Source organism: Rhodococcus sp. IEGM 1372 (genome assembly GCF_030056835.1).
Lineage (GTDB): Bacteria > Actinomycetota > Actinomycetes > Mycobacteriales > Mycobacteriaceae > Rhodococcoides.
Map to the genome: position 1 here is coordinate 1 of NZ_JASHKS010000021.1, position 56,131 is coordinate 56,131.

The 56,131-nt window shown below is 65.9% G+C and carries 61 protein-coding genes and 1 pseudogene (1 of these 62 cut by a window edge); 55 read left to right on the forward strand and 7 right to left on the reverse strand.

Going from position 1 to position 56,131, the window contains the following annotated elements; genetic code table 11:
• Positions 1 to 82: 82 nt before the first annotated feature.
• Entirely contained in the window at positions 83 to 838 is a 756-nt protein-coding gene (locus tag QM590_RS16640; RefSeq protein WP_068046115.1) for an SDR family NAD(P)-dependent oxidoreductase, read from the reverse strand.
• 333 nt (positions 839 to 1,171) lie between these two features.
• On the opposite strand from QM590_RS16640, the gene QM590_RS16645 reads away from it, so the two are divergent.
• From QM590_RS16645 to QM590_RS16720, 16 genes are all read left to right on the forward strand, one after another.
• Positions 1,172 to 2,446, forward strand: a complete 1,275-nt coding sequence (locus tag QM590_RS16645; RefSeq protein ID WP_269595715.1) for an ROK family protein — start codon at positions 1,172 to 1,174, stop codon at positions 2,444 to 2,446.
• A gap of 11 nt (positions 2,447 to 2,457) precedes the next feature.
• Positions 2,458 to 3,372, forward strand: coding sequence for an alpha/beta fold hydrolase (locus tag QM590_RS16650; protein WP_411741354.1), 915 nt, complete (start codon positions 2,458 to 2,460; stop codon positions 3,370 to 3,372).
• A 48-nt stretch (positions 3,373 to 3,420) separates the two neighbouring features.
• Positions 3,421 to 4,749, forward strand: a complete 1,329-nt coding sequence (mshA, locus tag QM590_RS16655; RefSeq protein WP_269595716.1) for a D-inositol-3-phosphate glycosyltransferase — start codon at positions 3,421 to 3,423, stop codon at positions 4,747 to 4,749.
• Positions 4,746 to 5,234: a type III secretion system chaperone family protein gene (locus QM590_RS16660; RefSeq protein WP_269595717.1), complete on the forward strand. Its 489-nt coding sequence runs from the start codon at positions 4,746 to 4,748 to the stop codon at positions 5,232 to 5,234. Before mshA ends, QM590_RS16660 begins: the two co-directional genes overlap by 4 nt.
• Positions 5,235 to 5,291: 57 nt before the next feature.
• Entirely contained in the window at positions 5,292 to 6,740 is a 1,449-nt protein-coding gene (locus QM590_RS16665) for a nucleobase:cation symporter-2 family protein (RefSeq protein ID WP_269595718.1), read from the forward strand.
• A 71-nt stretch (positions 6,741 to 6,811) separates the two neighbouring features.
• Positions 6,812 to 7,903, forward strand: coding sequence for a BMP family lipoprotein (locus QM590_RS16670; protein ID WP_269595719.1), 1,092 nt, complete (start codon positions 6,812 to 6,814; stop codon positions 7,901 to 7,903).
• 3 nt (positions 7,904 to 7,906) lie between these two features.
• Entirely contained in the window at positions 7,907 to 9,409 is a 1,503-nt protein-coding gene (locus tag QM590_RS16675; protein ID WP_269595720.1) for an ABC transporter ATP-binding protein, read from the forward strand.
• The gene (locus QM590_RS16680) at positions 9,393 to 10,640 is read left to right on the forward strand and encodes an ABC transporter permease (RefSeq protein ID WP_269595721.1); all 1,248 of its coding nucleotides are present in this window, start codon (positions 9,393 to 9,395) and stop codon (positions 10,638 to 10,640) included. The genes QM590_RS16675 and QM590_RS16680 overlap by 17 nt, the downstream gene beginning before the upstream one ends.
• On the forward strand, positions 10,637 to 11,905 hold the full coding sequence (locus QM590_RS16685; protein ID WP_269595722.1) for an ABC transporter permease: 1,269 nt from the start codon (positions 10,637 to 10,639) through the stop codon (positions 11,903 to 11,905). Before QM590_RS16680 ends, QM590_RS16685 begins: the two co-directional genes overlap by 4 nt.
• 99 nt (positions 11,906 to 12,004) lie before the next feature.
• Complete coding sequence (locus QM590_RS16690; protein WP_269595723.1) at positions 12,005 to 13,594, forward strand: AMP-binding protein; 1,590 nt, start codon at positions 12,005 to 12,007, stop codon at positions 13,592 to 13,594.
• 219 nt (positions 13,595 to 13,813) lie between these two features.
• The gene (locus QM590_RS16695; RefSeq protein ID WP_269595724.1) at positions 13,814 to 14,380 is read left to right on the forward strand and encodes a DUF3558 domain-containing protein; all 567 of its coding nucleotides are present in this window, start codon (positions 13,814 to 13,816) and stop codon (positions 14,378 to 14,380) included.
• A 97-nt stretch (positions 14,381 to 14,477) separates the two neighbouring features.
• Positions 14,478 to 14,801 carry a hypothetical protein gene (locus QM590_RS16700; RefSeq protein WP_269595725.1) on the forward strand — a complete coding sequence of 108 codons (324 nt, stop codon included), beginning with the start codon at positions 14,478 to 14,480 and terminating at the stop codon, positions 14,799 to 14,801.
• A 188-nt stretch (positions 14,802 to 14,989) separates the two neighbouring features.
• Entirely contained in the window at positions 14,990 to 15,130 is a 141-nt protein-coding gene (locus QM590_RS16705) for a hypothetical protein (RefSeq protein WP_269595726.1), read from the forward strand.
• Positions 15,127 to 15,882 carry a phosphoglyceromutase gene (locus QM590_RS16710; protein WP_269595727.1) on the forward strand — a complete coding sequence of 252 codons (756 nt, stop codon included), beginning with the start codon at positions 15,127 to 15,129 and terminating at the stop codon, positions 15,880 to 15,882. The genes QM590_RS16705 and QM590_RS16710 overlap by 4 nt, the downstream gene beginning before the upstream one ends.
• Before the next feature lie 137 nt (positions 15,883 to 16,019).
• Positions 16,020 to 17,192: a sensor histidine kinase gene (locus QM590_RS16715; RefSeq protein WP_269595728.1), complete on the forward strand. Its 1,173-nt coding sequence runs from the start codon at positions 16,020 to 16,022 to the stop codon at positions 17,190 to 17,192.
• Complete coding sequence (locus tag QM590_RS16720; protein WP_032380369.1) at positions 17,189 to 17,878, forward strand: winged helix-turn-helix domain-containing protein; 690 nt, start codon at positions 17,189 to 17,191, stop codon at positions 17,876 to 17,878. The genes QM590_RS16715 and QM590_RS16720 overlap by 4 nt, the downstream gene beginning before the upstream one ends.
• 68 nt (positions 17,879 to 17,946) lie before the next feature.
• Here the strand turns inward: QM590_RS16720 and QM590_RS16725 are convergent, their stop codons facing one another.
• Positions 17,947 to 18,699 (reverse strand): DUF3109 family protein, encoded by a 753-nt coding sequence (locus QM590_RS16725; RefSeq protein WP_269595768.1) that lies wholly within the window; start codon positions 18,697 to 18,699, stop codon positions 17,947 to 17,949.
• A 68-nt stretch (positions 18,700 to 18,767) separates the two neighbouring features.
• Between QM590_RS16725 and QM590_RS16730 the strand changes: the two are divergent.
• From QM590_RS16730 to QM590_RS16775, 10 genes and pseudogenes are all read left to right on the forward strand, one after another.
• Positions 18,768 to 19,052, forward strand: a pseudogene (locus tag QM590_RS16730) (Ppx/GppA phosphatase family protein); the annotation flags it as partial.
• Positions 19,049 to 20,209: an Rv0497 family membrane protein gene (locus QM590_RS16735; protein ID WP_269595729.1), complete on the forward strand. Its 1,161-nt coding sequence runs from the start codon at positions 19,049 to 19,051 to the stop codon at positions 20,207 to 20,209. The pseudogene QM590_RS16730 and the gene QM590_RS16735, both read left to right, overlap by 4 nt.
• Before the next feature lie 12 nt (positions 20,210 to 20,221).
• Positions 20,222 to 21,064, forward strand: coding sequence for a sugar phosphate isomerase/epimerase family protein (locus QM590_RS16740; protein WP_269595730.1), 843 nt, complete (start codon positions 20,222 to 20,224; stop codon positions 21,062 to 21,064).
• A 22-nt stretch (positions 21,065 to 21,086) separates the two neighbouring features.
• The gene (locus QM590_RS16745; protein ID WP_269595731.1) at positions 21,087 to 21,944 is read left to right on the forward strand and encodes a thioesterase family protein; all 858 of its coding nucleotides are present in this window, start codon (positions 21,087 to 21,089) and stop codon (positions 21,942 to 21,944) included.
• 18 nt (positions 21,945 to 21,962) lie between these two features.
• Positions 21,963 to 22,778 (forward strand): pyrroline-5-carboxylate reductase, encoded by an 816-nt coding sequence (gene proC / locus QM590_RS16750; protein ID WP_068282380.1) that lies wholly within the window; start codon positions 21,963 to 21,965, stop codon positions 22,776 to 22,778.
• Between the two features lie 127 nt (positions 22,779 to 22,905).
• Complete coding sequence (locus tag QM590_RS16755; protein ID WP_008713658.1) at positions 22,906 to 23,142, forward strand: helix-turn-helix domain-containing protein; 237 nt, start codon at positions 22,906 to 22,908, stop codon at positions 23,140 to 23,142.
• Positions 23,143 to 23,361: 219 nt separating this feature from the next.
• Complete coding sequence (locus tag QM590_RS16760; RefSeq protein ID WP_003402602.1) at positions 23,362 to 23,463, forward strand: 30S ribosomal protein bS22; 102 nt, start codon at positions 23,362 to 23,364, stop codon at positions 23,461 to 23,463.
• Positions 23,464 to 23,607: 144 nt separating this feature from the next.
• Positions 23,608 to 24,735 carry an NAD-dependent epimerase/dehydratase family protein gene (locus QM590_RS16765; protein WP_255183048.1) on the forward strand — a complete coding sequence of 376 codons (1,128 nt, stop codon included), beginning with the start codon at positions 23,608 to 23,610 and terminating at the stop codon, positions 24,733 to 24,735.
• On the forward strand, positions 24,732 to 25,781 hold the full coding sequence (locus tag QM590_RS16770) for a lysophospholipid acyltransferase family protein (protein ID WP_094670491.1): 1,050 nt from the start codon (positions 24,732 to 24,734) through the stop codon (positions 25,779 to 25,781). The genes QM590_RS16765 and QM590_RS16770 overlap by 4 nt, the downstream gene beginning before the upstream one ends.
• A 22-nt stretch (positions 25,782 to 25,803) precedes the next feature.
• Complete coding sequence (locus QM590_RS16775) at positions 25,804 to 26,292, forward strand: GNAT family N-acetyltransferase (RefSeq protein ID WP_094641470.1); 489 nt, start codon at positions 25,804 to 25,806, stop codon at positions 26,290 to 26,292.
• Positions 26,293 to 26,310: 18 nt separating this feature from the next.
• Here QM590_RS16775 and QM590_RS16780 read toward each other — a convergent pair whose 3' ends face one another.
• Positions 26,311 to 27,246, reverse strand: coding sequence for an HAD family hydrolase (locus QM590_RS16780; RefSeq protein ID WP_068046474.1), 936 nt, complete (start codon positions 27,244 to 27,246; stop codon positions 26,311 to 26,313).
• Between the two features lie 206 nt (positions 27,247 to 27,452).
• On the opposite strand from QM590_RS16780, the gene QM590_RS16785 reads away from it, so the two are divergent.
• The 17 genes from QM590_RS16785 to QM590_RS16865 all read left to right on the forward strand — a co-directional run bounded on the left by QM590_RS16785 (position 27,453) and on the right by QM590_RS16865 (position 39,923).
• Positions 27,453 to 27,734 (forward strand): glutaredoxin family protein, encoded by a 282-nt coding sequence (locus tag QM590_RS16785; protein WP_068046471.1) that lies wholly within the window; start codon positions 27,453 to 27,455, stop codon positions 27,732 to 27,734.
• Positions 27,735 to 27,891: 157 nt separating this feature from the next.
• Positions 27,892 to 28,722 (forward strand): redox-sensing transcriptional repressor Rex, encoded by an 831-nt coding sequence (locus tag QM590_RS16790; RefSeq protein WP_269595732.1) that lies wholly within the window; start codon positions 27,892 to 27,894, stop codon positions 28,720 to 28,722.
• A complete protein-coding gene (locus tag QM590_RS16795; protein ID WP_094670492.1) occupies positions 28,719 to 30,131 on the forward strand; it encodes a glutamyl-tRNA reductase in 1,413 nt (470 codons plus the stop codon). Before QM590_RS16790 ends, QM590_RS16795 begins: the two co-directional genes overlap by 4 nt.
• A complete protein-coding gene (gene hemC / locus QM590_RS16800; RefSeq protein ID WP_269595733.1) occupies positions 30,128 to 31,105 on the forward strand; it encodes a hydroxymethylbilane synthase in 978 nt (325 codons plus the stop codon). The genes QM590_RS16795 and hemC overlap by 4 nt, the downstream gene beginning before the upstream one ends.
• Positions 31,098 to 31,268 (forward strand): hypothetical protein, encoded by a 171-nt coding sequence (locus QM590_RS16805; RefSeq protein ID WP_156516050.1) that lies wholly within the window; start codon positions 31,098 to 31,100, stop codon positions 31,266 to 31,268. Before hemC ends, QM590_RS16805 begins: the two co-directional genes overlap by 8 nt.
• The gene (locus tag QM590_RS16810) at positions 31,265 to 32,827 is read left to right on the forward strand and encodes a bifunctional uroporphyrinogen-III C-methyltransferase/uroporphyrinogen-III synthase (RefSeq protein ID WP_269595734.1); all 1,563 of its coding nucleotides are present in this window, start codon (positions 31,265 to 31,267) and stop codon (positions 32,825 to 32,827) included. The genes QM590_RS16805 and QM590_RS16810 overlap by 4 nt, the downstream gene beginning before the upstream one ends.
• Before the next feature lie 46 nt (positions 32,828 to 32,873).
• Complete coding sequence (hemB, locus tag QM590_RS16815; RefSeq protein WP_094641072.1) at positions 32,874 to 33,848, forward strand: porphobilinogen synthase; 975 nt, start codon at positions 32,874 to 32,876, stop codon at positions 33,846 to 33,848.
• Entirely contained in the window at positions 33,845 to 34,483 is a 639-nt protein-coding gene (locus QM590_RS16820; protein WP_094641073.1) for a hypothetical protein, read from the forward strand. The genes hemB and QM590_RS16820 overlap by 4 nt, the downstream gene beginning before the upstream one ends.
• 96 nt (positions 34,484 to 34,579) lie before the next feature.
• Positions 34,580 to 34,753: a hypothetical protein gene (locus tag QM590_RS16825; RefSeq protein ID WP_176460379.1), complete on the forward strand. Its 174-nt coding sequence runs from the start codon at positions 34,580 to 34,582 to the stop codon at positions 34,751 to 34,753.
• Between the two features lie 69 nt (positions 34,754 to 34,822).
• Positions 34,823 to 35,263 carry a hypothetical protein gene (locus tag QM590_RS16830; RefSeq protein ID WP_269595735.1) on the forward strand — a complete coding sequence of 147 codons (441 nt, stop codon included), beginning with the start codon at positions 34,823 to 34,825 and terminating at the stop codon, positions 35,261 to 35,263.
• Between the two features lie 13 nt (positions 35,264 to 35,276).
• Positions 35,277 to 35,765 (forward strand): transport-regulating membrane protein Mce1N, encoded by a 489-nt coding sequence (gene mce1N / locus QM590_RS16835; protein ID WP_269595769.1) that lies wholly within the window; start codon positions 35,277 to 35,279, stop codon positions 35,763 to 35,765.
• Complete coding sequence (locus QM590_RS16840; RefSeq protein ID WP_269595736.1) at positions 35,762 to 36,013, forward strand: hypothetical protein; 252 nt, start codon at positions 35,762 to 35,764, stop codon at positions 36,011 to 36,013. Before mce1N ends, QM590_RS16840 begins: the two co-directional genes overlap by 4 nt.
• Positions 36,014 to 36,029: 16 nt before the next feature.
• Complete coding sequence (locus tag QM590_RS16845; protein WP_032393890.1) at positions 36,030 to 36,311, forward strand: metal-sensitive transcriptional regulator; 282 nt, start codon at positions 36,030 to 36,032, stop codon at positions 36,309 to 36,311.
• A gap of 19 nt (positions 36,312 to 36,330) precedes the next feature.
• Positions 36,331 to 36,534, forward strand: coding sequence for a heavy-metal-associated domain-containing protein (locus QM590_RS16850; protein WP_269595737.1), 204 nt, complete (start codon positions 36,331 to 36,333; stop codon positions 36,532 to 36,534).
• Between the two features lie 87 nt (positions 36,535 to 36,621).
• Positions 36,622 to 37,839: a PQQ-dependent sugar dehydrogenase gene (locus QM590_RS16855; RefSeq protein WP_269595738.1), complete on the forward strand. Its 1,218-nt coding sequence runs from the start codon at positions 36,622 to 36,624 to the stop codon at positions 37,837 to 37,839.
• A 111-nt stretch (positions 37,840 to 37,950) separates the two neighbouring features.
• Positions 37,951 to 39,126 carry a PQQ-dependent sugar dehydrogenase gene (locus tag QM590_RS16860; RefSeq protein ID WP_269595739.1) on the forward strand — a complete coding sequence of 392 codons (1,176 nt, stop codon included), beginning with the start codon at positions 37,951 to 37,953 and terminating at the stop codon, positions 39,124 to 39,126.
• A complete protein-coding gene (locus tag QM590_RS16865) occupies positions 39,126 to 39,923 on the forward strand; it encodes a cyclase family protein (RefSeq protein WP_269595740.1) in 798 nt (265 codons plus the stop codon). Before QM590_RS16860 ends, QM590_RS16865 begins: the two co-directional genes overlap by 1 nt.
• 31 nt (positions 39,924 to 39,954) lie before the next feature.
• Here QM590_RS16865 and QM590_RS16870 read toward each other — a convergent pair whose 3' ends face one another.
• Genes QM590_RS16870 through QM590_RS16880 form a run of 3 tightly spaced genes read right to left on the reverse strand, consistent with a single transcriptional unit; the run spans position 39,955 to position 43,562 of the window.
• Positions 39,955 to 41,922: an acyl-CoA dehydrogenase family protein gene (locus QM590_RS16870; RefSeq protein ID WP_269595741.1), complete on the reverse strand. Its 1,968-nt coding sequence runs from the start codon at positions 41,920 to 41,922 to the stop codon at positions 39,955 to 39,957.
• Positions 41,923 to 41,965: 43 nt separating this feature from the next.
• A complete protein-coding gene (locus tag QM590_RS16875) occupies positions 41,966 to 42,172 on the reverse strand; it encodes an inositol 2-dehydrogenase (protein ID WP_269595742.1) in 207 nt (68 codons plus the stop codon).
• A gap of 46 nt (positions 42,173 to 42,218) precedes the next feature.
• Positions 42,219 to 43,562, reverse strand: a complete 1,344-nt coding sequence (locus tag QM590_RS16880) for a serine hydrolase (protein ID WP_269595743.1) — start codon at positions 43,560 to 43,562, stop codon at positions 42,219 to 42,221.
• A gap of 72 nt (positions 43,563 to 43,634) precedes the next feature.
• Here QM590_RS16880 and QM590_RS16885 point away from each other — a divergent pair, with 72 nt between their 5' ends.
• From QM590_RS16885 to QM590_RS16900, 4 genes are all read left to right on the forward strand, one after another.
• Entirely contained in the window at positions 43,635 to 44,921 is a 1,287-nt protein-coding gene (locus tag QM590_RS16885) for an adenosylmethionine--8-amino-7-oxononanoate transaminase (RefSeq protein ID WP_269595770.1), read from the forward strand.
• A gap of 25 nt (positions 44,922 to 44,946) precedes the next feature.
• On the forward strand, positions 44,947 to 46,110 hold the full coding sequence (locus QM590_RS16890; RefSeq protein WP_269595744.1) for an 8-amino-7-oxononanoate synthase: 1,164 nt from the start codon (positions 44,947 to 44,949) through the stop codon (positions 46,108 to 46,110).
• Positions 46,107 to 46,805: a dethiobiotin synthase gene (gene bioD / locus QM590_RS16895; protein ID WP_269595745.1), complete on the forward strand. Its 699-nt coding sequence runs from the start codon at positions 46,107 to 46,109 to the stop codon at positions 46,803 to 46,805. The genes QM590_RS16890 and bioD overlap by 4 nt, the downstream gene beginning before the upstream one ends.
• A gap of 91 nt (positions 46,806 to 46,896) precedes the next feature.
• Complete coding sequence (locus QM590_RS16900; protein ID WP_269595746.1) at positions 46,897 to 47,493, forward strand: hypothetical protein; 597 nt, start codon at positions 46,897 to 46,899, stop codon at positions 47,491 to 47,493.
• On the opposite strand, the gene QM590_RS16905 is transcribed toward QM590_RS16900, so the two are convergent.
• Positions 47,490 to 48,008, reverse strand: coding sequence for a pyridoxamine 5'-phosphate oxidase family protein (locus QM590_RS16905; RefSeq protein WP_269595747.1), 519 nt, complete (start codon positions 48,006 to 48,008; stop codon positions 47,490 to 47,492). The genes QM590_RS16900 and QM590_RS16905 overlap by 4 nt on opposite strands.
• A gap of 76 nt (positions 48,009 to 48,084) precedes the next feature.
• On the opposite strand from QM590_RS16905, the gene QM590_RS16910 reads away from it, so the two are divergent.
• From QM590_RS16910 to QM590_RS16945, 8 genes are all read left to right on the forward strand, one after another.
• Positions 48,085 to 48,513 (forward strand): DUF1707 SHOCT-like domain-containing protein, encoded by a 429-nt coding sequence (locus QM590_RS16910; protein ID WP_269595748.1) that lies wholly within the window; start codon positions 48,085 to 48,087, stop codon positions 48,511 to 48,513.
• Between the two features lie 71 nt (positions 48,514 to 48,584).
• Positions 48,585 to 49,904: a glutamate-1-semialdehyde 2,1-aminomutase gene (gene hemL / locus QM590_RS16915; protein WP_269595749.1), complete on the forward strand. Its 1,320-nt coding sequence runs from the start codon at positions 48,585 to 48,587 to the stop codon at positions 49,902 to 49,904.
• A gap of 52 nt (positions 49,905 to 49,956) precedes the next feature.
• The gene (locus tag QM590_RS16920) at positions 49,957 to 50,619 is read left to right on the forward strand and encodes a histidine phosphatase family protein (RefSeq protein ID WP_068046369.1); all 663 of its coding nucleotides are present in this window, start codon (positions 49,957 to 49,959) and stop codon (positions 50,617 to 50,619) included.
• Between the two features lie 13 nt (positions 50,620 to 50,632).
• Positions 50,633 to 51,199, forward strand: a complete 567-nt coding sequence (locus tag QM590_RS16925; RefSeq protein WP_269595771.1) for a TlpA disulfide reductase family protein — start codon at positions 50,633 to 50,635, stop codon at positions 51,197 to 51,199.
• Positions 51,200 to 51,207: 8 nt separating this feature from the next.
• Complete coding sequence (locus QM590_RS16930) at positions 51,208 to 52,017, forward strand: cytochrome c biogenesis CcdA family protein (RefSeq protein ID WP_068046420.1); 810 nt, start codon at positions 51,208 to 51,210, stop codon at positions 52,015 to 52,017.
• Positions 52,014 to 53,633 carry a cytochrome c biogenesis protein ResB gene (gene resB / locus QM590_RS16935; protein ID WP_269595750.1) on the forward strand — a complete coding sequence of 540 codons (1,620 nt, stop codon included), beginning with the start codon at positions 52,014 to 52,016 and terminating at the stop codon, positions 53,631 to 53,633. The genes QM590_RS16930 and resB overlap by 4 nt, the downstream gene beginning before the upstream one ends.
• 3 nt (positions 53,634 to 53,636) lie before the next feature.
• Positions 53,637 to 54,602, forward strand: coding sequence for a c-type cytochrome biogenesis protein CcsB (gene ccsB / locus QM590_RS16940; RefSeq protein WP_094687926.1), 966 nt, complete (start codon positions 53,637 to 53,639; stop codon positions 54,600 to 54,602).
• A gap of 120 nt (positions 54,603 to 54,722) precedes the next feature.
• On the forward strand, positions 54,723 to 56,131 hold the 5' portion of the coding sequence (locus QM590_RS16945) for a nucleotide-binding protein (protein WP_411741353.1). 271 nt of this gene lie beyond the right edge of the window; the window shows 1,409 of its 1,680 coding nt (coding positions 1-1,409); the start codon lies at positions 54,723 to 54,725; the stop codon falls past the right edge of the window.

Below are 56,131 nucleotides of genomic sequence, written 5' to 3' on the forward strand. Positions count from 1 at the left end.
CTCGAGGAGTACAACAAACGACTGCTCGTTGCGACGACCACGTGAACCCGTCTCGAGTTTCCGCTCACCTGCGGCAAAGCCGCTACGTGCGGGAGAAGCGCCCCGGACCGGCCTGGTCACGTGGCTTGATGATGATCTGATCCAGGTTCACGTGCGACGGGCGCGAGGCCACGAAGCCGATGACCTCGGCGATATCGCTCGCCACCAGCGGCGTGATGCCCTGGTAGACCGCGTCGGCCTTGGCTGCGTCGCCGTCGAACCGGACGAGGGAGAACTCGGTTTCCACGGCACCCGGCGCGACCTCGGTCAACCGCACCGGCTTGCCCAGCAGTTCGCCGCGCAGCGTCCGATGAAGCACGGCCTGAGCGTGTTTGGCCGAGGTGTAGCCCGAACCGTTGTCGTAGGCCTCGAACGCCGCGACGGATGTGATGGTGACGATCAGGCCGTCACCGGAGTCGATCAGCTTGGGCAGCAACGACTTCGTCACCCGCAATGTACCGAGCACGTTGGTCTCCCACATCCAGCGCCAATCGTCGAGGTCGGCGTCGATCACGGGGGCCAAGCCCTTCGCGCCACCGGCGTTGTTGATCAGCACGTCGACGCGGGGAATGACGGCGGTGAAGGCGGCGACCGAATCCTCGTCCGTCACATCGAGTTCCAGGGCAGTACCACCGATCTCCGACGCCAACTCCTCCAGCCGGTCGAGGCGGCGGGCTCCGATCACGACGTGGAATCCGTCGGCGGCGAGTTGGCGGGCGGTGGCCGCGCCGATGCCGGAGCTCGCTCCGGTGACGACGGCGATTCGGGCATCGGGGGAAATGTGTTCGGACGAGGTCATGGTGAAATTCTATGCCCGGCGTACCCCGTGCTTTCCGATGCCCGATTGGACATCGGACGCGAGGGTGCTAATTTTGGACCCATGTCCGCCAGTGAGACCACCGCGATGCGGGTCACCTATGTGACCGCGTCCCTCGGTTCTCGCTTGCCGCTTCCTCGGGAACTGTGTTGTCCCGGCCAAGGAATCTGTCTCTAGCCTTTCGAGCTACGGGCAGTCGATTCGCGTGCCGTGGTCCCTTCGTGGCCGCCGCATTCACCCTTGACCTGCATCACTTCGCTCGTCCGTCGTTGTCCATTCACGGCGGAGGTCTGCCACCGCCGAGGATCACAACGAATGTCCGTATCAACGCTGCACCACCACTCCGGCCCCACCTCCCTACGGTCTCTGCAGAGGCCTCGATCGCGCGTGCAGCTCGTCGCACCCGATCTGCGGATCGCCGACAGTCCCGCCGCGTCGGTGCTTCGAGTCGCCTGCGTCGAAGGCCCCATCTCCCGCGAACGTGCTGCTCGTGCAACCGGTTCGAGCATCGCCACGGTCAACCGTCAGGTGTCGGCCCTGCTCGCCGTCGGGCTGCTCCGTGAGCGCGCAGACCTGACGGCACCCGGGGCGATCGGACGCCCACGGGTGCCGTTCGAGGTCAACCACGAACCGTTCTCGACCATCGGCATCCACATCGGAGCCGTCGTCACCGGCATCACCGTCAGCGATCTGCGGGGACGTATCCTCGGTGCCGTCGAAATACCCACGCCCGCCGGCTCTTCCGAGACAGCTCTGGCCTCCGTCACCCGTAGCGCAAGTGCCTTTGCCGGACGCTGGCATCGCCGCACCCCGCTGTGGGTCGGGGTGGCGATCGGTGGACGCGTCGACACCGCGAGCGGCACCGTCGACCACCCGCGGTTGGGCTGGGAGAACGGACGAGTCGCCGGCATCATCGGCGGCGGCCTGGGATTGCCGATCTCGGTCTCCGGCCACGTCGAGGCCATGGCGGCGTCGGAGCTGCTCCTCGCGCCGCGGCCGTCGGACGGTGATGTGGCGCAGAGCAACAGCGGAACCTCGCTGTACTTCTACGCCCGTGAGACCGCAGGCATGGCGCTGACCATCGACGGCCGCGTGCACACCCCCACGAGCGGACCGGGCTCCATCGCGCACCTACCCACCGGATCGTCGGCGCTGTGCGACTGCGGGAATCGCGGATGCCTCGAGGCATCCGTCAGTGATCGAGCGGTGGTCGCCGCTGCCGTGGACCGCAAAATTGTTGCATTGCAGCCTCATTCGAGCATCGCGGCGGTGTACCAGGCGGCGCGGGGTGGCTCTGAGGCGGCGCGGGAGCTGCTCGTCGAGCGGGCGCAGATTCTGGGTCGAACGGTGGCGCTGCTGCGCGACATGTTCAATCCGGACCGCGTCGTACTCGGAGGTCAGGCGTTCACCGCGTACCCGGCCGGAATTCCGCACGTGGGACAGGCCTTCGCTGCCTATTCGACGTTGGAGCGCAGGGACATTCGGGTGACCGGCTTCGGTGACAAGGTGCAGGAGTATGCCGCAACCGTGGTCTCCCTCAGCGCCCTGTACTCCGATCCACTCGCCTCGATGCGCAGAGCCGCCGCGTAGGTTCACTCACTATGAGCATGCCCGATACGAGCACCCGTGCAGCAGGACCGATTCGTCAGGCCACCGGCATCGACGGAGTCAACATCGTCTACCGCGTCAGCGGTGACCCTGCGGCGCGGCCACTGATCCTGCTGCACGGGTGGGCGCAGAGCTCGGCCTGCTGGGGCGAGGGACTGCTGGCCGACCTGGCGGAGCGCTATCGCGTTCTCGCGGTGGATCTACGCGGACACGGCTATTCCGACGCCCCGTCGGCCGGTTACGAAAACCCGAAGAACTGGGCGGGAGACGTGGCTGCCGTGCTGGCCGCCGAGAACATCACCGCCGACGCGGTGCTGCTGGGTTGGTCGTACGGCGGTCTGGTGATCTGCGACTACCTCGCCGAACACGGCACGGGCGCGGTGGCGGGAATCGTGCTCGTCGGCGCGATCACCAGCATCGGCAGGGGAGAGGCAGGCGGCCGCGTCGGGACGGCGATGCGAGCGGCGATCCCCGGGGCGATGGCCGAGGAGCCTCGCGTTGCGATCAAGGCGCTCGGGAGTTTTGGGCACGCGTTGACCGGGCCAACGGAAGGGCTGGGAGTGGAGCCTGCGGAACGACCCAGAGAGAGTCTTGGCACGCAGGCGCAGGCGCTGTTCGGGCTGACACTGTCCACGAGGCCACGCGTTCGCGCCGCCCTGTTCGATCGAGCGGTCGGCCACGACGACCTGCTGCGCGGCCTCGACATCCCGGCGTTCGTGCTGCACGGAACCGAGGACACCGTCGTCGACGTCTCTGCCGGACGGCACGCTGCGGAGCTGATTCCCACGGCGGTGGCGTCGTACTGGGAGGGCGTCGACCACGGCCCGTTCGTGGCCGATCCGCAGCGATTCCTCAGAGAGGTGACCGAGTTCGTCGACGGTCTCGGTGTGACGCAGGGCCAGCCGTGAGAAGGGGTAGTTATCGAGACGTAATGTGGAGGCGTGCACACTGAAGAAGTGACTGGACGCCAGCTGAACAGGGTCGCTGTGTTGTCCTTGCATACCTCCCCGCTGGCGCAGCCCGGAACGGGCGATGCGGGCGGCATGAACGTCTACGTACTGCAGAGCGCGAAAGAGCTGGCCAAACGAGGCGTGGAGGTCGAGATCTTCACCCGCGCGACGGCGTCGACCGATGCTCCCGTCGTCGAGGCAGCTCCCGGTGTGCTGGTGCGCAACATCGTCGCGGGTCCGTTCGAGGGCCTGGACAAGCACGACCTGCCCACACAGCTGTGCGCCTTCGCAGCCGGGGTGCTGCGCGAGGAAGCGCGCCACGAACCCGGCTACTACGACCTGGTTCATTCGCACTACTGGCTCTCGGGGCAGGTCGGCTGGCTGGCGCGCGATCGCTGGGGAGTGCCCCTGGTCCACACCGCGCACACTCTCGCCGCGGTCAAGAACGCGTCTCTGGCGCAGGGCGACTCGCCCGAGCCCGCCGCGCGTCAGATCGGTGAGCAGCAAGTGGTGGCCGAGGCGGATCGGCTCATCGCCAACACCACCGAGGAAGCGAAGTCCCTCGTCGAGATCTACGGGGCGCAGCAGGGTTCGATCGACGTGGTCGCTCCGGGAGCCGATCTGGCGCAATACAATCCGGGGGACAAGCTGGCGGCGCGCGCCGAACTCGGGTTGAACCCCGACGAGTCGATCGTCGCATTCGTCGGCCGCATCCAGCCGCTCAAGGCCCCCGACGTGCTGATCGCCGCGGCTGCCGAAGTGCTGCAGCGCAATCCGAGAACACCACTGCGCGTCCTCATCGTCGGCGGCCCGTCCGGCAGCGGACTGGATCGACCCGACAGCCTCATCGATCTGGCCGACAACCTCGGGATAGCTGCCCGGGTGACGTTCATGCCGCCGCAACCGTCGGCGCGCCTGGCCCAGATCTACCGCGCCGCGGACATCGTCGCCGTGCCCAGCTACAACGAATCGTTCGGCCTGGTCGCCATCGAAGCCCAGGCCTGCGGAACTCCTGTCCTGGCCGCCGATGTGGGCGGACTCGGCGTGGCGGTGCGGTCGGGCGAAACCGGACGCCTGGTGCAGGGCCACCGCACCGAAGATTGGGCGGATGCGCTGTCGTCGATGCTGTCGGACCCAGTTGCGTTGGCCGACATGGCGACCGCAGCACCGCTGCACGCCCGCAACTTCTCGTGGGAGCACACCGCCGACGGACTCATCGAGAGCTACCGGCAGGCCAAGTTCCACTTCGACCGCGGCGAGGGGCCGAGCGAGTTCTCGCCGCGACGCGTCCGAGGATTGTCGAAACTACGCAGATCAGGAGCTGTGACTGCATGAGCGAGACTGCCGAACTGATCGACCGGGCACTGAAGGACCGCGAGCTGGACTACACCCGGCGCGGTGACGTGTTCACCGTCGAACTGCCCGGGGAACGCAAACTCAAGACGACGACGATGCTGACCGTCGGGCATCACGGGGTCCGCATCGAGGCGTTCGTCTGCCGCAAACCCGACGAGAACTTCGAGGGCGTCTACAAATACCTGCTGCGACGCAACCGCCGCCTGTACGGAGTCCATTACACGATCGACAAGGTCGGCGACATCTACCTCGTCGGCCGAATCTCGTTGCACGCCGTCACCGGTGACGAACTCGATCGCATTCTCGGCCAGACCCTCGAAGCCGCCGACGGCGACTTCAACGTGCTGCTCGAACTGGGATTCGCCGAGTCCATCAAACGCGAATGGGCATGGCGCGTCTCGCGCGGCGAATCGTTGGCGAACCTGAAGGCATTCGAGCACCTGGTGGACAAGCGGGAAGCGTAACTCGCCGGAAATGGGACGGCGTTGCTGCCGGTAACGTCCGGTTCCTAGCCTAGGGCAATGACCAGGCCAGAGGACGCTCGCCCACCGGTGCTGCAGATGTTCGGCTACGGCCTGCAACACATTCTCTCGATGTTCGGCGGCGTCATCGCCGTTCCGATCATCGTCGGTGGAGCGGCCGGACTGTCGGGGACCGATCAGGCACTGTTGATCTCCTGCGCGCTGTTCGTCAGTGGCGTGGCAACTGTGCTGCAAACGATCGGCATCCCGTTCTTCGGCTCGCAACTGCCGCTCGTGCAGGGCATTTCGTTCGCGTCGGTCTCGACGGTTCTGACGATCATCGGCAGCGCGGAGGACGGGCGAACCGGACTGCGCACGGTGCTCGGAGCCGTTCTGGTGGCCGCGCTGATCGGATTGGCCATCGCTCCGTTCTTCTCCAAGATCGTTCGGTTCTTCCCGCCTTTGGTGACCGGAAGCATCATCACCGTCATCGGACTGTCCCTGATGCCGGTGGCCGCGCGCTGGATCACCGGCCAGGAGATGGTGGGCGGAGCGCCGAACCCGAACTATCTGGACCCCGGCAACATCGGGCTGGCGATGTTCACCCTCCTCGCCGTGCTGGTGATGACCAAGATCCCCGGACTGTCGCGGCTGTCGATCCTGCTCGGACTCGTCGTCGGCACCATCGCGGCACTGATCGTCGGTAGGACCGACTTCGACGGCGTCGCCGACGCGTCCGTGGTGGCCGTCCCGACACCCTTCGCTTTCGGCTCACCGATCTTTGCAATCGGCGCGATCGTGTCGATGACCATCGTCATCCTGGTGATCATGGTCGAGACCACCGCCGACATCCTCGCCGTCGGCGAGGTGGTCGGAACCGACGTCGACTCCAAGCGCGTCGGCGACGGCCTGCGCGCCGACATGGTCTCCTCTGCCGTCGCCCCGATCTTCAACACCTTCCCGGCCACGGCCTTCGCACAGAACGTCGGCCTGGTCGCGATGACCGGCATCAAGAGCCGCTTCGTCGTCGCGATGGGCGGTGGCGTGCTTGCGCTGCTGGGCCTTTCGCCGATTCTCGCGGCCGTCGTCGGGGTCGTCCCGTTGCCCGTGCTCGGCGGCGCAGGAATCGCGCTGTTCGGAACCGTCGCCGCCAGCGGTATCCGCACCCTCGGCAAGGTGAACTACGACAACAACTCCAACGTGGTCATCGTGGCGGTGACCTTGGCGTTCGGTCTCATACCTGTTGTCGCGAGCGACTTCTGGGACGAGTTCCCGGACTGGTTCGTCACGATCTTCCACTCCGGAATCAGTGCCGCCAGCATCGTGGCGGTGGTACTCAACGTATTCTTCAACGTGTTCAAGCCCGGTACTCCGCCGAACCCCTCGGTGGTGGCAGCGGGGCCGGCAGTGATGGTGCGTGAGGACGAAGCACGAATACTCCGTGAAGGCGGCAGCTTGCCCGACGATCTCTCTTCCGAGAAGGCCGTGCCCGACAAGACACCTGAGTGAAATCCTGCGCACCCTCGCCCGCGCGAGTAGCGTCCCGACCCAGACGAAGTACACCTAAATTGGAGGACATCTTGTCATTCGTTACCCGCACGAGTACGCGGAAGGCAGCACTCGGCGGCGTCGCGTCGCTCGGTGCCATCGCCCTGATCGCAGGCTGTGGATCTGCCCCCGAAGACGAAGGATCGGGCGGAGGCGCATCGAGTGACTTCCTGCCCTGCATGGTCTCCGACAGTGGCGGATTCGACGACAAGTCGTTCAACCAGCTCGGGTTCGAGGGCTTGACCGAAGCCTCCGAGGAACTCGGCGTCGAGCCACGCACCGTCGAGTCCGCGTCTCCCACCGACTACGGCCCCAACATCAACAACCTCGTCGATCAGGGCTGCAACCTCATCGTCACCGTCGGCTTCGATCTGGCCGACGCCACCAAGGTCGCCGCCGAGGCCAATTCCGACATCGACTTCGCGATCATCGACGACTCCACCATCGATCTGCCGAACGTCAAGCCGCTGACCTACGACGCGTCGCAGTCGGCATTCCTCGCCGGTTACGCGGCCGCCAGCTACAGCACAACCGGAGTGGTCGGTACGTTCGGTGGCTCCCAGCTGCCGACCGTCACCATCTTCATGGACGGTTTCGCCGACGGCGTGAACTACTTCAACGAGCAGAAGGGCGAGGCAGTCCGCGTCATCGGCTGGGACGTGCCCTCGCAGAACGGCTCGTTCACCGGCGGATTCACCGCCAACGAGGTCGCCAAGAACACCGCCCAGGGTCTGATCGACCAGAACGCCGACGTCATCTTCCCGGTCGGTGGACCCATCTATCAGAGTGCGGCACAGGCCATTCGGGATTCCTCGCGCCCGGTCGCCCTCATCGGTGCCGACGCCGACGTCTTCGAATCCGACCCGTCGGTCGGCGACCTGTTGCTCACCTCGGTGACCAAGGGGCTCAAGACCAGCGTCGACGAGGTCGTCGCCAACTCCGGTGCCGATGCATTCGACAACACCCCGTACGTGGGCACGCTCGAGAACGACGGAGTCGGTATCGCACCGTTCCACGATTTCGAGTCCGAGGTCGACCCCGCACTGCAGGGCGAGCTGGACACGATCAAGGCCGGCATCATCGACGGATCCATCACCGTCGAGTCTCCCTCGGCACCCAAGTAGTTCATGAAGCTCGAACTTCGCGGTATCACCAAACGATTCGGCTCGTTGGTTGCCAACGACCACATCGATCTGACCGTCGAATCCGGCGAGATCCACTGCCTCCTCGGCGAGAACGGTGCAGGCAAGTCCACGTTGATGAACGTGCTCAGCGGCCTGTATCGCGCCGAGGAGGGCCAGATCCTGCTCGACGACGTCGAGCAGAACTTCGCCGGACCGGGCGAGGCCATGACCGCCGGGATCGGCATGGTGCATCAGCACTTCATGCTGATTCCGGTGTTCACCGTTGCCGAGAACATCGTGCTCGGCAACGAAACCACCTCGCTCGGTGGACGTCTCGACCTCGTGGCAGCGCGGAAGCTGGTGCGGGAGATATCCGCGAGGTTCGGCTTCGACCTCGATCCCGATGCTCTCGTCGACGACCTCCCCGTCGGCGTGCAGCAGCGGGTCGAGATCGTCAAGGCACTCTCTCGTGAGGCCAAGGTGCTCGTGTTCGACGAGCCGACGGCCGTCCTGACGCCGCAGGAAACCGACGATCTGATGCGGATCATGCGGGAACTCGTGGCGTCGGGCACCACGATCGTCTTCATCACCCACAAGCTGCGCGAAGTACGCGAAGTAGCCGACAAGATCACCGTCATCCGACTCGGCAAAGTCGTCGGAGAAGCGAAGCCGACCGCCAGCAACACCGAGCTCGCTGCGCTGATGGTGGGACGCGATGTGCAGCTGACCGTCTCGAAGGATCCGGCCACGCCGGGGGACGCGGCACTGGTCATCGAGAACCTGTCGGTGTTCGACGCCCAGGGCAACAAGACCGTCGACGACGTCAGCCTCGAAGTCGCGGCGGGGGAGATCCTCGCCATCGCCGGCGTGCAGGGCAACGGCCAGACCGAATTCGTCGAAGCCCTACTCGGGTTGCAGGACAACGTATCCGGCAAGATCAGCCTCGACGGCAACTCGCTCGTCGGGTCGACGGTGCAGGACGTGCTCGACGCAGGCGTCGGCTTCGTTCCCGAGGACCGCACCGTCGACGGACTCGTGGGTGAATTCTCCATCGCCGAGAACCTGATGCTCGATCGCTCCAACAGCATGCCGTTCGTGCGGCGCGGCGCGGTGCAACGCGAGTATCTCGAGACGTTCGCATCGGAGAAGCTCAGCGAATTCGACGTGCGCGCACCGGGAATCGGTACCGCCGTCGGACGCCTGTCCGGTGGCAATCAGCAGAAGGTGGTGCTCGCGCGAGAACTGAGCCGAGACCTGCGTCTGTTCGTCGCAGCGCAGCCCACTCGCGGAATCGACGTGGGATCCATCGAATTCGTACACAAACGCATCGTCGCCACCCGGGATTCGGGGATCCCGGTCATCGTGGTGTCGAGCGAACTGGACGAGGTCGCCGCACTGGCCGACCGCATCGCCGTCATGTATCGAGGAGTAATCGTGGGAATCGTCCCCGGGGATACGTCCCGCGAAACACTCGGCTTGATGATGGGCGGTGAGCGTGGTGAGTGAGGCCGAACAGCCCCCCAAATCCCAGGAACCGTCGAAGTCGCATGTGGTGCTTCGGCAGATCTTCACCGGCAGTGCGATCATCTCGGTTCTCGCGGTACTCCTCGCGCTGATCGTGGGTGCGGTGCTCATCGCCGCCACCAACTCGGGCGTCCAGGAATCGGCCGGGTACTTCTTCTCCCGTCCCTCGGACATGCTGACGGCGATCTGGGATTCTGTTTCCGGGGCGTACTCGTCGCTGTTCCAGGGTTCGGTCTACAACTTCCGTCGACCCGGATTCGAGAACGGCATCCGGCCACTGATGGAGACGCTGACCTTCGCCACCCCGCTGATCGTCGCCGGACTCGGTGTGGCCCTTGCCTTCCGCGTCGGCATGTTCAACATCGGTGGTCGAGGCCAGATGCTCATCGCCGCGGCGTGCGCCGGCTGGGTCGGGTTCGGCGTGAACCTGCCTGCCGGGTTGCACCTGTTGGTCGCCGTTCTCGCCGGTGTTCTCGGCGGCGCGGTGTGGGGCGGCATCGCCGGATTCCTTAAGGCGCGCACCGGCGCTCACGAGGTGATCGTCACCATCATGCTCAACTACATCGCGTTCTATCTCGTCGCGTACCTCCTGCGCACTCCCGGCGCTCTGCAGGCCCCGGGATCGAACAACCCCAAGACCGCGCCCATCGCGTCGACGGCGGTGTTCCCGAAGCTCTTCGGCGATCGCTACAGCCTGCACCTCGGTTTCGTGCTGGTGATCTTCGTGACGATCGCGGTGTGGTGGCTGCTCGAGCGATCGAGCCTCGGATTCCGTTTCCGCGCCGTCGGCGAGAACCCGCACGCGTCCCGCGTGGCCGGCATGAACGTCAACCGGATCTACCTGTACGCCATGATCATGTCGGGTGCGCTCGTCGGTCTGGCCGGAGTGTCGCAGGTACTGGGCACCGTCACCACCGGCTTCAGCGCCGACATCGACGCAGGCATCGGATTCGACGCCATCACCGTCGCACTGCTCGCCAGATCGAAACCGTGGGGCGTGTTCGTCGCGGGAATCCTGTTCGGCGCGTTCAAGGCCGGCGGATTCGCGATGCAGGCGGGCGAGGGCATCCCCATCGACATCGTGCTCGTCGTGCAGTCCGTGATCGTGCTGTTCATCGCCGCACCGCCGCTCGTGCGAGCGGTGTTCCGATTGCCGAAACCAGGAGAAGAGAAACTCGCGAAAGCCGAGACCGCGAAGGTGGGTGCACTGTGACCACCTCGACCGACACCGCCGCTGAAGCGGTACTCGGCCGGAGCTGGAAGGTCCCGTCGATCCTCGGTCTCGTGACGCTGCTGGCCCTGCTGCTGTTCGTGGTCAGAAAAGGTTCGGGAACAAGCACATTCGCACTGGCGTCGGAGGACGACTTCTTCGCACTGCCTGCAGTGGGCGTGCCGTCGTACGGCACCGGTCTCGTCGTGGTGGTACTGCTGGCCGTCATCACCGGCTACGCGGCGTTCCTTGCCTCGCAGTACCGCTCGACGCCACTGTGGCTGCTGGCAGTGTTCGCGGTGCTGTTCGTCTTCGGTTTCCTCGCCTGGGCAGCGGATGGCGAGACCATCCCGGTGCCCGGATTGCTCATCGGCGCAGTCGCTTTGAGTACGCCCCTGATCTTCGGTGCCATGGGCGGCGTCATCTCCGAGCGAGTCGGCGTCATCAACATCGCCATCGAAGGTCAGCTTCTTGCAGGTGCTTTCGTCAGCGCCGTCGTCGCGTCGATCACCGGTTCTACCTATGTCGCACTGCTCGCCGCTCTGATCGCCGGAGCGCTGACCGCGTCGTTGCTGGCGGTGTTCTCCATCCGCTATTTCGTCAACCAGGTCATCGTGGGTGTGGTGCTCAACGTGCTGGTCGTCGGATTGACCAGCTTCCTGTACTCGGTGGTGCTGACCAAGAACGCCGAGACTCTCAACTCGCCACCACGGTTCGGGCGCATCGACATTCCGGTGCTCTCGCAGATTCCGATTCTCGGACCGGTGCTGTTTAGGCAGACACTCATCGTGTACCTGATGTACATCGCCGTCGCGCTCGTGTTCTTCGGCCTGTTCCACACCAAGTGGGGACTGCGACTGCGCGCCGTCGGTGAGCATCCCCAAGCCGCCGACACCGTCGGAATCAATGTCGCACGCACCCGGTTCTGGAACGTCTGCCTCGCCGGTGCCATCGCCGGACTCGGTGGTGCGTACTTCACTCTCGGCTCCGTCGGCGCCTTCGGCAAGGAGATGACTGCCGGTGCCGGCTACATCGCTCTCGCCGCCGTGATCTTCGGCCGCTGGGATCCGGTACGCGCGACGCTGGCCGCACTGCTCTTCGGATTCGCGTCGAACCTGCAGAACGTACTGGGCATCATCGGCTCGCCGGTGCCCAGCGAATTCATGCTGATGCTGCCCTACGTGGTGACCATTTTCGCCGTCGCGGGCCTGGTGGGCCACGTTCGCGGGCCGGCCGCGGCAGGCAAACCGTATGCGTCGCGAAGTTAGCGCCCGCACTACCTGACTCAGCGGTAGGGTCGCTGTCCGTTGTGACCGCTTTCACTGTAGGGTTCGGTCATTGTTGCCGCAGTTTTTCGAAGGAGAGCCATGAGCTTCCGCAGTCCCTTTCCCGATGTCGAGATTCCGAATCTGAGCGTCTACGACTTCCTGTTCGGATCGATCGCCGAGTCCGACCTCGACAAGCCTGCACTGATCGACGGAACCTCCGGTGACGTCACCACGTACAAGACGCTGATCGGTCAGATCGACGCCATCGCGGGTGCTCTGGCCGCACGTGGACTCGAAGTCGGCGACGTCGTCGGACTCCACTCGCCGAACGTGCCCGCGTTCGCGTCGGTGCTGCACGGCATCCTGCGCGCAGGCGGAACCGCAACGACCATCAACGCGCTGTACACAGCCGAGGACATCGCCAAGCAGCTCACCGGCTCCGGCGCGAAGTTCCTGTTCACCGTCTCCCCGCTGTACCCGCAGGCCAAAGCTGCCGCGGAAAAGGTCGGCCTCGATGCCGATCACGTCATCGTGCTCGACGGCGCAGAGGGCCACCCGAACCTGCGCGACCTGCTCACCCAGGGCGCACCTGCCCCCGAGGTCTCGTTCGACCCGGCGACACACGTCGCGGTGCTGCCGTACTCCTCCGGAACGACGGGTGTGCCGAAGGGCGTCATCCTCACCCACCGCAACCTCGTCGCGAACGTGGCGCAGATGGAACCGCGCGTGGGCATCGACAGCAACGACGCGATCCTGGCGCTGCTGCCGTTCTTCCACATCTACGGCCTGACGGTGCTGCTCAACATCGCCCTCAAGCTGCGCGCGCACCTGGTGACGATGCCGAAGTTCGACCTCGTCGAATTCCTCCGCATCATTCAGGACCAGAAGCTGACGTACCTGTTCATCGCACCGCCGGTGGCCGTTGCGCTCGCCAAGCACCCGATGATCGATCAGTACGACCTCTCCAGCGTGCACACCATCTTCTCCGGTGCGGCACCGCTGGACGAGGAGCTCGGCAAGGCCGTCGCGAAGCGTCTGAACACGCGAGTGCGTCAGGGCTACGGCATGAGCGAGCTCAGCCCCGTCAGTCACGCCATCCCGTTCGATCGCGACGACATGCCGCTCAGCTCGGTGGGCCAGCCGCTGGCGAACACCGAGAACAAGCTCGTCGACCCGGGCACACTCGAGGAGATCGAGCTGCCTGCAGAGGGATTGAGCAAGCCGGGTGAGCTGTGGGTCAAGGGACCGAACGTGATGGTCGGGTACCTCAACAACCCCACCGCCACCGCCGAAACCCTCGACTCCGACGGTTACCTGCACACCGGCGACATCGCCGTCGTCGATCCCGAGGGTGTCGTCTACATCGTCGACCGCCTCAAGGAACTGATCAAGTACAAGGGCTACCAGGTGCCCCCGGCCGAGCTCGAGGCTCTGCTGCTGACGCACGAGGAGATCGCCGACGCCGCCGTCATCGGTGTGCTCGACGACGAGGGCGAAGAAATCCCCAAGGCATTTGTCGTCCGCCAGCAGGGTGCCACCATCGACGAAGAGGGCATCATCGCCTTCGTCGCCGAGCGCGTGTCGCCGCACAAGAAGGTGCGACGCGTCGAGTTCATCGACATCGTCCCGAAGTCCGCGGCCGGCAAGATTCTGCGCAAGGATCTGCGCGCCGCGGAGGCCGGAAAGTAAGACTCCGATTCACATCGACACCCCGTCCCACACTCAGTGGGGCGGGGTGTTGTTCGTGTGCAGTTGCTGGGGGACCTCACACCCTTTTTGTGGACCGCGCGGCTGTGTTTCGACGTGATCAGGGGCGCGCGGTTGGCATTGGGGGTGTGAGGTTGTGGTGGAACCAGGTGGGTGTTCGCCGCGTCCAAGGGGTGGGTGGGTTCGACGAAGGGGAGCGGTGTGAGCGTGACGCGGTGGTGGGTGGCCGGTCTGGTGGGGGTATTGGCGTCGGTCGCTGGATGTGGCGGGGCGACCGAGGATGCGCCGGTTGCGGAGTCGTCGACGAGCTCGGTGGTTGCGACACCGGTGGAGGAGGAGCCGTGGGATCCCTGCACCATTCCGGACAGTGCCGTCGAGGCTGCGGGGTTGGATGTGGAGAGCAAGAGTACGAATCTGTTCGGAGACGCGCCGCTGTCCACCGAATGGATGACCTGCATCTGGACGGACCCTGACCCCGGGTCGTGGTATTTCCTGGGAGTGTTCTCCTCTCACCACGACCTCGCTTATCTGCAGGCGAACGAGCAGTTCGGTGACTTCTCGGCACCCAATAGTGCTGGTGCTGTGCAGTTTCGGCGAACTGCGAGTTACGACGAGGTCAGCTGTGGTGTCGCGTACGAGGTGGTTGGGGGAATCGTGTACTTCATTCTCGACGGTAGGGCCGGGCGCGAGCCTCGGAGCGAACCGTGTTCGGAGATCGGTCGAGTCACGGAAGCTTTGCAGACCAACCTGCCGGCGCGGGCACGGTAGATCGAAAGGTAGAGGTTCGATGGCATCTGGAAACGGCGATCTATTCGAGTCGATGCAGTATTGGAAGAACCTCTCGGAACGTGCAGAGGCAGGGTTGATGGAGATCCCGGAGAACGTTGCTGCCCAGTGTGATCAGGTCTGCGCCGAATACATCGACCATCTTGCTGAAATGCTGGGGAAGACCAAATTTCTCGTGGATCTCGAAGCCTTCGGCACGCTTCCGTCAGCCCAACAGCTGGGTCGCAAGTTCAAACGACTTGCCGATGGGGAAGAAAGGTCGGCGGCTGTGGCGATCAGGCAGCACATCGAGGTCATTCAATTGATGCGATCGGTGTTTCGACGCTATTTCGTCGAGACCGAAGAGGTCGATCGGAGTGTGGGAGCTCGGATCGGCGATATCGGGTCGGGTCTGGGCGGATAGCCCGCAACGTCACACCCTTTCTGAAAACCTCACACCCCTGGCATGACGTGAACCCCGGCGCTCGGTCGGCAAAAAGGGTGTGAGGTCCCGCGACCCCGCGCGACCCCCGCAGCGAAGCGTCGAACATTGTCTGAAATGTCCGTAATAGGAACTCTCACAATACAATCGAGGCAACATTCGCGAATCGGGTGACCTGGTCTGCGATCGTGTTGTTCGACCCCGTCATCCCCATCCCGATCACCCTCACCGCCGTCGTGATGATCGTCGTCGTCGCGGTCCTGGTCGCACGCGGGCCACCACGAGTGGAACATGAGAAACTGACCACATGAGTATCGGAACCTTGATTCTGCTTCGTCACGGCGAGAGCGAATGGAATGCGTCCAACCAGTTCACCGGTTGGGTGGACGTGCGACTGACCGAGAAGGGTGAGGCCGAGGGCAAGCGTGCCGGTCAGCTCCTCGCCGAGGCGGGCATACTGCCCGACCTGCTGTACACCTCGCTGCTGCGTCGCGCGATCAGCACCGCCAACCTCGCACTCGACGCCGCCGATCGGCACTGGATTCCCGTCGTCCGCGACTGGCGTCTGAACGAACGGCACTACGGCGCGCTGCAGGGGCTGAACAAGGCCGAAACCAAGGACAAGTACGGCAACGAGCAGTTCATGCTGTGGCGTCGTAGCTACGACACCCCGCCGCCGCCCATCGAGATCGACAGCGAGCACAGCCAGGACGCCGATCCGCGCTACGCAGATCTGGACAGCGTTCCGCTGACCGAGTGCCTCGCAGACGTCGTCGAGCGCCTGATTCCGTACTTCGAGGAGACGATCGTCGCCGATCTGAAGGCCGGCAAGAACGTGCTCGTCGCCGCGCACGGCAACTCGCTGCGCGCTCTCGTGAAGTACCTCGACGAGATCTCCGACGCCGATATCGCCGAGCTCAACATCCCCACCGGCATTCCGCTGAAGTACGACCTCACCGAGGTCGACGGCAAGCTCAAGCCCACCAACCCGGGCGGCACCTACCTCGACCCCGAAGCAGCGGCCGCAGGTGCAGCTGCCGTGGCAAACCAGGGCGGTAAGTAGCTCCACCACGCCCAAACCGACGTTTTGTCGTAACTGCAGGTGAACGATCGAAGAACACTGCCGACGGGGACTATGACGACCAGGGAAATGCCTGCACCCTGCGTATGTGAGCTGTCCATCGAACGTACGATTCCGGTGTGAGTGTTGCATCGGCCGTACTACTGGCTATCGCCACGGCCTTCGTGGGATACCTCGTCGGCGGTGTTCTGATCCCGTACCTCAACACTCGACACTCGGAGCGCCGCCGAGCCACGTCCGGGCTCACGATGTCCCAGGTACTGGACCTGATCGTCCTCGCATCGGAGAGCGGCATCGCCGTCGTCGACCAATTTCACGACGTCGTGCTGTTCAACCCGCGCGCCGAGGAGTTGGGGCTGGTGCGTAACCGGCTGATCGACGATCGGGCATGGGACGCCGTCCTCAAGGTCCTCGCCGACGGCAACCCCGTCGAAGTGGACCTCAGCTCGAAGAACCCCAGAACCGGCCGCGACAAGATCGCCGTCCGCTGCGTCGCCCGGCTGCTCAGCAAGGAAGACAAGCGGTTCGTGGTGCTGTTCGCCGACGACGATTCCGAGCAGGTCCGGATGGAGGCGACGCGTCGGGACTTCGTGGCCAACGTCAGCCACGAACTCAAGACACCCGTCGGCGCGATGAGCCTCCTGGCGGAGGCGCTGCTCGAGTCCGCAGACGACCCCGACTCGGTGAGGCACTTCGGCGGCAAGGTCGTCGCCGAATCCAAACGGCTCGGCAACATGGTGACCGAACTGATCGCACTGTCCCGCCTGCAAGGTGCCGAGAAGCTACCCGACCTCGAGGTCGTCGACGTCGACACCGTCGTCAACGAGGCGATGGATCGATCCAAGCTCGCCGCCGAGAACGCCGGCATCTCCGTCACCACCGACCACCCGAGCGGCCTCGAAGTTCTCGGCGATCAAGCGCTGCTGGTGACGGCCCTGGCCAACCTCATCCAGAACGCCATCGCCTACTCCTCCGACGGCGCGCCGGTCTCGGTGAGCCGCGCCCTACGCGGAGACCACGTCGCGTTCGCCGTCACCGACCGCGGCATCGGCATCGCCAAGGAAGACCAGGAACGCGTCTTCGAGAGATTCTTCCGCGTCGACAAAGCTCGGTCGCGGGCAACCGGTGGCACAGGCCTGGGCCTGGCCATCGCCAAACACGTCGCAGCCAACCACAACGGCAGCATCTCGCTGTGGAGCAAGCTGGGCACCGGATCCACCTTCACCCTCCAGATCCCTGCGTACTTCGAAGAAGAAGACGACGCTTCGGTTACAGAAAGAGAGAATCAGTGACCAACGTTCTGATCGTGGAAGACGAAGAGTCGTTGGCCGATCCATTGGCCTTCCTGCTCCGCAAGGAAGGTTTCGAGGCCACGGTCGTCGGAGACGGACCGTCGGCGCTCGCGGAATTCGATCGCGCAGGAGCAGACATCGTGTTGCTCGACCTCATGCTCCCCGGCATGAGCGGAACCGACGTGTGCAAGCAATTGCGTTCGCGCTCAGGCGTTCCCGTGATCATGGTGACCGCACGTGACAGTGAGATCGACAAGGTCGTCGGCCTCGAACTCGGTGCCGACGACTACGTAACCAAGCCGTACTCGGCACGCGAACTCATCGCCCGCATCCGCGCAGTTCTGCGGCGCGGCTCCGACGCCGAGGTCGACGGCGGAGTCGATACCGGAGTGCTCGAAGCCGGACCGGTGCGCATGGACGTCGAACGCCACGTGGTGATGGTCGGATCCGAGCAGATCACGTTGCCGCTCAAGGAATTCGATCTGCTCGAGTACTTGCTGCGCAACTCCGGTCGAGTGCTGACCCGCGGACAGTTGATCGACCGCGTGTGGGGAGCCGACTACGTGGGCGACACCAAGACCCTCGACGTGCACGTCAAGCGACTGCGCTCGAAGATCGAAGCGGACCCGGCCAAGCCGGAACACCTCGTCACCGTGCGCGGACTGGGCTACAAACTCGAGGGATAAAGCCTGCGGCATGTGAGCGGAAACTCGTAGTGGGCTACGAGGTTTCGCTCACGTGCGGCGCAGCCGCTCTATCGACGCTGCGCCTCACGAGTGGCCGGATGCACTGCGATCAGACCCAGACCGCGGCGACGCTTGCACAGCGATGCCAGTTCGTCGTAGGCCGCCTTGCCGAGTAGTTCGGTCAATTCCGGTTTGTAGGACTCGAACACCTGCTTCGATCCGACGTGCGCATCGGGCGAGCCCGAGCAGTACCAGTGCAGATCGAGACCGCCTTCGCCCCAGCCGCGTCGGTCGTACTCGCCGATCGTGGTCTTGAGGATCTCCGAGCCGTCCGGCCGCGTCACCCAGTCCTGGGTGCGCCGGATCGGCAACTGCCAGCACACGTCGGGCTTGACCTCGAGCGGCTCGATGCCCTTGCGCAGCGCCATCGAATGCAGCGCGCACCCGATTCCGCCCTCGAACCCGGGACGGTTCTGGAAGATGCAGGCACCCTTGTAGCGCCGCGTCCGCAGCGACTGCTCGTCGTCGAGATCGTCGTATTCGACGTACCCCTTCTTGCCCAGACCCTTGTCCATCAGCTGCCAGTCCTGCGTAGTGAGCAACTTCACGGACTCGTCGAGCTTGCGTTTGTCGTCCTCGTCGGACAGGAAAGCCCCGTGGGAGCAGCAACCGTCGTCGGGGCGGCCCTCGACGGTTCCCTGACAGGCCGGAGTTCCGAACACGCAGGTCCAGTTGGACAACAACCACGTCAGATCCGCAGCGATGAGGTGTTCCGAATTGTCGGGGTCGGGAAACTCGACCCATTCTCGCGGGAAATCCATCTCGACCTCTGCAGCGAACGACTGCTGCTCACGACCTGCTGTCACAAACGACGACGGTAGACCCAGTACCGTGGGCATGTGCGAATAGGGGTGCTCGACGCCGGTACGGACGCGGCTCGAGGCGACTCGTAGCGTTCGTAACGCGGATCGTCGTGGCCGACCGTGCAGAATTGGAAGGTGTCAGCGCCGACAGGTCGCCACCACTGGTGGCCGGGGCTCTGGTAGCGGAGGCGAGCATGCGGGCATCGACAGCGGAGTCACCCGAGATATGCCCGTGGGCGCTGAAGGAAGGTTTGATGTTGAGGAAGCTGGACCCCGAAACCGACGGCGATCCGGTGGTGAGCTCGAGATGAGCGACACCAACCCGGAGGACACCGGACAGATCTCGGTTGCCGAGCTGCTGGCTCGAAACGGTCAGAAGACGAACCTGAGCGCAGGCGGTCGCCGTCGCCGCGGCGTCAAGGGCGGCATCTCCGTCGCCGAGCTGACCGGTGAGATCCCCGTCGTTCGCGACGAGCCCGGCAACCGCAGCGCCCCGGTGGTCGAGTCCCCGACTCCCGACGCGTCCGGGCCCGAGACGCCCGAGACGCCCGACGTCGCCCCGGCCGCTCCGCAGAGCAGCGATGCGGCCGAGGACGATGCACCCGCCGCCGTCTCTTCCCGGCCGCAACCAGCCAAGCCGCAGACCACTCGCCCCACCCCGTTCCAACCGGCAGGCAAGCGCGAGAAGCAGCAGCCCGAGCCGGAACTGCTGTCCGGCTCCACCACGGTTGCCGGTGACCTGCTGAACCGCTCGCACGACGACACCGAACGGTCCAAGCGCCCGGCTGTGTCCACGGCGCCGGCGCCCGATCGGCTTCCGTACGGATCCACCGCGGCCGAGCAGGGCCGGACCCGCAAGCCTGTGGGATTCCGAGCCTCGCGGCAGGTCGAGGTGGTCGAGCCGAACACCGACGTCGCTCCGCGTGCCGCGGTCATCGACGTCGACGACCTGGCCAAGACTGCGGTGTCTCCGCGCATTGCGCGCGCCGACGACACGACGGCCGAGTCGGCCGACGAGTCGGCGAAGGTCGATACGTCCGCCGCCACCGAGGTCGTCGATCTCGTGAAGCCGGAGATCGACGACGAACCGAAGACCGCGACCGACGTCGAGGCCGACACCGAAGACGCACCGGACTCGGAGGCCGACAGCGCTACTGCGGCCTCGCGGACCGACCGCCGGGCAGCGGCCGTCAAGGGTAAGGGCGGTGCCGTCCGGCAATGGCTGGTGCTGATCGGTCAGGCCGTGGTGTCGATCGCCGTCGGCGCGCTGCTGTTCAAGGGCTTCGAGCAACTGTGGGACGTGTTGCCGTGGGTCGCTCTGGTGCTGTCGGTGCTGGTCATCGTCGGGCTCGTCGCGGTGGTGCGGATTCTGCGACGCACCGACGATCTGATCTCGATCGTCATCGCGATCGCGGTCGGTGTCTTCGTCACGCTCGGTCCGCTCGCCTTCCAACTCAGTACCGGCTGAGTCGGCACACCGATGGGCGCGAAGCGAATTCAGGTAGGACTGTCCACGGCCTCGGTCTACCCGCAGAACACCGAGGCGGCGTTCCGATACGCGGCAGAGCTCGGGTACGACGGCATCGAATTGATGGTGTGGGCCGAGTCCGTCAGCCAGGACGTCGACGCGGTGGCCGCGCTCTCGCGGGAGTACTCGATGCCGGTGCAGGCCATCCACGCGCCGTGTCTGCTGATCTCGCAGCGAGTGTGGGGATCCGATCCGGTCACCAAACTCGCACGCTCGGTCGAGGCGGCCGAGAAGCTGGAGTCGGCAACGGTCGTGGTGCACCCACCGTTCCGGTGGCAACGCAAGTACAGCGACGGCTTCGCCGATCAGGTCGCCGAACTCGAATCGAACTCGCACGTGGTGGTCGCCGTCGAGAACATGTTCCCCATGCGCGCCGACCGCTTCTTCGGGCGCAAGGAGAAATCCGCACAGCGACTCGAACGACGCGGTGGTCCGGGCGCGGCACTGTCGGCGTTCTCGCCGTCCTACGACCCGACCGACGTCGGCCACGGGCACTACACCCTCGACCTCTCGCACACGGCCACCGCAGGCTCCGACGCGCTCGAGATGCTCGACCGGATGGGCGAGGGCATCGCGCACCTGCATCTGGCCGACGGCCGGGGCGCATCGGTGGACGAGCACCTGATCCCCGGCCACGGCAGCCAACCGTGCGTGGAGGTGTGCACCGAACTGGTGCGCCGCGGCTTCGAGGGGCAGGCGGTCATCGAGATCAACACACAGAACGCGCGGACGGTCCCCGAGCGTTCCTCGATGCTCGGGCAAGCACTGCAGTTCGCCCGCGCACACCTGTCCTGAGGCCGCCGGTAAGTTGTCGGAAATGAGTTCCGCCAGCCCCTTCACCGCCGCCACCACCCTGACCGCGCTCGAGGTCGCCGCCGACACCGCGTCGTTCGCGGGCGCGGTCGACTCCACCTGGACCATCGGTCCGAAGGTGCACGGCGGCGTGATGCTTGCCGTCTGCGCGGCAGCAGCGCGCAAGCACATCGTCACGACCGACCCGGACCAGGCCGAGATCCAGCCGCTCGCGGTGAGCGTCAGCTACCTGGCCGCTCCCGATCCCGGCGAGGTCGCGCTGACGACGGTGGTACGCAAGCGCGGCCGTCAGGTCTCGCACGTCGACGTCGAACTCACCCAGGCCGGACGCGTTGCCGTGCGGGCGGTGGTGACCCTCGGTCGTCCCGATTCCGAGGAACCCCACCACGAGACGCCGACGTCGTTGGCGTCGATGGCAGCCGAGCCGCCGGCCGAGACCCTCGCGGTGGCGGGCGATCATCCGATGGCGTCGATCGTGCACGTCGCCAAGGGCTGCGAGATGCGGATCGACGCGTCGTCGGCGTCGTTCCTGACCGGCCAGCAGGGCGAGGCGGAGATTCGACTGTGGGTGCGTCCCTTCGCGGGCGACGAGGTCGACCTCGACACCGCAGTGCTGTTCGCACTGATGACCGGAGACATCTCGGCTCCGGTGACCATGAACCGCGGAATGTTCGGTTGGGCTCCGACCGTGCAGTTGACGACCTACCTGCGACGCCGTCCGGCACCGGGGTGGCTGCGGGTGGCGGCGACCAGCACCGTCATCGGCAGCACCTGGTTCGAGGAGGACCACGTGGTGCTGGATTCGACCGGTGCCGTCGTGGTGCAGAGCAGACAGTTGGCGATGGTGCCGCGCTCGAACTGACATGGCAGGCTTGGTCGTATGACGAGAATTGCAGTGATCGGCGGCGGACGGATCGGTGAGGCGTTGATTGCGGGACTCCTCGAGTCCGGCCACGCAGTGCGCGATCTGGTGGTCGCCGAGAAGTCCGAGGCCCGCGCCAAGGAGATCGCCAAGGAATTCGGAGTACTGACCACCACCGTCGGCGACGCATCCGAGGGAGCCGATGTGATCGTGCTGGCGGTCAAGCCGGCCGACGTCGAAGCGGCACTGACCGAGATCACGAAGATCGAACTCGACGGCGATCGCGAACAACTCATCGTCTCGCTGGCCGCAGGAGTCCCTACCGCCAAGTTCGAGCCCAAGCTCCCCGCCGGCTTCCCGGTCGTTCGGGTCATGCCCAATACCCCGATGCTGGTGGGGGAGGGCGTCAGCGTGTTGGCACCGGGCAAGTACGCCCGCGCCGAGCACCTCGAACTCGTGCGCTCGATCCTCTCGGCCGTCGGCAAGGTGGTCGTGGTCAAGGAGAACCAGCTCGACGCCGTGACGGCCGTGTCCGGCTCCGGGCCGGCCTACTTCTTCCTCGTGGCCGAGGCCATGATCGACGCCGGAGTGGGCCTGGGATTGAGCCGCGACGTGGCGTCGGCGCTCGTGGTTCAGACGATGGTGGGGTCCGGGGCGATGCTCGATCGCTCCGACGAGAGCGCGAGCGAGCTTCGATATGCGGTGACTTCTCCGGGCGGAACGACCGCCGCAGCAGTGCGTGAATTGGAGAGAAAGGGCGTCCGAGCAGCGTTTTTCGATGCCCTCGGTGCCGCAAATGCCCGATCCATTGAGATGGGCATCACAGCAGAATAAAAAATCTTTTACCCACTCCCGTCGCAGTAACCCCATCTGTCCCTATAGGCTCGGGGGCAGCACGTGCGTGTCTGTTCGGCAGGAGGGGAAGCCTGCCGCATGAGACGTGCCGGAGGTATGTGGATTGATGGCGTCTATAAACAAGCCGTCCAAGGGTTCGTCCCCGGACGGTCAACCGGCCCTGGCCGGAACGCAGTTCCTCACGGTCGCCGAAGTGGCGACGCTGATGAGGGTTTCGAAAATGACCGTGTACCGGCTGGTGCACGGCGGAGAATTGCCCGCTGTACGAGTGGGTCGGTCTTTTCGTGTGCACGCCAAGGCGGTCCACGACTATCTCGAGACCTCGTACTTCGACGCAGGCTAGTAGTGCACGTGGGGCCGGTTTCGTAAGTCCTGGTTCACACCGGTAGGATTGGCGCTCGTCGTGCCAGCCAGCCGGTGTGCAGCCGTGGGCGAGTACGTGGCCCCAGCGCCAGCTCGGTGACCAAGGCTTTTGGCTCGAAGCCCTCAGGGCTTGGTTGTCAGGTAGGCGTACGCAAACGGCGTGCGCGAAAACGCTAGAGAAGAACGTGAGGACACCCGCATGGGTTCAGTGATCAAGAAGCGTCGCAAGCGCATGTCGAAGAAGAAGCACCGCAAGTTGCTTCGTCGTACCCGCGTGCAGCGCAGGAAACTCGGCAAATAAGCCTGCCGTCATCTGCTTCATGGGGAAGCCCGTCACCATCGGTGGCGGGCTTCTTCCGTTCGAAGAACGGGCTTTGCTTCTCACCCGCGCCGAGCCCGGTCGATCCAGTAGGCTTTGCAGCGGAACCGACGTTGGGGGTGCGCAGTGAGTCCGAGCGATCGTGGATCGTCTGCGCCCCGAGTGGTCCTCGTGACCGGAGCGAGCCGATTCCTCGGCGGCTACCTCGTCACCAGACTGGCCCAGAATCCGAACATCGAGCGCGTCATCGCCGTCGATGCGGTCTCGCCGAGCAAGGATCTGTTGCGCCGCATGGGACGCGCGGAATTCGTCCGCGCCGACATTCGTAATCCGTTGATCGGCAAAGTGATTCGCAATGCCGGCGTCGACACCGTCGTGCACGCCGCCACCGTCGCCAAGCCCCCGAAATCCGGCGGCCGCGCCACGATGAAAGACCTCAACGTCATCGGCGCGATGCAGCTGTTCGCGGTCTGCCAGAAGTCACCGACCGTCGAGAGGGTGGTACTGCGTTCGTCGTCCTCGGTGTACGGCTGCAGCGCGAAGGACCCGGTGAAATTCACCGAGGAGATGAGTGCTCGACGCCCCCCGAGCGGTGGGTACGCGCGGGACTCGATCGACATCGAGGGATACGTTCGCGGTCTCGGGCGTCGACGGCCGGACATCGCGGTGTCGATCCTGCGCATGGCGCCGCTGATCGGTCCACGACTGAACGGCACCATCTCGCGCTACATGACCTCGCCGCTGATTCCCAGCATCGTCGGTCGCGACGCACGCATGCAGTTGCTGCACGAGGAAGACGCTCTGGCTGCGCTCGAGCGCGCGACTCTCGGTGGGTCGGCGGGCACGTTCAACATCGGAGCCGACGGCACGATCATGCTGTCCCAGGCGATTCGCCGAGCCGGCCGCGTTCAGGTGCCGGTGCCGTTTCCGCTGTTCAAGAGCGTCGGCCGCGCACTGATGGGCGGCATGATGCGCGAGTTCACCACCGAGCAACTCGACTACTTCCACTTCGGCTGCGGACTGGACACCACCCGCATGCGGTCCGTCCTTGGCTTCGAGCCGCGGTGGACTACGGTTCAGGCATTCGACGACTTCGTCCGAGGCGCAGCGCTGCGGCCTGTCATCAGAACCGAATGGGTGGACAGCGTCGAAGATCGACTGGTCTCGGCCGTAGAGACAGGCGCGTCCACGGCGCGGGCACTGGCGGCACTGCGTAGTTCGGGAGCGGTGCGTAGTTCGGGAGGGGACAGGTGAGCGAAGTGGCCAAAGTGATTCCATTGCACGGCGGCACGTCCGGCCGCTCGGCGCGAGCGGCTGCGGGCTCGCGTGAACGCCACCCCTCCGCCTACGCCGATCCTCGCGAGCCGACGCCGTTGTCGGCCCCAGCTCCTGCCGACGCGTCGGCAGTGACGCCCTCGCTCCCCACTCCGTTGCTGTCGATGATCGACGACACCAAGTCCACGATCGTCGACCAGATCTCCTCGGTCGCCGAGTTCGTTCGCAGGCGGCTGGCCGGTGACTACAGTGTCGACGAGTTCGGTTACGACCCGCACTTCGCCGACGCGGTCTGGCTTCCGTTGCTGCGGCCGTTGTTCGACAAGTGGTTCCGCGTCGAGGTCAAGGGCATCGAGAACATTCCGTCCGACGGCGGCGCGCTCGTCGTCGCCAACCATGCGGGCGTCGTGCCCGTCGATGCGCTGATGGCGTCGGTCGCCGTACGCGATCACCACCCGGCGCACCGCCCTCTGCGAATGTTGGCCGCCGACATGGCATTCGAGATGCCCGGCGTCGGCACGATCGCGCGCAAGGCCGGGCACACGCTCGCGTGCAACCCCGACGCCGAACGACTGCTGCGTACCGGCGAGGTCGCCGCCGTGTTCCCAGAAGGGTTCAAGGGCATCGGCAAACCGTTCAGCGAGCGCTACAAGTTGCAGCGATTCGGTCGCGGCGGATTCGTCTCGGCTGCTCTGCGGACGGGTGTGCCGATCATCCCGTGCTCCATCGTCGGCTCGGAAGAGATCTACCCCAAGATCGGCGACATCGCACCATTGGCCCGGTTGATGGGCGTCCCCTACTTTCCGGTGACGCCGTTCTTCCCGCACCTCGGCCCGCTGGGTCTGATCCCGTTGCCGTCCAAGTGGTACATCGAATTCGGCAAGCCGATCCCCACCGACGGGTACGACTCCACCGCGTTCGAGGATCCGATGGTGCTGTTCGAGTTGACCGACCACGTGCGCGAAACCATTCAGCACACGCTCTATCGACTGCTTGCCAAGAGGCGCAACGTCTTCCTGGGTTAGACGCTCGGGTTATCGTGTGGCAGTGCATATTCGCGACACTTCCGCTGCCGATCTACCCGAGATTCTCGACATCCACAACGATGCGGTCGCCAACACCACCGCCATCTGGGACGAAGAACAGGTCGATCTCGCCGATCGCACAGCCTGGTTCGAGGGCAGGATCGCCGCGGGATACCCGGTACTCACCGCGGAGGTCGACGGCCGGGTGGCCGGGTACGCGTCGTACGGGCAGTGGCGGGTCAAGAGCGGCTACCGACACTCGGTGGAACACTCGGTGTACATCCATCGAGATTTCTACCGTCGCGGGCTGGCCAGTGCGCTACTGAGCGAGTTGATCGAGCGAGCGAAAGCGAGCGACATTCACGTGTTGGTGGGGTTCATCGAGTCCGAGAACACCACGTCGATCGCTCTGCACGAGAAGTTCGGGTTCGCCACCGTCGGACAGATGCCGCAGGTGGGCGTCAAGTTCGGTCGGTGGTTGGACCTGACGCTGATGCAGCTCACTCTCTGATCACCCGCGGTCGGACGATCAGGCCTTGCGTCGGCCGATCACCGCAGCCAGTCCGCCGCCCACCGCGCCCAACGCCAACGCCGTGGGCACACCGATCTTGGCGGCCTTGCGTCCGGTGCGGTAGTCGCGGATCTCCCAACCCCGGTTCTTGGCCAGCTCACGCAGATCGGTATCGGGGTTGATCGCCACGGCGGTGCCGACCAGCGAGAGCATCGGCACGTCGTTGTGGCTGTCCGAATACGCGGTGCAGCGCTTGAGATTGAGACCCTCACGCACCGCCAGCGAGCGCACCGCGTGCGCCTTGCCGATGCCGTGCAGGATGTCGCCGACGAGACGGCCGGTGAACACTCCGTCCTTGCTTTCGGCGACGGTTCCGAGCGCGCCGGTCAGGCCGAGACGCTTGGCGATGATCTGGGCCAGTTCGAGGGGAGTGGCCGTCACCAGCCAGACCTGCTGACCGGCGTCGAGGTGCATCTGCGCCAGAGCCCGGGTGCCGGCCCAGATCTTGTCGGCGATCATCTCGTCGTAGATCTCCTCGCCGAGCCGGGTCAGCTCCGAGGTGGGACGGCCGGTGATGAACGAGAGCGCCTTCTCGCGTCCGCTGGCCACATCCTCGCTGTTCTCCTTGCCGCTGACCCTGAATTTGACCTGCTGCCAAGCGAATTGGGCCAGATCGCCGCTGGTGAAGTATTTCCGGGCGGCCAACCCGCGAGCGAAGTGAATGATCGACGCGCCCTGCACCATCGTGTTGTCCACGTCGAAGAAGGCCGCAGCAGTCAGATCCCGGGGAACGGCCCCCTCGGACTCGATCTGCAACGCCAGCGCGGCATCGGCACTGGCCTGGCCCGCAACGTTGGCGCGAACCTCGGCATCGCTCGGACCGAACGGATTGCGAATTCTGCGGATGCGGCGCTTGAACTGCTTGTCCTCGCGCGGATCGTTCGTATCGACCATGTCGATATCGGGCGTGTTCTCGATCGGCAGGTCTGTTCCCCCGTCACTCACTTCTGTCCACCTCCCAGTCGAGTCGCTCGCCGCAAGCCTAGTCGGGGTTGTCCGGACGACAGGCGAAGGGCAGCACTCCACCCCTGTCGGTCGGCCCCACGTGGGACCGGGGACTGTGACCTTCGTCTCCGTTACGGCCGTGTCACAGTGGAGGCATGCAGACGACCCCCACCGGCGTGGCTCTTCTCACCCGTGCAGGCTGCCATTCCTGCACTCACGCGCTCGAGGTCCTGAACGAGGTGTGCCGCGAATTCGACGTGGCAGTGACCGTCGTCGACGTCGACGAGGCGGCAGCGGAATCGCCTGACCTGCGTGCGGAGTACGGGGATCGAGTGCCCGTGGTGCTGCTCGACGGCATCGAACACAGTTACTGGGAGGTAGACGTGCCGCGGTTGCGGGCCGATCTGACCCGGGCAGGGCACCCTAAGAACGTGTGATTGCTCTCGCGTGTGCAGGTGAGGGCCGGTGTGCGCAACTTTGTTCATTCGTTCACAAGCAGTTACCGTGGTGTGAACAGCGTCCGTGAAATAGACACGAACGCAGGATCAGCGTGAAGATCGGCCGTCGTTGCCGTTCGGACGAGGAGCCCCAGACGTGACCGAAGAGCGCCCGTCGCCCAGCGGCGTAGAGCGGGTCATCCCTCAGGCTACGGTCACCCGTCTGGCGACGTACCTGCGGGTCCTCTCGATCCTCGCAGACGAGGGCGTTCTGATCGTCTCCAGTGAAGAACTGGCCACCGCAGCAGGCGTCGGATCGGCGAAACTGCGCAAGGACCTCTCCTTCCTCGGCCCCAACGGCGTCCGCGGAGTCGGCTACGACGTGGCCCGCCTGCGCGCCAAGATCGACAGCGCACTCGGACTCGACCGCGGCCACCGCGTCGTCCTCGCCGGAGTCGGCAACCTCGGGCAGGCGCTGGCCGGCTACGGCGGATTCGCTCGACGCGGCTTCACGATGGTCGGCCTCTTCGACAGCGACCCGGCGCGAGTGGGCACCGACGTCGAGGGACTCACCGTCCGGCACGTCGACGAACTCGTCGTCGCCTGCCGCGAACTCGAAGCGACCATCGGCGTCATCGCCACCCCCGACGAGGCCGTGCGCAGCGTCGCCGAGAAGCTCGTCTCCGGTGGCGTCGAATGCATCCTGAGCTTCTCACCCATGGTTCTCGACGTCCCCGAGCACGTCGAGGTGCGACGCGTCGACCTGGCCGTGGAGATGCAGGTGCTCTCCTTCAACAGCTCCCGCAACGTCTCCGGACCTGCCGGTATCGACGGACCGGCCATCGTCACCGCGCCCCGACCGCAGCCGGTCTCGCCGCCCCCGCTCACGTCCACGGCACGTCTCGGCCGCAGTCACGGCCCGCGCATCGCCGGCAACCCAAGCCCAGTCAACAGTTCGACAAGAAACGGATCGGTGATTGCACCGTGAGTGTCCTTCTCGTCGGGATTTCGCACCGTAGCGCTCCCGTCGCAGTCCTCGAGCGTGTCGCCATCACGGACACCGATCGCCCGAAACTGACCGACAAGTTGATGGCCAGCGGAAGCATTTCCGAGGTCATGGTGGTATCCACGTGCAATCGCGTCGAGATCTACGCCGTCGTGGACGCGTTCCACGGCGCGCTGACCGCCGTCGGCGAAGTTCTCGGTGAGCACTCCGGTCTCGAGGTCGCGGACCTCACCAAGCACGCCTACGTCCGCTACAGCGAGGCCGCCGTCGAGCACCTCTTCGCCGTGGCCAGTGGCCTCGACTCGATGGTCATCGGCGAGCAGCAGATCCTCGGCCAGATCCGCTCGGCGTACGCCGCCTCGGACGGGCAGCAGGCATCGGGCCGGGTGATGCACGAACTGGCTCAGCAGGCCCTGCGCGTGGGCAAGCGCGTGCACAGCGAAACCGGAATCGACGCCGCCGGAGCCTCGGTGGTCTCGGTCGCCCTCGACCGCGCTGCGGACCTGTTCGGCGGTTCCCTCGCCGGCCGCAAGGCCGTCGTCCTCGGAGCCGGTGCGATGGGCGGACTCGCCGTCGCGCACCTGGGCCGCGCCGGAATCGGCAGCCTGACCGTCGTCAACCGCACCCGCGAGCGAGCCGACCACCTTGCCGAGAACGCCGTCTCCAACGGCATCACGGCAACCTCGGTCGCGCTCGAGAACCTGGCCGACGCAGTCGCCGAGGCCGACATCCTCCTCACCTGTACCGGAGCGGTGGGGGCCGTGGTCTCCATCGCCGACGCCCATCTCGCTCTCGCCCGCCGCGGCTCCGATCGACCGTTGGTGATCTGCGACCTCGGTCTGCCGCGCGACGTCGACGCCGCGGTGTCGGGTCTGCCGGGCATCACCGTCTTCGACATGGAGTCCCTGCAGCGTGATCCTGCTGCCGGTGCCGCGGCGAACGACGCGTCCGCGGCTCGCGAGATCGTCTCGAGCGAACTCTCGGGATACCTTGCCGGACAACGACTTGCCGAGGTCACCCCCACTGTCACGGCACTGCGTCAGCGTGCCGCCGAGGTGGTCGAGGGAGAGCTGCTGCGGCTGGAATCGCGGCTGCCCGGACTCGACTCGCCGCAGCGCGACGAGGTGGCCCGCACCGTGCGCCGCGTCGTCGACAAGCTGCTGCATTCGCCCACCGTGCGGGTCAAGCAACTCGCCAGCACGCCGGGCGGGGATTCCTACGCCGCTGCGCTGCGTGAGTTGTTCGAGCTGAGCCCCGGCTCGGTCGACGCGGTTGCCATGCCGATGGAGATCGGCTCGCTGGAGCTGGTCGACGATTTCACCGCCAGCCGTACCGATCTGCGCTCGGACTCCTACCCCAGCGATGCCACCGGTCAGGAGCGTGCCGAATGACCGGCATCGTCAAGATCGGCACTCGCGGAAGCCTTCTCGCGACCACCCAGGCCGACACCGTTCGGGTGGCCCTCGCGGCAGCCGGAGTCGAGGCGGAACTGGTGATCGTCAAGACCGCGGGCGACCTCTCTGCTGCGCCCGTACAGACGATCGGCGTCGGTGTCTTCACCGCGGCGCTGCGTGAGGCGCTGGCCGACGGCACTGTCGACATCGCCGTGCACTCGTACAAGGATCTACCGACTGCGGCCGACGACCGGTTCACCATCGCCGCCATTCCCGCTCGCGAGGACCCGCGCGACGCCCTGGTCGCCCGGGACGGACTGGTACTCGGTGAACTGCCCGCCGACGCGAAGGTCGGCACGTCCGCGCCCCGCCGGATCGCTCAATTGCGTGCTCTCGGACAGGGATTGAACGTTCTGCCGTTGCGCGGCAACCTCGACACCAGGATCGGCAAGGTCGCGTCGGGTGAGCTCGACGCCGTCATCGTCGCCCGCGCCGGCCTGTCCCGTATCGGCAGGTTGGATGTCGTCACCGAAGCGCTCGACCCGGTGCAATTGCTTCCGGCACCCGCCCAGGGCGCGCTGGCAGTCGAATGTCGCGTCGAGGACACCGATCTCGTGACCGCGATCGCCACCCTCGACGACGCGCACTCACGCGCCGCCGTGGCGGCCGAACGTGGGTTGCTCTCCGAACTCGAAGCCGGCTGCACCGCTCCGGTCGGCGCGATCGCAGAGGTCGTCGAATCCATCGACGAGGACGGCCGCATCTTCGACGAACTGTCGTTGCGGGGCTGCGTCGCCGCCATCGACGGCAGCGACACCATCCGCGCGTCGATCGTCGGATCACCCGACCGAGCCGAGGAGCTGGGCCGAGAACTGGCCCGCGAACTGCTCGATCTCGGTGCGCGCGAACTCGTTTCAGTCACCGAACCAGCACAGGCCGGTTCTCAGGTACAGGGTGGATCTCATGTCTAGGGCCATAACGGCACCCGTCCGCGGACGCGCCAAACGCAAGGCGACTCGTCCGGTGGTGCGAAGAGAGTCGATCGCCACCGCTCGACTGATTCCGAAACGGGGCACCGCAACCCCGATAGAACTGCAGTACCCACACAAGACAGCACTGGAGAACAACCGATGAGCCCAGTCCGCAAGAACACCAACGGACGGATCCTGTTCGTGGGATCCGGGCCGGGTGACCCGGCTCTGCTCACGGTCCGGGCACGGGAAGTGCTCGGAGCGGCCGAGCTCGCGTTCACCGACCCCGACGTCGACAAGGGTGTCACCGCCCTCGTCGGTGCCGACGTTCCGCGTGACCCGGAGACGGGTGAGAACGGTGTCGAGGTTCGTCCGGCACTCGGCGAACCGGCCGAGGTCGCCAAAACCCTTCTCGCCGAGGCCAAGAACGGGCACGACGTGGTTCGCCTGGTCTCCGGTGATCCGCTCACGACCGACTCTGTGATCGCCGAGGTCAGCGCCGTCGCTCGCACGCACGTGCCGTTCGAGGTGCTCCCCGGCCTGCCGTCGGGATCGGCCGTCCCCAGCTACGCAGGCATGGCACTCGGCTCGGGTCACACCGAGGCCGACGTCCGCGGCGAGGTCGACTGGGGAGCACTCGCAGCTGCTCCGGGCCCGCTCGTACTGCACGCCACGTCGGGTCACCTGGCCGAAACCGCCAGTGCCCTCGTCGAACACGGCCTCGCGCCGCAGACGCCCGCGGCCATCACCGTCCGCGGCACCACCCGTCAGCAGCGCACCGTCGAGGCCACCCTCGCCACCCTCAACGACGCCGGATCCGAGCTCGTCGGATCACTCGTCGTCACCGTGGGCAAGGTCGTCTCGGGCCGAAACAAGATGTCCTGGTGGGAATCTCGCGCCCTGTACGGCTGGACCGTGCTGGTGCCGCGTACCAAGGATCAGGCCGGGGAGATGAGCGATCGCCTCGTCACCCACGGAGCCATCCCCATCGAGGTCCCGACCATCGCCGTCGAGCCCCCGCGCAGCCCGGCCCAGATGGAACGCTCCGTCAAGGGCCTGGTCGACGGCCGCTACCAGTGGGTCGTCTTCACCTCCACCAACGCCGTGCGCGCCGTGTGGGAGAAGTTCGAGGAGTTCGGTCTGGACGCTCGCGCGTTCTCCGGCGTCAAGATCGCCTGTGTCGGTGAGGCAACCGCGGCGAAGGTGCGCTCGTTCGGCATCAACCCCGAGCTCGTGCCCTCCGGTGAGCAGAGCTCGCTCGGACTGCTCGAGGACTTCCCGCCGTACGACGAGGTCTTCGACCCGGTCAACCGAGTTCTGTTGCCCCGCGCCGACATCGCCACCGAGACTCTCGCCGAGGGCCTGCGCGAACGGGGCTGGGAGATCGACGACGTCACCGCCTACCGCACCGTCCGGGCAGCACCGCCCCCCGCCGAGACCCGCGAGATGATCAAGACCGGCGGCTTCGACGCAGTGTGCTTCACGTCGAGTTCCACCGTCCGGAACCTGGTCGGCATCGCCGGAAAGCCACACGCCCGCACGCTCGTTGCGTGCATCGGACCCAAGACCGCCGAGACGGCCGTCGAATTCGGTCTGCGCGTGGACGTGCAGCCCGAGTCGGCTCAGGTCGGACCGTTGGTCGAGGCACTCGCCGAGCACGCGGCTCGCCTGCGCGCCGAGGGTGCGTTGCCACCGCCGCGAAAGAAGTCACGTCGGCGCTAGGTCCCACCAGAAGAGCCGAAGAGCACCCGGTCCGTAAGGAGTTCGCTTGTTCCCCACCGACCGTCCCCGACGCCTGCGCCGTACCCCGGCACTGCGTCGACTCGTGGCCGAGACCTCGCTCGAGCCACGGCATCTGGTGCTGCCGATGTTCGTGGCCGACGGCATCAGTGAGCCTCGGGCGATCAGCTCGATGCCCGGGGTCTATCAGCACACGCTGGATTCGCTGAGCGCTGCAGCCGAAGAGGCCGTCGCGGCCGGCGTCGGTGGCGTCATGCTGTTCGGGGTGCCGAGGCCCGAGGACAAGGACGAGACCGGCTCGGGTGCAACCGACCCGGACGGGATTCTCAATCGGGGTCTGGCGCGGCTGAAGGCCGACCTCGGGGATTCGACCGTCATCATGGCCGATACCTGCCTGGACGAGTTCACCTCCCACGGGCACTGCGGAGTCCTGGGGGAGAACGGTTCGATCGACAACGACGCCACCCTGCTGCGGTACGTCGACATGGCCGTCGCGCAGGCGGAGTCCGGTGCGCACCTGCTCGGACCCAGCGGAATGATGGACGGGCAGGTCGGTGCCATCCGCGCCGGACTCGACGCAGCCGGACACGTCGAGGTCGGTCAGCTGGCGTACTCGGCGAAGTACGCCTCGGCGTTCTACGGGCCGTTCCGCGAAGCCGTCGGCTCGTCGCTGCAGGGCGATCGCCGCACGTACCAGCAGGACGCGGCCAACCGTCGTGAGGCCACCCACGAAGTAGAGCTCGATCTCGCCGAGGGTGCCGACATGGTGATGGTCAAGCCGGCCATGTCGTATCTCGATATTCTTCGCGACGTCGCCGAGATGTCACCGGTTCCGGTTGCGGCGTACCAGATCTCCGGGGAATATGCCATGATCACCGCCGCCGCTCAGAACGGCTGGATCGACCGCGACGCAGCGGTACTGGAATCGCTCGTCGGCATCCGGCGCGCCGGTGCCGATGTCGTACTGACCTATTGGGCTACCGAAGTGGCGGGCTGGTTGTGAACGAATATCCTCCGAACAACAACCCGGACGGCAACCCCGACAGCAACACCCCGGGTAACCCACCGCCGCAGCCGGATTGGCAGCGCTGGGAGATGGAGCACGGGTTCCCGCAGCCAGGACCGGAGCTGGAGCCGACCCCGCGTCCGGCCCCCGTCGACGTCGAGACCGCTCGCCACCTGTGGTGGGGAGTGGCGCTGATCGGAGCGCTCTCGGCACTGTTCTCGGTGTGGACGCTGTTCGGGGCGCGCGAGGAATTTGCGCAGTCCTTGCTCGACGACCTCGCAGCGCAGGACGCGGCCGCCGACATGACGGTGGAGTCCACGCAGTCGATGGTGACGGTGATGCTCGTCGTCACGGTGTTCGTCGTACTGGGATTCGGGGCCTTGTTCCTGTTCTGGGTGAAGCGAATGCGAGCGGGCAAGATGTGGGCGCGCATGCTGCTCACCGTCATCGGATCGTTCACCGTGTTCACCACGATCCTGGAACTGTTCTCCATCGCGTCGAGCGCGGGCGCGATGAACATCGTGATGAGTGTGCTCGGTATCGGCCAGGGAGTGCTGGCCGCCGGGGCGATCTACCTGATGCACCGTCGGGAATCCAACGAATACTTCGTCGCCGCTTCGGGACAGCGGTAGTTTTCAGAACTCGATAGTTTCGGGCGTGTTCGCGGCTCCCACCCCGCTGTGTGACTAGCATCACTCTCGATATCTTCTCGAGTGATCGGACCCGACATGGCAGAAAACATCCCTGCAGCAGCGAGCATGACGCAGCCGACCGCAGTACCGGCTGCCGATCGCGAGCCCTGTCCCGCCGAGAGCGGTCGCCCCGGCTGGGCCCTGTTGGGGCTGCTGCTCGCCGTCTCGGCCGCCATCGCAATCATGGCGCTGGGAATCTCTGCAGGCTGAGCGCGTCGCGTCGGCGAGAATCTCTGCCGGCCGAACGCCCGGATCGCCCGCGGTGGCAGGATGTCTGGCGTGAGCGCAGACACCGACGCACCGACCGCCCGGCCCCGAGTGGTATCCGCCGCCTACTGGCTGTGGTTGTCCTCGGCGGTGCTGCTGATCGTCGTGTGCATGATCGCCCTGACGCTGCCGGCCGATCAGATCCGCGCATCGTTCACCACCGGCGGTGCGACCGACGAACAGATCGATTCCTTCCTGACGGTGTTCCGCGGACTCGGGGTCATCTTCGGAGTGGTCGGCTTGGCCGTCGGTCTGATGTCGGGCCCCGTCCGCGCCGGAGACCGCAGGTTTCGACGCGCCCTGGTGGCCCTGTCCGGAGCCGTGGCGCTGCTGCTGACGTTCGCCGCGCTGGTGTTTCCGTTCGTGCTGCTGGTGATCACAGTTGCGCTGGTGGTCGCAGCCGTTCTGGTCTACCGGCCGTCGGCGCGGGAATGGTTCGTCCGTGAGCAGTGAGATGAACAGTGACATGAACAGCGAGACTCCCATCGACGATCCCGTGCTCTTCCACGAGCCCGGTGGTCGGTGGCGCATGCTGGCGTGGGGGCCGGTGTTCTGCCTGGTGGTACTCGCAGTCGAACTCGCATCGGGACCGGTGATCCACTGGTTCGCACTCGCACTGTTCTCGTTGATCCTCGTCGGTCTCACGTACGTCCAGCTGCGCGCCGCGCGGATGCACGTGAGCGTCGAACTCACCACGCGTCGGCTGCGGCAGGGGACCGAGACCGTCGATCTGGACGAGATCGACGACATACTGCCGCCGGCGGAGTACGCCGACGGCGACTACGAGCCGAAGAGGTGGGAGACCGCGCGGGTACTCGGGGAGCTGTCGGGTGTGCCGCGCAAGCGTCACGGCATCGGGCTGCGGCTGGTGGGCGGTGGGCTGGTGCAGGCCTGGGCGAAGGACGACGACGGTCTGCGTGCGGCTCTGGAAACGGCGAAGCGGGAGTACCTGTGAGGAAGTCCCTCGGGTGGGCGGAGCTGGGGCTGGCTCTGCTCGCGGTGATCGGAGCTGTGGCGTGCTGGAATGCGGGCGTGCGCACCACCGAGTTTCCCGCGGTTGCCGACGTGTCCCCGGCATATTCGGGGACGTTCTACTCGGGGTCCTGGATCGCGCTGGCCGCTCTGGTCGTCACGGCGGCCGCACTGTTGATGGTCGACGGCCTCCGTCGGGTCCTCTCGGGACGTGCACCCCATACCGGGTAGGGGTATGGTGGGCGTTATGAGCAGCTACAGCGCCGAGCAGGACGATCTGCTGAAGCGATTGCGCCGAATCGAGGGCCAAGTGGCCGGCATTTCGCGAATGGTCGCAGACGACCGCTATTGCATCGATGTCCTCACCCAGGTGTCTGCGGTGACCAAGGCGCTGCAGTCGGTCTCGTTGAAGCTGCTCGACGCCCACCTCGCAGGATGCGTCGTGGAGGCCGCGAAACACGGCGGACCCGAGGCGGACGCGAAAGTGAAAGAGGCCTCCGAGGCCATCGCGCGCCTGGTTCGTTCCTGACGGAAGAGGGGAAATTCAGATGCAGACGACGTATTCGGTCGAGGGCATGACGTGCGGGCATTGCGCCGCGTCGGTGAAAGAAGAAGTATCGGAGATCGCAGGAGTCACCGGCGTCGACGTCGATGTGGATTCCGGGGCAGTCGTGGTGAGCAGCGATTCGGCGCTCGATGACGCGACGGTGGACGCCGCGGTCGTCGAAGCCGGGTATCGACTGGTGTCCTGACTCAACTGAGATCCGTCGGTGGTTCGGAAGTCGCGAGAACGGTAATACCGGAGAAATGGGACTTACCGAACATCGTCAGGAGAGCTCGTGAAGAAACCTGTCACCGGCGCAGCGGTCATCGCCATGAGCGTGGCCCTGGTAGCGGCCTGCTCGACGGACACCACCGAACAGGGCAGCAGTGCAGAGCCGACCGAGTCGTCCGCGACCTCGTCGTCGCAGGGCTCCGATTCCGACGCTGCTCCCTCCCCGGCCGCGCCTGCCGGGCCGCTGCCGAACCTGTCGGTCACCACCGTGCTCGACGGCCTCGACAAGCCCTGGGACGTGGTGGTTGCTCCCGATGGCACGGTGCTGACCGGAGAGCGCTCCGGTCGGTTCGTCATCCGCGACTCCGCAGGAGTCCAGCGTGAACTGAACGCGGACCTCGGCGATCTCTACGCCGCCGGTGAGACCGGGCTCATGGGTATCGCACTGGCGGCCGATTTCGAGACCTCTCGAACCGTGTTCACCTGCCAGGGGCGCGAGGGTAGCGGCGAGAACAGCATTGCCGTCGTGTCGTGGACCGTCGATCCACAGTGGACGGCCCTGACGAGAACCGGCACTGTCGTCGACGACATTCCGGTCGCCGACGGCGGGCGGCACGGTGGCTGCCGCATCTTGGCCCACCCCGACGGCACGCTGTACATCGGCACCGGCGACAACGCGAACCCGACTTTTCCTCAGGATCGGAACTCGCTGGGCGGCAAGGTGTTACACGTCAACGCCGATGGCACCGCCGCAGCCGACGCGCCGGATCGCATCTTCACTCTCGGTCACCGCAATGTGCAGGGACTGGCGATCCGTCCCGGCACCGATCAGATCTTCGAGGTCGAGCAGGGGACGAGCCGGGACGACGAGCTGAACCTGTTGGTGCCGGGCGGAAACTACGGCTACAGCCCCGATCGACGCCCGTCGGTCTACGACGAATCGGTCCCCATGACCGATCCCGATCGAGTTCCCGGAGCCCTGCCTGCAGTGTGGAGTTCGGGTGATCCGACCATCGCCACCCCCGACGTCACGTTCACCGACGGTGAGCAGTGGGGCTCCTGGAACGGTGCCGCAGTGATCTCGAGCCAGCAGGGGCAGAAGCTCGTCTTCCTGGCCTTGTCGGAGGACGGGACCGAGTACGTCGCCGAGGCGGAGGCACTGGACGGCACCTACGGCAGGTTGCGTTCGCTCACCCCCTTCGGAACCGACGGCGGCTTCCTGCTCACCACCGACAACGGATCCGACGATCAGGTGCTGCTCGTCACGCCCGAGGTCGGCTGAACCCCGGGCAGCAAATTGCGTCGTGAGTCGGCGAGAATCCCCTCGACTGTGTTTAAAATCATATGATATCGGTCATATCGGACCGGTCGCGGATCGTCGTCAGGAGTGTGGATGAACAAGCTGGTGTCCAGTTCCGGAGTACTCGCCGCCAGCGTCTTCCTGACGCTCGCTGCTACGACCACCGCGACGGCACAGGCCGATCCGCTACCCGGCCTGACGGTCACCACTGTGCTCGACGGACTCGCGAAACCGTGGGACGCGGTGGTCGCACCCGACGGAACGGTGCTGACCGGGGAGCGGTCCGGGCGGTTCGTGATCCGCGCCGTCGACGGGACCATCCGCGAGCTCGCCGCCGATCTCGACGACCTCTACGCGTCCGGCGAGACGGGCCTCATGGGCATCGCCCTCGCGACGGATTTTGCAGCATCCAGAACCATCTACACCTGCCAGGGCGTACAGGGCTCCGCAGGCGGAACCGGTAGCGCCGGAACAGGAAGTGCCGGCGGCGGCAGCGACAACCACATCGCCGTCCTGTCGTGGACCGTCGATCCGGAGTGGACCGCACTGACGCGCACCGGCACCCTCGTCGATGACATTCCCGTCGCCGACGGCGGTCGCCACGGCGGCTGCAGAATTCTGGCCCACCCCGACGGCACCCTGTACGTCGGCACCGGAGACACGGCGTCGCCGACGGTTCCGCAGGATCGGAACTCGTTGGGCGGCAAGGTTCTACATATCGATGCCGACGGTTCTCCGGCCGCGGGATCACCGGATCGCATCTTCACTCTGGGGCATCGAAACGTGCAGGGCTTGGCGATTCGTCCCGGCACGGATCAGATCTACGAGGTGGAGCAGGGCACCTCCCGAGACGACGAGCTGAACCTGCTGGTGCCCGGCGGCAACTACGGATACCGCCCCGATCGACTTCCGTTTATCTACGACGAGTCGGTACCGATGACCGATCCCACCCGCGTGCCCGGAGCACTCGCCGCGGTGTGGAGCTCGGGTAGCCCCGCCATCGCCACGCCCGGTCTGACCTTCGCGGACGGCGCGAGTTGGGGTTCCTGGAACGGGGCCGCAGTGATATCGAGTCAGCAGGAAGAGAAGCTCGTGTTTCTCAAGCTGTCCGAGGACGGCACAGAATTCGTCGACGAGGCCGACGCCCTGGTGGGTACCTACGGACGACTGCGCTCACTCACCAGCTTCGGCGGCGCCGGCGCATTCCTGCTGACCACCGACAACGGTTCGGACGACAAGGTTCTGCTCGTCACCCCCGCTGCCGACTGATGTGCGGCCCCGAGGTCGTCGAGACTGTTCACCGCAGAATCGGACGCAGGGCACTGTTCGGGTCGTTGGGGGCCGCCGCGTCGACCGTTGCGACGGCCGGAGCGGTGCGCGCCGAACCCGTTGTGGCGTCCGCGATTCCAGCGGGTCGACTCGTGGACCTGACCCACACCCTGAGCCCGACCTTCCCGGTGTGGCCGGGGAGCGAACCGTTCTCGATGCGGCCGGTCGCCGCCTACGAGCTGGGCGGCTTCCTGGTGAACAAGCTCTCGTACTGGGAGCACACGGGCACGCACATCGACGCCCCGGCACACCGCGTTCGCGGCGGGGCGACGGCCGACATCCTGCCCCTCGAAGATCTGATCGCTCCGCTGGTCGTACTGGACATCTCGGCCAGGGCAGCATCGGATCCAGAAGCTGTGGTGACGACCGAGGACATCGCGCAGTGGGAGCGCGAGCACGGTCGAATACCCGATCGCGCAGTGGTGGCGATGCACAGCCGATGGCAGAACAGGCTTGCCGAGCGTGCTGCCCCCGGCTTCGGCGCAGACGCGGCACAGATGCTGGTGCGCGAGCGCAACGTCGTCGGGATGGGCGTCGACACTCTGAGCCTCGACCGCATGAACGACCGCGAATACCCGGCTCACACAGCAGTTCTCGGGGCAGGCCGATACGGAGTCGAGGCACTGGCGAATCTGGACGCGGTGCCCCCGGCAGGGGCGACGGTCGTCGTCGGCGCACCGAAGCACGCGGGCGCGACCGGCGGTCCCTGCCGGGTCTTCGCGATAGTTCCCGGCTGACCTGGGTTTCCGGCTGAACCCCGGCTACGCGTCAGTGCGCGTGGCTGGGGTTCGCGGCCGGCTCTTCCTCGGTTCCCGCCCCGGGCTCACCCAGCATCGCGGCACCGACCAACGCGTCGGGAACCCCGAAGCCGTCGACGAGCAGTTCGGCGTGCGGACGCAGCGTGCGGCACCGCTCGTTGATGGCACGGGTGACGGCCTTGGATCGCTCGGTGGACAGGTAACGGTGCTCGATGAACCAGGCCTTGTCCGCCTCGATCACCGACAGTGCGTACAGGTCGCAGACCTCGTCGAGCAGTTCCTTGGTGGTGGCGTCCTCGCAGGATTCGATGCCGGCGATGAACGCCTCGAAGATGATCCGATCGATGTGCGCACTCGCGGCATGCAGCACGTGATCCTGCACCGCGTTGAACGCCTCGAAAGGAGTGGTCTCTTTGGACTTCGACTGCAACCGGCGCGCGACGGTCGAGAGCAGGTACTCCTCACGATCTTCGAACATCTTGACCTGGGTACCGCGGTTGAACAGCGAGCCCTCCTCCTCGTTGTCCTGACGGCGGTCGAGGATGGTCTGCATGATCGCCTGAGCCGCAGTGCGTTTGACGACGCGGTCGCCCACCATGTCGGCGGCGAACTTGACCCATTCGACCGGGCTCATGGACTTGACGTCGTCGGCGTAGGCGGTGAGCAGTTCCTTGGCCACCAACTGCGTCAGCACATGGTTGTCGCCCTCGAACGTGGTGAACACATCGGTGTCGGCCTTGAGTGAGATCAACCGGTTCTCGGCGAGATAGCCTGCGCCGCCGCAGGCTTCGCGGGCTTCCTGGATCGCGGCGGTCGCATGCCAGGTGTTCGCGGCCTTGAGACCTGCCGCCCTGGACTCGAGCTCGCGCTGCTCCTCGGCGTCGGGGTTGTCCGCGGTCTGCAGCTCGTGCATCTTCGACACGAGCTCGTTCTGCGCGAACTGCAGGGCGTAGGACTTGGCGATGAGCGGGAACAGTCGACGCTGATGCACCAGGTAGTCCATGATCAGGACCTCCTGATCGGAATCAGGTGCGGCGAACTGCCTGCGCTGCAACGCATATCGTGTCGCGATGTCGAGGGCGACGCGGGCCGCAGCAGCGGCGCTGCCGCCGACCGTGACGCGACCGCGGATCAACGTACCGAGCATCGTGAAGAAGCGTCGAGACTTGTTCTCGATGGGGGAGGAGTACGTACCGTCGTCGGACACATCGGCGTACTTGTTGAGCAGGTTGTCTCGCGGGATGCGGACGTGATCGAACATCAGGCGGCCGTTGTCGACGCCGGGGAGACCGCCCTTGTACTGACAGTCCGAGGTGGTGACACCGGGCAGGTCGTCGCCGTTCTCGTCGCGGAGCGGAACGAAGAAGCAGTGCACACCGTGGCTTTCGGGCTCCTCGCCCGGTCCTGCAGTGATGAGCTGAGCGAACACCGCGGCGACGGTCGCGGTCTCGGCGGCACCGCCGATGTAATCCTTGCGTGAGGACGGCGTCGGCGAGTTGATGACGAACTCGTCCGTCTTCGGGTCGTACGTGGCCGTGGTCTCGAGCGACTGCACGTCGCTGCCGTGTCCGGTCTCCGTCATGGCGAAGCAGCCGAGCAGATCGAGACTGATGATCTTGGGGACGTAGGCCTCGTGGTGGCGTTCGGTGCCGAGGTTCTCGATGGCACCGCCGAACAGCCCCCACTGGACGCCGGCCTTGACCATCAGGGAGAGATCGCTCATCGCGAGCATTTCGATCATCGTCACTGCGGCGCCGACGTCTCCGGTGCCGCCGTGCTCCTTCTTGAAGCCGTTGTCGGCTGCACCGGCAGCGGCGAGCAACTTCATCTGTTCCATTGCCTTGGTGCGGGCGATGACGGTGTTCGGCGTGTAGTGCGGACGGAACTCGTCGCGTGCAAGTTGCTGACGCGCCTGGTTCTTCACATCTCGCCAGCGGCCGTCCAGAGTGTTCCGAAGGTGATCCGTTGTGGTTGCCATACTCGACGGTAACCTTTTGCGGCCGCCTGTGAAGGCCGGAAAGTCAGACCGGCCAGACGAATTCTCGGAACACGGCCCGGCAGCTGCGCCAGAAGCCGTTTTTCGCGTACGGACCGTCGCGGAACAACGACGCGCAGTTGTCCTCCATGGCCCGGTTCACCAGGGGGCTGAAGTCGGTGAATTCGCTGACCAGGAACTCTTTGAAACCCTCCGGCCACGCGTGCTGGGCTGGTTCGTGTTGTGCCTCCACGACCGCGAGTGTAATGCAGCGGTAACACCGATGTTACAAATCCCACTCATTTCAGCAGTGCGAACGCCTGCTGCGCGACGAGGAACGCGTAGCTGGACGGGATCAGATCGATCGCGTCGTCGGCCCGGAACTGCTCGGTCACGATCCAGTCCTGGCCTGCCGCGTCCGTGGCGAGGAATGCGCCGGCCAGATCACCGGGAGCGCTGCCGCCCTTGAAGCCCGAGTACGGCCACAGCGCCGCGTCGAGCTGCACGCCCGGGGTGATCGCGAGAATGCGGCGGTTCTCCTCCGCTCCCGGGCCGTTGGCCAGGTAACCCATGGCAGCGCAGACGTCCTGCGCATTGGCGAACCATTCGACACCGTCCGCCGACGCCGGATTGTCGAGGAAGTTCTCGAAGTCGATCTCGAGCGGCCTCGCGTCCGCCCGTTCGAGCAGCTCTGCCCGGGTGGCTGGGTCGGCTCCGGACCACTCCTCTCGCATGTCGGGATCGCCGAATCCGATGACGAAGAACTGCCGGGTGTCCATCATCGGCGTCATGACGGACGGGTCGTGATGACCCATGACGCCGAGTTGGCGTTCGACCCGGTCGCGGCCGAGGCGTTGCATCAGCAGGTCGGTTGCGGTGTTGTCGGACAACGAGATCATCTTCTCGGCCGCCTCCCGAACCGACACCTTCGTGCCGTCGGGCAGATTCTGCAGTTCACCCGACGGCGCGCTCTTGGTGGCATCACGAACGGTGAGCTGGTCTTCCCAGCGGATGTTGCCTGCGTCGATCTCGTCGGTGAGCGCGCCGAGAACGTACAGCTTGAACACCGATCCGAGGGGAAGCACCGAGTCCGCGTTGACGGAGTAGATCGATTCGCAGTCGCCGCCGTTGAGCCGAGACGCGCTGTAGGAATAGTTCGGGGCGACTTTCGACAGTGCCGCATCGAGATCGTCGAACGACGAGATCGTGGGGGTGTCCGGCCGGGCCAGGAAGCCGTCGAGCTTGCCGTCGGTGCCGATCGACGTCGTGATCGTGGCCGGGATGCCCGCGGTGGTGAAGTGCAGGACACCGGAGTTCGGACCGGCCTCGAAGCTCGTGGCCACGTTCGGTGCGCCTGCCCGCAACTGTTCGAGTGGGGTGGCGAGCCCACCCAGCGGTGCGACGGCCTCGGCCAGCTCGGGGCCGGTGACTGCCTCGACCTCGGCGGGGACCGGTGCGTTCTCGGCGTTGATCCACCGCAGGATGCGTTCGTTGACTGCGCCCACGGGAGTGGAGGTGTCGACGGCGAAGTCCGGAGCGGTCGTGGTGGGCACGGGCGCAGCGGACGTGCCCCCGCAGGCGGAGAGCGCCAGAGTGGCGGCAACGACCACTCCCACGAGTCTCGTCACGGTGCGCGTCGTCATGCTGCGATGCTAATGGATTCGGACATTTCGCCACCCGTCCAGTCTCGGTACGGCCGGACGGGCGCTGTGGCAATGTGCTCTGGCGTGTTGACTTCCGAAGACGTCCGTCGAATCGATTCCGATCATCTCTGGCACCCCTACAGCCGGTTCCCGGCGGATGTGACGCCGCTGGTGGTCGACAGCGCATCCGGAGTGCGACTGACGTTGGCCGACGGCAGGCAACTCGTCGACGGCATGAGCTCGTGGTGGGCGGCGGTGCACGGCTACCGGCATCCGGTGCTCGACGCCGCCGCGCACGATCAGCTGGGCCGAATGAGCCACGTCATGTTCGGCGGACTGACACATGCTCCGGCGGCCAGGTTGGCCGAGCTGCTGGTCGACATCACCCCCGCGGGGCTCGAGAAGGTGTTCCTCGCAGATTCCGGATCGGTCTCGGTGGAGGTCGCGGTGAAGATGGCGCTGCAGTACTGGCGCGGACGCGGCGAGAACGGTCGCACTCGGCTGTTGACCTGGCGCGGCGGATACCACGGAGACACGTTCGCGCCGATGAGCGTCTGCGACCCGGACGGCGGCATGCACACGCTGTGGACCGATGTGCTCGCGAAGCAGGTGTTCGCTCCGGCTCCGCCCGCGGAGTTCGACGCCGGCTACGTCGCCGAATTCGAGCGGGTACTCGCCGAGCACGCGCACGAACTGGCGGCGATCATCGTCGAGCCGATCGTGCAGGGCGCAGGCGGAATGCGGTTCCACGACGCGCGCTATCTGCTGGAACTGCGCCGATTGGCCGACGAGTACGGGGTACTGCTGATCTTCGACGAGATCGCGACCGGATTCGGTCGAACCGGGGAGCTCTTCGCCGCCGATCACGCAGGTGTCGCGCCCGACATCATGTGCGTCGGCAAGGCATTGACCGGCGGATATCTGACCTTGGCGGCGACGCTGTGCACCACCGAGGTGGCCGAAACCGTCTCGGGCGGCGAGGCCGGTGGTCTGATGCACGGGCCGACGTTCATGGGTAATCCACTGGCGTGTGCGATCGCGGTGGCGTCGGTGGAACTGCTGCTCTCGCGCGACTGGCGCGCCGAGGTCGCACGGCTGGCGTCGGGGTTGGCCGACGGCCTCGCGCCCGCCCGGTCCCTGCCGGGAGTCGCCGATGTTCGCGTTCTCGGCGGCATCGGCGTCGTCGAGATGCGCAGTCCGGTGGACATGGTTCGAGCTACGGCAGCGGCCGTCGACGCGGGAGTGTGGCTGCGGCCGTTCGGTCGTTTGGTCTACGCGATGCCGCCGTACACCTGCACCGAGGAGGACGTGACGGCCATTGCAGGCGCGATGCTGGCGGTGGCCCGAAGCCATAATTGAACAGCGTTCAAGTATGGTCGCTGCCATGACCGCTCTGGAGTGGCTCGACGCCACCGCGCACGCCCGACGCGAGGCCGGCCTCGAGCGAATCGTGATCCCCCGCACGGCCGAGGACACGATCCTCGATCTGGCTTCGAACGACTACCTCGGCCTGTCCAGGCATCCGGCCGTCATCGACGGAGCCTGCGCTGCCGTGCGCCGGTGGGGCGGCGGATCCACCGGATCGCGGCTGGTCACCGGTACCACGACGGCACACGAGCGACTCGAGGAGAACCTCGCCGACTTCGTCGGAGCAGAGGCGGGACTGGTGTTCTCCTCCGGCTACACCGCCAACCTCGGGATCGTGACGGCACTGGCGGGCCGAGACGCACTGGTGATCTCCGACGCCGCGTCGCACGCCTCGCTCATCGATGCCTGTCGCCTGTCTCGGGCGCGAGTTGCCGTCTCTCGGCACTGCGATACCGGCCATGTCGACGAGCTGTTGCGGGAGCGTTCCGAGCAGCGGGCCCTGGTGGTGACCGACTCGGTGTTCAGTGCCGACGGAGATCTCGCGCCACTGGCCGAGCTGTACGCGGTGTGTCGAAGACGAAACGCGGTGCTCGTCGTCGACGAAGCGCACGGGTTGGGCGTACGCGGGGAAGGTGGCCGGGGAGCCGTTCACGAAGCAGGACTCGCCGGCGCACCCGATCTGGTGATCACCGCAACGCTGTCCAAGGCCCTCGGATCGCAGGGCGGAGTGGTTCTCGGGCCGGCCGCGGTGCGCACTCAGGTGCTGCACGGTGCGCGCACCTTCGTGTTCGACACCGGCCTCGCGCCTGCCTCCGTGGGCGCGGCAGCGGCCGCGTTGACCGTCCTGCGCGGCGAACCCGAACGGGTGCACTCGATCGGTGTGCGAGCAACGCAACTGGCCGCCGCATCGGGCGTCGAAGCGACCGAATCGGCGGTGGTCCCGGTGGTTCTGGGCGACGCGCAGCGTGCGGTGCAGGCGGCCGCGGACTGCCTCGAGCTCGGCGTCCGCGTCGGATGCTTCCGGCCACCGTCGGTTCCGGCCGACGGGTCTCGACTCCGACTGACCGCGCGCGCCGATCTCACCGACGCCGATGTCGACCGTGCCGCGTCGGTTCTTGCGGCTGTCTTGAATGCGGCTGTCTTGAATGCGGCTGTGTTGAATGCGGCGGTGCTGTGGTGACGGTTCTGCTCGTGACCGGAACGTCGACCGGCGTCGGCAAGACCGTGGTGACCGCGGGTATCGCGGCGGCCGCGCGCGCAGGCGGATGGACGGTTGCGGTGTGCAAACCGGCGCAGACCGGCGTCGGAGGTGACTACCCGGACGAAGCCGATATCGATGTGGTGCAACGGCTTTCGGGTGTTCGGGGAGTCGAGCTGACGCGATACCCCGAGCCGCTGGCTCCGGACGTTGCGGCGCGCCGATCGGGTCGGCCGATGCTCGAACTCGCCGCTGTGGTCGACACTGTGCGCACGCTGGACGCGGCCCACGACCTCGTGCTGGTCGAAGGTGCGGGTGGAGTGGCGGTGCGTCTGGGCGCAGGAGGGTTCACCGTGCTCGACATCGCCGGGGCCGTGTCTGCGCCGATCGTCGTCGTGGCCGGTGCAGAGCTGGGAACGCTCAACCACAGCGCGCTGACCACTGCCGCGGCGCGGGCGGTCGGGGTCGACTGCGCAGGGCTGGTGATCGGATCGTGGCCCGCCGAGCCGAGCCTTGCAGCGCGGGTCAACCGCGACGAGCTGCCCCTCGTGACGGGGGTCGGGCTGATCGCGCGCATCCCGGAAGGAGCCGGCCGGCTCGCATCGCGGGCCTTCGAAGCCCTGGCCGTGGGTGCCTTCGGCGAGTTTACCGAGTCGTTACTCGGGTACCCGCCGTAGAGAATCTGCCGTCTCGGCATTCGAAAACAGACGGGAAATAGACACCATGAACACCACAATATGGATCATCGTTGCAGTAGTAGTCGTTCTGTTGGTCATTGCCATCGCCGTGGTCGTTGCCCGCAAGGGCAAGGAACGTAAGAGAGTGGAAGCGAACGAGATTCGCGAAAAGGCTGCCGATCAATCCTCCGTCGTCGAGGAGCGTGAACTGATGGCGCGCGAAAGCGAAGCCAAGGCACGCCGCGCGCAGGCAGAGGCCGACGTCAAAGCAGCCGAGGCGGAGAAGCTCGCACAGCAGGCGCAGTCTCATCAAGGAGTTGCGGCGTCGTCACGCGACGAGATGGAATCGCAGTTCGAGCGTGCGAATCGCATCGACCCGGACGTGAAGAACGGCAAGAACATGACAGGCGATCGGAACGTCACAGGGGACAGGAACGTCGTCGGTGACCGGAATGTGGCGGATGACCGCACTGTGGCAGATGACCGCACTGTTGCACATGACCGCACTGTGGCAGATGACCGCACTGTGACACATGACCACAATGTGGCACATGACCGGAGCATCGTCGGTGACAGGAACGTCGTCGGTGACCCGAATGTGGCGGATGACCGGAACATCGCCGGCGGTCGGAACGTGATGGGCGATCCGGATGTGCCCCCGACGGCACCCCGGCACGAGCGGAACTAGTCGGTCGAGTTGTGCGGTAGTTCGAGTTCGACGACATCGTGCTCGCCCAGGTTCGGGCGCTCGTTGGTGATCTTCGCCTTGGCGTAGGCCAGCAGGTTCGACACCTTCGAGCCGGGCGTGGACCAGTACTCGGCTCCCTCGGCGGCCACGTGGATCAGGGCGACCTCGCGCGAATCGGGGTTCTTCTCGAACCATGCGGCCGCCCGGGTGTTCCACAACTCCTCGGCCTTGGTGGCGTTCTCGACGACCGCGGCCGTACCGGACAGCGACACCCAACCCTCACCGGACTGGAACGAGACGTTGACCGTCGGGTTCGCCGCGATATCGGCCACCTTGCGGGAGTCGTGGGCGGCGAAGAACCACAGGTCGCCGTCGAACTCGGCTTCCTGCAGCGCCATCGGGCGTGAAATCAGGTGGCCGTCTCGACCGACGGTGGTGAACATGCACAGTCCGGCTTCGGACATCAATTCGGCGACTTTGGATACGCCATCAGCGCCGTTGTCTGTATTTCTCATCCAAACCGACTACCCGGTGTTCTCTCTGCCCAACCTATAAACTGGCAGAACGGACTTCGTGGTGAGGAGCCTGCGGATGGCGAAAAATCTCGACAGGAACAATCGACCGGATCTCCGCGTGAGCAACGGCGAGCGTGAGGATGCCGCAACCACGCTCGGCGTAGCCATGAGCGAAGGGCGCTTGACCCTGGTCGAGTACGAGCAGCGGCTGGACGCGGTGTGGGCGTCGACCACTCGCGGCGATCTGGCCGAAGTGATGCACGACCTGCCGGGCGTCGAACTGCCGGGAACGAAGGACGTCGACCGTTCCCGGAGCGAGTGGCGCGAGTACCTCGACGAATGGCGCTGGTGGCTCGGTGGCGCAATCGTCATGAACGGCATCTGGGCCGTGCAATGGATCTCCGACGGAGAGCCGAACAATTACTGGCCGCTGTGGCCACTGGGCATCTGGGGCGTCATTCTCATCGCGATGGCATTCATGCCCGAGGACAAGCACGACGACTGACACAACGCGTAGCCGATGGATTATTACGCCCTGTAGTTGGTGATTTCGCCGAACCTGGGACACTGGAAGTCGTGACTGTTCCTACCGGCGACGACGCCCCCGTATCTGCTCAACTGTTCGCCCGCGCGAGCGCGGTGATTCCCGGTGGCGTCAACTCGCCGGTGCGGGCATTCGCATCGGTCGGCGGCACGCCTCGCTTCATCACGCAGGCCAGCGGATACACGATGACCGACGCCGACGGGAAGTCCTACGTGGACCTCATCTCGTCCTGGGGTCCGATGATCCACGGACACGCCCACCCGGCCATCGTCGAGGCCGTCCAGAAGGCAGCCGCAACAGGCCTGTCTTTCGGTGCACCCACCGAGCGCGAAATCGAACTCGCCGAGGAAATCGTGCGTCGCGTCGGCCCCGTCGACCAGGTTCGCCTTGTGAATTCGGGCACAGAGGCCACCATGAGCGCCGTGCGCCTGGCCCGTGGATTCACCGGCCGAACCAAGATCCTCAAATTCTCCGGCTGCTACCACGGCCACGTCGACGCCCTACTGGCCGACGCGGGCTCGGGATTGGCCACCTTCGGGCTGCCGACCTCGCCCGGCGTCACCGGCGCACAGGCTTCGGACACCATCGTCGTTCCCTACAACGACCTCGCCGCCGTCACCGCGGCCTTCGAGGCCAACCCCGGCCAGATCGCGTGCATCATCACCGAGGCAGCCGCAGGCAACATGGGAGCAATCCCGCCGGTCACCGGCTTCAACGAGGGACTGCGCCACCTCGCGACCGAGCACGGCGCACTGCTGATCATGGACGAGGTGATGACGGGATTCCGCGTCAGTGCCTCCGGTTGGTACGGCATCGACGGTGTTGCCGGTGACCTCTACACCTTCGGCAAAGTCATGTCGGGCGGATTGCCTGCCGCCGCATTCGGCGGTCGAGCAGACGTGATGGCCTACCTCGCGCCCGCCGGACCGGTGTACCAGGCAGGGACGCTCAGCGGTAACCCCGTCGCCGTCGCGGCCGGTCTGACGAGTCTGCAACTGGCCGACTCGGCCGTCTACGAGAAGCTGCAGACCAACTCGCAGCGACTCGGAACACTGCTCGGCGACGCCCTCACCGCCGAAGGCGTCACCCATCACGTCCAGTTCGCGGGCACTATGGTGAGTGTGTTCTTCGCCGATGGACCCGTCACCGATTACGCGCAGGCCAAGGCCGCGCAGACGTGGCGATACCCGGCGTTCTTCCACGCCTTCCTCTCTCGCGGCGTGTACCCGCCGCCGAGCGCCTTCGAGGCCTGGTTCGTCTCGGCTGCTCTCGACGATCGAGCCTTCGAGATCATCGCCGACGCAGCCCCCGCCGCTGCGAAAGCAGCGGCCGCCGCCACCGCTCCTCAGTGACGTCTGCACCGAACTGATTGCCCACCCGACTAGCGAGAAACAGGACCCCGACGTGACCGAGGCCCCCGCAACACATCCGCACTCGACGACGCGCACCATCGTGCACGTCCTCCGGCACGGCGAGGTGCACAACCCCAAGGGCATCCTCTACGGGCGGTTGCCGGGCTTCAAGCTGTCGGTGACGGGCCAGGCTCAGGCCAGGTCGGTCGCGGACGCGCTCGCCGGCCACGACATCACCCACGTCGTGGCATCGCCGTTGCTGCGCGCGCAGGAAACCGCCGGACCCATCGCCGCAGCGCACGGCCTGACCATCGCCGAGGACGAGAACCTCATCGAAGCAGGCAACGAGTTCGAAGGACTGCGCGTGGCCGTGGGCGACGGTGCACTGCGTAGGCCCAGGCACTGGTGGAAGCTGCGCGACCCGTTCACCCCGTCCTGGGGCGAGCCGTACCTGCAGATCGCACACCGCATGCTCGCCGCAGTCAACGCGGCGCGCGTCGAAGCCGTCGGGCACGAAGCCGTCTGCGTCAGCCACCAACTCCCGGTGTGGACACTGCGCCGATTCCTGCAGGGCGATCGGCTCTGGCACGACCCGCGGAACCGACAATGCGGGCTCGCGTCGCTCACCTCGTTGGTCTACGAGGGGGACCAGCTGGTCGACCTCGTCTACTCCGAGCCCGCGGGGGCATCCGACCCAAGGATTTCCGGTGCGTAGGTTTCTGCTGGGTATGGCGGCAGCGGCCCTCGTCGCGGGGTGCTCCACCGGCACCGACGCGGTGGCGCAGGGCGGAACCTTCCAGTTCGTCTCACCGGGCGGACAGACCGACATCTTCTACGAGCCCGACGAGCGCGGCACCATCGGCGAGCTGTCCGGGCCCGACCTGATGACCGAGGGCAAGACGACCTCCCTGTCGGACTACGACGGTGACGTCGTCGTCCTCAACGTCTGGGGCCAGTGGTGCGGACCGTGCCGCGGTGAAGCCGACGACCTCGAAGACGTCTACGAGGCCACCAAGTCCTTGGGCGTCGAATTCCTCGGGATCAACGTGCGCGACGAGTCGCAGACCGCCGCGCAGGACTTCGTCGTCAGCAACAACGTCAGCTACGCCTCGATCTACGATCCGCCCATGCGCACCCTGACCGCGCTCGGCGGCGTCCCCACCTCCGTCATCCCGACGACCGTCGTACTCGATCGGCAGCATCGCGTCGCGGCAGTGTTCCTGCGCGAACTGCTCGCCGATGACCTGCGGCCCGTCGTCGAACGCGTCGCAGCCGAGGAGCCAGTGCAGCCGTGACCGAGACGATGTACCTCGCCGGGATAGGCGCGAGTTTCCAGGAAGCTGCGGCCTCCGGGCCGCTCGTCCTGGCCCTCGGAGCCTGCGTCCTGGCCGGTCTCGTCTCGTTCGCGTCGCCGTGCGTGGTACCCCTGGTGCCCGGATACCTCTCGTACCTCGCCGGAGTCGTCGGAGCCGACGCCCCTGCCGTCAGCGCCGACGAGGCAGCCGTGAAGACGAAGGTGCGCAGCGGGCGGTTGCGCGTGGCCGGAGCGGCGGGTCTGTTCGTCCTCGGATTCACGGTGGTGTTCGTTCTCGCCACCGCATCGGTGTTCGGAGCGATCTCCGTCCTGGCGATCAACCGCGAACTGCTCATGCGGATCGGCGGCGTCGTCACCATCGCCATGGGCCTGGTGTTCGTAGGACTGATCCCCGCGCTGCAGCGCGACGTGCGCTTCGAGCCGAAGCAGATCGGCTCACTGGCCGGAGCGCCGCTGCTCGGTGGCGTGTTCGCGCTCGGATGGACCCCGTGCCTGGGGCCGACACTCGCGGGCGTTATCTCACTCGCCGCAGGGACAGACGGCACGACGGCAGCGCGGGGCGTCGTTCTGATCGTGGCGTACTGCCTCGGTCTCGGCTTACCGTTCGTGATCCTCGCGTTCGGTTCGGTCAGCGCGCTGCGTGGCGTCGGCTGGCTACGTACACATGCACGACAGATACAGGTGTTCGGCGGAATCATGTTGATAGCGGTAGGAATTGCACTGGTCACCGGTGCCTGGGATCAATTCGTCGGCTGGGTGCGCGACGCCTTCGTCTCCGATGTGGTGTTGCCGATATGACCACCGACGTCGAAGAGCGCACCGAGGCATCGCCGCCGCGCAAGCAATCCGTGCTGGGCAGGGGAGCGGCGCTGGTCCGTAACACCTGGCGCGGCCTGACCAGTATGCGAACCGCGCTGGTGCTGCTGTTCCTGCTGGCCTTCGCCGCGGTACCCGGTGCCCTGGTGCCGCAGCGCAGCCTCAACGCCGGCAAAGTCGACGAGTACATCGCCGACCGCCCGACCCTCGGCCCGATCATGGACAAGCTCGAACTGTTCGACGTCTTCGGCAGCTTCTGGTTCACCGCGATCTACGCGCTGCTGTTCATCTCGCTGATCGGCTGCATCCTGCCGCGCTGCATCGAGCACGCGAAGCAATTGCGCACCAAACCCGTTCGCGCGCCCCGCAACCTCTCCCGACTGCCGCACCACAGCCGCTACGACGTCGACGGAACGCCGGAAGAGATCGCCGCACAGGTACGCACCCAGTTGCGCGGTTGGCGCGTCGCCCAACGAACCGAGGACGGCGGAGCAGTGACTCTGTCGGCGGAGAAGGGCTACGTCCGCGAACTCGGAAACCTCGTCTTCCACTTGTCTCTCGTTGGACTGCTCGCCGCGATCGCCATGGGCAAGCTGCTCGGGTACGAGGGCAACCGCATCGTCATCGCCGACGACGGCCCCGGCTTCTGCACCTCGACCCCGGCCAACTACGACTCGTTCCGCGCAGGCAACCTCGTCGACGGCACCGACCTCGAACCACTGTGCGTGCGCGTCAAGGACTTCAGAGCCGACTACCTCGACACCGGCCAGGCCGAGATGTTCACCTCCAACATCGAATACCAGGCAGGCCAGGACCTCGCGAACAACGTCTGGCGCGACGACCAACTGCAGGTCAACCACCCGTTGCGCGTCGCAGGAGACCGCGTCTACCTCCAGGGCCACGGCTACGCACCCACCTTCACCGTGACATTCCCGAACGGCGAAACCCGCACCGACACCATCCAATGGCAACCGACGGACGCCACGACCTTCCTCTCCAGCGGAGTACTCCGTGTCGACCCGCCCGGCGGCTTGTATACCGATCCCCTGGACCGGCGAAAGAACCAGATCGCCATCGAAGGACTGTTCGCGCCGACGGCGTCGTTCCACGGCAGCCTGCTGTCGTCGAGCTTCCCCGCCATGAACGACCCCGCCGTCGCCATCGACATCTACAAGGGCGACACCGGCCTCGACACCGGACTGCCGCAGTCGATCTTCTCGCTCGATCAGGAAATGATCGCCCAGGGCAGGCTCGTGAAGCAGGACCGCGTCAACCTGATGCCAGGAGAATCGGCGACGCTGAGCGACGGAACGGTCGTCACCTTCGACGGCGCGAAGGAATTCGTCAACCTTCAGGTCTCACACGACCCGGCCCAGACCTGGGTGCTCGTCTTCGCACTCACGATGATGGGCGGACTGCTCGTCTCACTGGTGATCAAGCGTCGCAGAATCTGGGTCCGACTCACCGCCGACGCCCAAGCACGACGTACTGTAGTAGACCTCGGCGGACTTGCACGCACCGATCAGGCGGGGTGGGGCGAAGAGTTCGACCGCCTGTGCACCCGCCTGCTCGGCGACACCTCGAAACAGGAGAACTGACCGATGCCGATCAACGAGACCCTCTCGCAGTACAGCGACTGGTCCTTCGAATCAGCGTTCACCATCTACGTGCTCGCATTCGTCCTGCTCATCGCCCAGTACGCCTCCGCCAAGGCCACGGCCGCTCAGGCGAAGGAACTCGTCGGTGCCGGTGCGCCGGTGGCCCAGTCGCGACCGGGACTGGTTGTCGAAACGCCGAAGCGACCGCTGTCCGAGCGACTCGCAGGCATGGGCTTCGCCCTGCTCGCCCCGGCTCTCGCGCTGCACATCGCCTCGGTGGTGCTCCGCGGGTTCGCCACCCACCGCTTCCCGCTCGGCAACATGTACGAGTTCGTCACCATGGCCACCGCAGCCGCCGCCCTCACCTCCGTGATCGTGCTGCGCAAGAAGACCATGCGCCCGATGCTCGTGTTCGTTCTCGCACCGATCATCGTGCTGATGTTCTTCGCCGCCACCAAGCTCTACGCCGACGCCGCACCCGTCGTCCCCGCGCTGCGCTCCTACTGGCTGCCCATCCACGTCACCATCGTCAGCGTCGGCAGCGGCATCCTCCTGGTCTCCGGCGTCGCCTCCCTGCTGTTCCTGCTGCGCATCAAGCAGCCCATCGGCGAGGAAAGCGTTGGGTTCTGGGGCAAGTTCGCATCCAAGCTGCCCGACGCCCAGGCCCTCGACCGACTCGCCTACAAGACGACCATCGTCGCTTTCCCGCTCTTCGGAGCCGGCGTCATCCTCGGTGCAATCTGGGCCGAAGCCGCATGGGGCCGCTTCTGGGGCTGGGACCCCAAAGAGACGATGTCGTTCATCACCTGGATCATCTACGCCGCCTACCTGCACGCCCGCGCCACCTCCGGATGGCGCAACACCCGCGCCGCCTGGATCAACATCGCCGGATTCACCGCCATGCTCTTCAACCTCTTCATCATCAACATGGTGGTCTCGGGACTGCACAGCTACGCAGGACTGAACTAGTTCTCGCTTGCTGGCAGCCTCCGCGCGGGACTGTCAGCTGGTAGCGTCCGATCCGGCTCGATGGGGGACACATCCGAGCTCGGATCTTCGATGTGGGACGCGAACTGGGGGGAATCGGTCATGGCCGATCGGCACGAGAACAACTGGCAACCCGTCCGGCCATTGGACGACGACGTACCCGAAGAAGACGTAGCTCGCCCCACGGAATCCGAGCCGGTCGTTGTCTTAGGGGCGGCGGAGGCCACACCCGCACCGCCGCGGGAGCCCTTCAGATCGACCCCCATCACGATGCCGCCCGAAAGCATCGACAATTCGCCCGTGCCGCAGCCCGAGGCTGCCCACACATCGCCGCCGCTTCTTGCGCCTCGGGACGGTGAAGCCCACGGTGGCGCAGGTGGTGAGGCGGCGTCGGTCGCGGTGCCACCTGCCGGGATCGACAAGACCGTCGTCGCACCACCGAGGCCCGTGGAACCGCCGACGACTCCCGTGGTACCGACTCCTACACATGCGCCGCCCGTCGCATCAGGCCCGCCGCCGTCCCAGAATCCAGTGCCGCAGAATCAAGTTGGGCCGCAGAACTATTGGGCACCGCAGAACCAGGGCGGTCCGCATGGTCAGTGGCCGTCGGAGGGTCACTGGAATCCCCAGAATCAGTGGAACGGTCAGAATCAATGGGGTCCTCAGCCCGGCCAGTGGCCTGGGCCGGCGCATCAAAATCAGCAGCATCAAAATCAGCAGCATCAAAATCAGCAGTATCGGGGTCAGCCTCAGCAGGTTCGGCAAGGCCCGGGTGACGCGTTGATCGCCGCCCCGGGAGCGGTACCGACCGTCGGCCCGAGTCGGTCGGATGAGCAGCCGGTGCCCTCGCTCGATCTCGGCAGTTCGTTGCTCGTCCGATCAGGGAATGCGCCGCCGGTGGCAGGGTGGCGTCGGGCGCTGTATCTGATGTCGCGTGGTCGTCTGAATGCGGGCAACAGTGCTGCCCAGCAGCGACGCCTGGTTCTGACCGCGGAGGTGGATCGCCCTCTCGTCGGGTGCCATCGCGTCGCGGTGCTGTCGCTGAAAGGGGGCGTGGGCAAGACCACGACGACGGCCACACTCGGCTCGACGTTCGCCGAGATCAGGGGTGATCGGGTGATCGCCATCGACGCGAACCCCGATCGGGGAACGCTGGGGCAGAAGGTGCCGGCCGAGACGACCGCCACAGTCCGTAATCTGTTGCGCGACATCGAGTCTCTGGACCGTTACAGCGACGTCAGGGCTTACACGTCGCAGAACGTGCATCGACTGGAGGTGTTGGCGTCCGATTCGGATCCGGCGGCTTCGGAGGCATTCAGCGGTGAGGATTACGATCGCGCCGTGTCGCTGTTGGAGAAGTTCTACAGCATCGTCATCACGGACTGCGGCACCGGTCTGATGCACTCGGCCATGGAAAGCATTCTCGAGGGAGCCGACACGCTGGTGGTGGTCAGTTCGGGCTCGGTGGACGGCGTGCGGAGCGCGTCGGCGACGTTGGATTGGCTCGATGC

Bases quoted from the DNA above. Each gene is read 5' to 3' on its own strand.
- QM590_RS16640 (WP_068046115.1), bottom strand. From the start codon at position 838: ATGACCTCGTCCGAACACATTTCCCCCGATGCCCGAATCGCCGTCGTC.
- QM590_RS16645 (WP_269595715.1), top strand. From the start codon at position 1,172: ATGTCCGTATCAACGCTGCACCACCACTCCGGCCCCACCTCCCTACGG.
- QM590_RS16650 (WP_411741354.1), top strand. From the start codon at position 2,458: ATGAGCATGCCCGATACGAGCACCCGTGCAGCAGGACCGATTCGTCAG.
- QM590_RS16660 (WP_269595717.1), top strand. From the start codon at position 4,746: ATGAGCGAGACTGCCGAACTGATCGACCGGGCACTGAAGGACCGCGAG.
- QM590_RS16665 (WP_269595718.1), top strand. From the start codon at position 5,292: ATGACCAGGCCAGAGGACGCTCGCCCACCGGTGCTGCAGATGTTCGGC.
- QM590_RS16675 (WP_269595720.1), top strand. From the start codon at position 7,907: ATGAAGCTCGAACTTCGCGGTATCACCAAACGATTCGGCTCGTTGGTT.
- QM590_RS16690 (WP_269595723.1), top strand. From the start codon at position 12,005: ATGAGCTTCCGCAGTCCCTTTCCCGATGTCGAGATTCCGAATCTGAGC.
- QM590_RS16700 (WP_269595725.1), top strand. From the start codon at position 14,478: ATGGAGATCCCGGAGAACGTTGCTGCCCAGTGTGATCAGGTCTGCGCC.
- QM590_RS16710 (WP_269595727.1), top strand. From the start codon at position 15,127: ATGAGTATCGGAACCTTGATTCTGCTTCGTCACGGCGAGAGCGAATGG.
- QM590_RS16725 (WP_269595768.1), bottom strand. From the start codon at position 18,699: ATGGATTTCCCGCGAGAATGGGTCGAGTTTCCCGACCCCGACAATTCG.
- QM590_RS16735 (WP_269595729.1), top strand. From the start codon at position 19,049: ATGAGCGACACCAACCCGGAGGACACCGGACAGATCTCGGTTGCCGAG.
- QM590_RS16740 (WP_269595730.1), top strand. From the start codon at position 20,222: ATGGGCGCGAAGCGAATTCAGGTAGGACTGTCCACGGCCTCGGTCTAC.
- QM590_RS16745 (WP_269595731.1), top strand. From the start codon at position 21,087: ATGAGTTCCGCCAGCCCCTTCACCGCCGCCACCACCCTGACCGCGCTC.
- proC (WP_068282380.1), top strand. From the start codon at position 21,963: ATGACGAGAATTGCAGTGATCGGCGGCGGACGGATCGGTGAGGCGTTG.
- QM590_RS16755 (WP_008713658.1), top strand. From the start codon at position 22,906: ATGGCGTCTATAAACAAGCCGTCCAAGGGTTCGTCCCCGGACGGTCAA.
- QM590_RS16760 (WP_003402602.1), top strand. From the start codon at position 23,362: ATGGGTTCAGTGATCAAGAAGCGTCGCAAGCGCATGTCGAAGAAGAAG.
- QM590_RS16780 (WP_068046474.1), bottom strand. From the start codon at position 27,246: ATGGTCGATACGAACGATCCGCGCGAGGACAAGCAGTTCAAGCGCCGC.
- QM590_RS16785 (WP_068046471.1), top strand. From the start codon at position 27,453: ATGCAGACGACCCCCACCGGCGTGGCTCTTCTCACCCGTGCAGGCTGC.
- hemC (WP_269595733.1), top strand. From the start codon at position 30,128: ATGACCGGCATCGTCAAGATCGGCACTCGCGGAAGCCTTCTCGCGACC.
- QM590_RS16805 (WP_156516050.1), top strand. From the start codon at position 31,098: ATGTCTAGGGCCATAACGGCACCCGTCCGCGGACGCGCCAAACGCAAG.
- QM590_RS16810 (WP_269595734.1), top strand. From the start codon at position 31,265: ATGAGCCCAGTCCGCAAGAACACCAACGGACGGATCCTGTTCGTGGGA.
- QM590_RS16825 (WP_176460379.1), top strand. From the start codon at position 34,580: ATGGCAGAAAACATCCCTGCAGCAGCGAGCATGACGCAGCCGACCGCA.
- mce1N (WP_269595769.1), top strand. From the start codon at position 35,277: ATGAACAGCGAGACTCCCATCGACGATCCCGTGCTCTTCCACGAGCCC.
- QM590_RS16845 (WP_032393890.1), top strand. From the start codon at position 36,030: ATGAGCAGCTACAGCGCCGAGCAGGACGATCTGCTGAAGCGATTGCGC.
- QM590_RS16850 (WP_269595737.1), top strand. From the start codon at position 36,331: ATGCAGACGACGTATTCGGTCGAGGGCATGACGTGCGGGCATTGCGCC.
- QM590_RS16860 (WP_269595739.1), top strand. From the start codon at position 37,951: ATGAACAAGCTGGTGTCCAGTTCCGGAGTACTCGCCGCCAGCGTCTTC.
- QM590_RS16865 (WP_269595740.1), top strand. From the start codon at position 39,126: ATGTGCGGCCCCGAGGTCGTCGAGACTGTTCACCGCAGAATCGGACGC.
- QM590_RS16870 (WP_269595741.1), bottom strand. From the start codon at position 41,922: ATGGCAACCACAACGGATCACCTTCGGAACACTCTGGACGGCCGCTGG.
- QM590_RS16880 (WP_269595743.1), bottom strand. From the start codon at position 43,562: ATGACGACGCGCACCGTGACGAGACTCGTGGGAGTGGTCGTTGCCGCC.
- QM590_RS16885 (WP_269595770.1), top strand. From the start codon at position 43,635: ATGTGCTCTGGCGTGTTGACTTCCGAAGACGTCCGTCGAATCGATTCC.
- QM590_RS16890 (WP_269595744.1), top strand. From the start codon at position 44,947: ATGACCGCTCTGGAGTGGCTCGACGCCACCGCGCACGCCCGACGCGAG.
- QM590_RS16905 (WP_269595747.1), bottom strand. From the start codon at position 48,008: ATGAGAAATACAGACAACGGCGCTGATGGCGTATCCAAAGTCGCCGAA.
- QM590_RS16910 (WP_269595748.1), top strand. From the start codon at position 48,085: ATGGCGAAAAATCTCGACAGGAACAATCGACCGGATCTCCGCGTGAGC.
- QM590_RS16925 (WP_269595771.1), top strand. From the start codon at position 50,633: ATGGCGGCAGCGGCCCTCGTCGCGGGGTGCTCCACCGGCACCGACGCG.
- QM590_RS16930 (WP_068046420.1), top strand. From the start codon at position 51,208: ATGTACCTCGCCGGGATAGGCGCGAGTTTCCAGGAAGCTGCGGCCTCC.
- resB (WP_269595750.1), top strand. From the start codon at position 52,014: ATGACCACCGACGTCGAAGAGCGCACCGAGGCATCGCCGCCGCGCAAG.
- ccsB (WP_094687926.1), top strand. From the start codon at position 53,637: ATGCCGATCAACGAGACCCTCTCGCAGTACAGCGACTGGTCCTTCGAA.